At 70.1% G+C, this 53,937-nt stretch carries 55 protein-coding genes and 4 tRNA genes (2 of these 59 cut by a window edge); 46 read left to right on the top strand and 13 right to left on the bottom strand.

Going from position 1 to position 53,937, the window contains the following annotated elements:
• The 4 genes from MOJ79_RS03205 to MOJ79_RS03220 all read right to left on the bottom strand — a co-directional run.
• A protein-coding gene (locus MOJ79_RS03205; protein ID WP_241922848.1) for a TRAP transporter substrate-binding protein crosses the window boundary here: on the bottom strand, positions 1-740 show its 5' portion. It extends 388 nt beyond the left edge of the window; 740 of the gene's 1,128 nt are visible here — the first part of the coding sequence; its start codon is at positions 738-740; its stop codon lies off the left edge, out of view.
• Positions 741-988: 248 nt separating this feature from the next.
• Positions 989-1,855: an NUDIX hydrolase gene (locus MOJ79_RS03210; RefSeq protein ID WP_241922849.1), complete on the bottom strand. Its 867-nt coding sequence runs from the start codon at positions 1,853-1,855 to the stop codon at positions 989-991.
• A gap of 23 nt (positions 1,856-1,878) precedes the next feature.
• The gene (locus MOJ79_RS03215; RefSeq protein ID WP_241922850.1) at positions 1,879-5,451 is read right to left on the bottom strand and encodes an indolepyruvate ferredoxin oxidoreductase family protein; all 3,573 of its coding nucleotides are present in this window, start codon (positions 5,449-5,451) and stop codon (positions 1,879-1,881) included.
• Positions 5,452-5,453: 2 nt separating this feature from the next.
• A complete protein-coding gene (locus tag MOJ79_RS03220; protein ID WP_241922851.1) occupies positions 5,454-5,615 on the bottom strand; it encodes a hypothetical protein in 162 nt (53 codons plus the stop codon).
• 172 nt (positions 5,616-5,787) lie between these two features.
• Between MOJ79_RS03220 and MOJ79_RS03225 the strand changes: the two genes are divergently transcribed.
• Together MOJ79_RS03225 and MOJ79_RS03230 are read left to right on the top strand one after the other, a co-directional pair.
• A complete protein-coding gene (locus MOJ79_RS03225) occupies positions 5,788-6,345 on the top strand; it encodes an Lrp/AsnC family transcriptional regulator (protein WP_241922852.1) in 558 nt (185 codons plus the stop codon).
• A gap of 25 nt (positions 6,346-6,370) precedes the next feature.
• Positions 6,371-7,252 (top strand): EamA family transporter, encoded by an 882-nt coding sequence (locus MOJ79_RS03230; protein WP_241922929.1) that lies wholly within the window; start codon positions 6,371-6,373, stop codon positions 7,250-7,252.
• A gap of 143 nt (positions 7,253-7,395) precedes the next feature.
• Here the strand turns inward: MOJ79_RS03230 and MOJ79_RS03235 are convergent, their stop codons facing one another.
• Positions 7,396-7,674 (bottom strand): acylphosphatase, encoded by a 279-nt coding sequence (locus MOJ79_RS03235; RefSeq protein WP_241922853.1) that lies wholly within the window; start codon positions 7,672-7,674, stop codon positions 7,396-7,398.
• Between the two features lie 159 nt (positions 7,675-7,833).
• Between MOJ79_RS03235 and MOJ79_RS03240 the strand changes: the two genes are divergently transcribed.
• Positions 7,834-8,526 (top strand): response regulator transcription factor, encoded by a 693-nt coding sequence (locus MOJ79_RS03240; RefSeq protein WP_241922854.1) that lies wholly within the window; start codon positions 7,834-7,836, stop codon positions 8,524-8,526.
• A 10-nt stretch (positions 8,527-8,536) separates the two neighbouring features.
• Entirely contained in the window at positions 8,537-10,423 is a 1,887-nt protein-coding gene (locus MOJ79_RS03245; protein ID WP_241922855.1) for a sensor histidine kinase, read from the top strand.
• Between the two features lie 118 nt (positions 10,424-10,541).
• On the opposite strand, the gene MOJ79_RS03250 is transcribed toward MOJ79_RS03245, so the two are convergent.
• The 4 genes from MOJ79_RS03250 to MOJ79_RS03265 all read right to left on the bottom strand — a co-directional run bounded on the left by MOJ79_RS03250 (position 10,542) and on the right by MOJ79_RS03265 (position 13,965).
• Positions 10,542-10,880: a hypothetical protein gene (locus tag MOJ79_RS03250; protein WP_241922856.1), complete on the bottom strand. Its 339-nt coding sequence runs from the start codon at positions 10,878-10,880 to the stop codon at positions 10,542-10,544.
• A 136-nt stretch (positions 10,881-11,016) separates the two neighbouring features.
• Positions 11,017-11,931: a hypothetical protein gene (locus tag MOJ79_RS03255; RefSeq protein ID WP_241922857.1), complete on the bottom strand. Its 915-nt coding sequence runs from the start codon at positions 11,929-11,931 to the stop codon at positions 11,017-11,019.
• A 270-nt stretch (positions 11,932-12,201) separates the two neighbouring features.
• Positions 12,202-12,396: a hypothetical protein gene (locus tag MOJ79_RS03260; RefSeq protein WP_241922858.1), complete on the bottom strand. Its 195-nt coding sequence runs from the start codon at positions 12,394-12,396 to the stop codon at positions 12,202-12,204.
• 153 nt (positions 12,397-12,549) lie between these two features.
• On the bottom strand, positions 12,550-13,965 hold the full coding sequence (locus tag MOJ79_RS03265; RefSeq protein WP_241922859.1) for an iron-containing alcohol dehydrogenase: 1,416 nt from the start codon (positions 13,963-13,965) through the stop codon (positions 12,550-12,552).
• Positions 13,966-14,031: 66 nt separating this feature from the next.
• Between MOJ79_RS03265 and MOJ79_RS03270 the strand changes: the two genes are divergently transcribed.
• Entirely contained in the window at positions 14,032-16,185 is a 2,154-nt protein-coding gene (locus MOJ79_RS03270) for a dehydrogenase (RefSeq protein WP_241922860.1), read from the top strand.
• Between the two features lie 182 nt (positions 16,186-16,367).
• Here the strand turns inward: MOJ79_RS03270 and MOJ79_RS03275 are convergent, their stop codons facing one another.
• Together MOJ79_RS03275 and mltA are read right to left on the bottom strand one after the other, a co-directional pair.
• Positions 16,368-18,332: a DUF1631 family protein gene (locus MOJ79_RS03275; RefSeq protein WP_241922861.1), complete on the bottom strand. Its 1,965-nt coding sequence runs from the start codon at positions 18,330-18,332 to the stop codon at positions 16,368-16,370.
• 37 nt (positions 18,333-18,369) lie between these two features.
• Entirely contained in the window at positions 18,370-19,569 is a 1,200-nt protein-coding gene (gene mltA / locus MOJ79_RS03280; protein ID WP_442863093.1) for a murein transglycosylase A, read from the bottom strand.
• Here mltA and MOJ79_RS03285 point away from each other — a divergent pair.
• Entirely contained in the window at positions 19,502-19,645 is a 144-nt protein-coding gene (locus MOJ79_RS03285; protein ID WP_241922863.1) for a hypothetical protein, read from the top strand. The two genes, mltA and MOJ79_RS03285, sit on opposite strands and share 68 nt — an antisense overlap.
• Positions 19,646-19,726: 81 nt before the next feature.
• Here the strand turns inward: MOJ79_RS03285 and apaG are convergent, their stop codons facing one another.
• Entirely contained in the window at positions 19,727-20,095 is a 369-nt protein-coding gene (apaG, locus tag MOJ79_RS03290) for a Co2+/Mg2+ efflux protein ApaG (RefSeq protein WP_241922864.1), read from the bottom strand.
• 35 nt (positions 20,096-20,130) lie between these two features.
• Between apaG and rpe the strand changes: the two genes are divergently transcribed.
• The 21 genes from rpe (at position 20,131) to rpoC (ending at position 41,259) form a co-directional block, all read left to right on the top strand.
• A complete protein-coding gene (gene rpe / locus MOJ79_RS03295; RefSeq protein ID WP_241922865.1) occupies positions 20,131-20,811 on the top strand; it encodes a ribulose-phosphate 3-epimerase in 681 nt (226 codons plus the stop codon).
• 224 nt (positions 20,812-21,035) lie between these two features.
• A complete protein-coding gene (gene trpE, locus MOJ79_RS03300; RefSeq protein ID WP_241922866.1) occupies positions 21,036-22,514 on the top strand; it encodes an anthranilate synthase component I in 1,479 nt (492 codons plus the stop codon).
• Positions 22,515-22,525: 11 nt separating this feature from the next.
• Entirely contained in the window at positions 22,526-23,125 is a 600-nt protein-coding gene (locus MOJ79_RS03305) for an aminodeoxychorismate/anthranilate synthase component II (protein WP_241922867.1), read from the top strand.
• Positions 23,126-23,130: 5 nt separating this feature from the next.
• Positions 23,131-24,210, top strand: a complete 1,080-nt coding sequence (gene ltaE, locus MOJ79_RS03310; protein WP_336606309.1) for a low-specificity L-threonine aldolase — start codon at positions 23,131-23,133, stop codon at positions 24,208-24,210.
• 19 nt (positions 24,211-24,229) lie between these two features.
• The gene (gene trpD, locus MOJ79_RS03315; RefSeq protein WP_241922868.1) at positions 24,230-25,264 is read left to right on the top strand and encodes an anthranilate phosphoribosyltransferase; all 1,035 of its coding nucleotides are present in this window, start codon (positions 24,230-24,232) and stop codon (positions 25,262-25,264) included.
• A 13-nt stretch (positions 25,265-25,277) separates the two neighbouring features.
• Positions 25,278-25,790, top strand: coding sequence for a hypothetical protein (locus tag MOJ79_RS03320; protein WP_241922869.1), 513 nt, complete (start codon positions 25,278-25,280; stop codon positions 25,788-25,790).
• 14 nt (positions 25,791-25,804) lie between these two features.
• Positions 25,805-26,593, top strand: a complete 789-nt coding sequence (gene trpC, locus MOJ79_RS03325) for an indole-3-glycerol phosphate synthase TrpC (RefSeq protein ID WP_241922870.1) — start codon at positions 25,805-25,807, stop codon at positions 26,591-26,593.
• Positions 26,590-27,234, top strand: coding sequence for a hypothetical protein (locus tag MOJ79_RS03330; RefSeq protein WP_241922871.1), 645 nt, complete (start codon positions 26,590-26,592; stop codon positions 27,232-27,234). Before trpC ends, MOJ79_RS03330 begins: the two co-directional genes overlap by 4 nt.
• 62 nt (positions 27,235-27,296) lie before the next feature.
• Positions 27,297-27,382 (top strand) — tRNA-Tyr (locus tag MOJ79_RS03335).
• A gap of 43 nt (positions 27,383-27,425) precedes the next feature.
• Positions 27,426-27,499: transfer RNA gene (locus MOJ79_RS03340), tRNA-Gly, on the top strand.
• A 56-nt stretch (positions 27,500-27,555) separates the two neighbouring features.
• Positions 27,556-27,630: transfer RNA gene (locus tag MOJ79_RS03345), tRNA-Thr, on the top strand.
• A gap of 46 nt (positions 27,631-27,676) precedes the next feature.
• The gene (tuf, locus tag MOJ79_RS03350) at positions 27,677-28,867 is read left to right on the top strand and encodes an elongation factor Tu (RefSeq protein WP_241922872.1); all 1,191 of its coding nucleotides are present in this window, start codon (positions 27,677-27,679) and stop codon (positions 28,865-28,867) included.
• A 13-nt stretch (positions 28,868-28,880) separates the two neighbouring features.
• Positions 28,881-28,956, top strand: a tRNA-Trp gene (locus MOJ79_RS03355).
• A gap of 166 nt (positions 28,957-29,122) precedes the next feature.
• On the top strand, positions 29,123-29,506 hold the full coding sequence (gene secE, locus MOJ79_RS03360) for a preprotein translocase subunit SecE (RefSeq protein ID WP_241922873.1): 384 nt from the start codon (positions 29,123-29,125) through the stop codon (positions 29,504-29,506).
• Between the two features lie 13 nt (positions 29,507-29,519).
• Positions 29,520-30,092, top strand: coding sequence for a transcription termination/antitermination protein NusG (nusG, locus tag MOJ79_RS03365; RefSeq protein WP_119293339.1), 573 nt, complete (start codon positions 29,520-29,522; stop codon positions 30,090-30,092).
• Between the two features lie 113 nt (positions 30,093-30,205).
• Entirely contained in the window at positions 30,206-30,637 is a 432-nt protein-coding gene (gene rplK, locus MOJ79_RS03370; protein ID WP_119293327.1) for a 50S ribosomal protein L11, read from the top strand.
• 2 nt (positions 30,638-30,639) lie between these two features.
• Positions 30,640-31,347, top strand: a complete 708-nt coding sequence (gene rplA / locus MOJ79_RS03375) for a 50S ribosomal protein L1 (RefSeq protein WP_241922874.1) — start codon at positions 30,640-30,642, stop codon at positions 31,345-31,347.
• Between the two features lie 284 nt (positions 31,348-31,631).
• Positions 31,632-32,141 (top strand): 50S ribosomal protein L10, encoded by a 510-nt coding sequence (gene rplJ, locus MOJ79_RS03380; protein ID WP_241922875.1) that lies wholly within the window; start codon positions 31,632-31,634, stop codon positions 32,139-32,141.
• 51 nt (positions 32,142-32,192) lie between these two features.
• Positions 32,193-32,570, top strand: coding sequence for a 50S ribosomal protein L7/L12 (gene rplL, locus MOJ79_RS03385; protein WP_119293333.1), 378 nt, complete (start codon positions 32,193-32,195; stop codon positions 32,568-32,570).
• A gap of 304 nt (positions 32,571-32,874) precedes the next feature.
• Positions 32,875-37,002 (top strand): DNA-directed RNA polymerase subunit beta, encoded by a 4,128-nt coding sequence (rpoB, locus tag MOJ79_RS03390; protein WP_241922876.1) that lies wholly within the window; start codon positions 32,875-32,877, stop codon positions 37,000-37,002.
• Positions 37,003-37,023: 21 nt separating this feature from the next.
• Positions 37,024-41,259, top strand: a complete 4,236-nt coding sequence (gene rpoC / locus MOJ79_RS03395; protein WP_241922877.1) for a DNA-directed RNA polymerase subunit beta' — start codon at positions 37,024-37,026, stop codon at positions 41,257-41,259.
• A gap of 56 nt (positions 41,260-41,315) precedes the next feature.
• On the opposite strand, the gene MOJ79_RS03400 is transcribed toward rpoC, so the two are convergent.
• Entirely contained in the window at positions 41,316-41,777 is a 462-nt protein-coding gene (locus MOJ79_RS03400; RefSeq protein ID WP_241922878.1) for a PIN domain-containing protein, read from the bottom strand.
• Positions 41,778-42,147: 370 nt separating this feature from the next.
• Between MOJ79_RS03400 and rpsL the strand changes: the two genes are divergently transcribed.
• From rpsL to rplE, 19 genes are all read left to right on the top strand, one after another.
• Positions 42,148-42,525 (top strand): 30S ribosomal protein S12, encoded by a 378-nt coding sequence (gene rpsL / locus MOJ79_RS03405; protein WP_119293516.1) that lies wholly within the window; start codon positions 42,148-42,150, stop codon positions 42,523-42,525.
• Between the two features lie 140 nt (positions 42,526-42,665).
• On the top strand, positions 42,666-43,136 hold the full coding sequence (gene rpsG / locus MOJ79_RS03410; RefSeq protein WP_119293518.1) for a 30S ribosomal protein S7: 471 nt from the start codon (positions 42,666-42,668) through the stop codon (positions 43,134-43,136).
• A gap of 84 nt (positions 43,137-43,220) precedes the next feature.
• On the top strand, positions 43,221-45,323 hold the full coding sequence (gene fusA / locus MOJ79_RS03415) for an elongation factor G (protein ID WP_119293520.1): 2,103 nt from the start codon (positions 43,221-43,223) through the stop codon (positions 45,321-45,323).
• Between the two features lie 120 nt (positions 45,324-45,443).
• Complete coding sequence (gene tuf, locus MOJ79_RS03420; RefSeq protein WP_241922872.1) at positions 45,444-46,634, top strand: elongation factor Tu; 1,191 nt, start codon at positions 45,444-45,446, stop codon at positions 46,632-46,634.
• A gap of 100 nt (positions 46,635-46,734) precedes the next feature.
• Positions 46,735-47,046: a 30S ribosomal protein S10 gene (rpsJ, locus tag MOJ79_RS03425; RefSeq protein ID WP_119288958.1), complete on the top strand. Its 312-nt coding sequence runs from the start codon at positions 46,735-46,737 to the stop codon at positions 47,044-47,046.
• 168 nt (positions 47,047-47,214) lie between these two features.
• Complete coding sequence (gene rplC / locus MOJ79_RS03430) at positions 47,215-47,886, top strand: 50S ribosomal protein L3 (RefSeq protein ID WP_241922879.1); 672 nt, start codon at positions 47,215-47,217, stop codon at positions 47,884-47,886.
• Positions 47,886-48,506, top strand: a complete 621-nt coding sequence (gene rplD / locus MOJ79_RS03435; protein WP_119288962.1) for a 50S ribosomal protein L4 — start codon at positions 47,886-47,888, stop codon at positions 48,504-48,506. The genes rplC and rplD overlap by 1 nt, the downstream gene beginning before the upstream one ends.
• The gene (gene rplW, locus MOJ79_RS03440) at positions 48,503-48,820 is read left to right on the top strand and encodes a 50S ribosomal protein L23 (protein WP_241922880.1); all 318 of its coding nucleotides are present in this window, start codon (positions 48,503-48,505) and stop codon (positions 48,818-48,820) included. The genes rplD and rplW overlap by 4 nt, the downstream gene beginning before the upstream one ends.
• Positions 48,820-49,644, top strand: a complete 825-nt coding sequence (gene rplB, locus MOJ79_RS03445; protein WP_119355440.1) for a 50S ribosomal protein L2 — start codon at positions 48,820-48,822, stop codon at positions 49,642-49,644. Before rplW ends, rplB begins: the two co-directional genes overlap by 1 nt.
• 11 nt (positions 49,645-49,655) lie before the next feature.
• Positions 49,656-49,931, top strand: coding sequence for a 30S ribosomal protein S19 (rpsS, locus tag MOJ79_RS03450; RefSeq protein WP_119288969.1), 276 nt, complete (start codon positions 49,656-49,658; stop codon positions 49,929-49,931).
• A 12-nt stretch (positions 49,932-49,943) separates the two neighbouring features.
• Positions 49,944-50,273, top strand: coding sequence for a 50S ribosomal protein L22 (rplV, locus tag MOJ79_RS03455; RefSeq protein ID WP_241922881.1), 330 nt, complete (start codon positions 49,944-49,946; stop codon positions 50,271-50,273).
• Positions 50,274-50,289: 16 nt separating this feature from the next.
• Positions 50,290-51,171 carry a 30S ribosomal protein S3 gene (rpsC, locus tag MOJ79_RS03460; protein ID WP_241922882.1) on the top strand — a complete coding sequence of 294 codons (882 nt, stop codon included), beginning with the start codon at positions 50,290-50,292 and terminating at the stop codon, positions 51,169-51,171.
• 2 nt (positions 51,172-51,173) lie between these two features.
• Positions 51,174-51,590, top strand: coding sequence for a 50S ribosomal protein L16 (gene rplP / locus MOJ79_RS03465; RefSeq protein WP_119288975.1), 417 nt, complete (start codon positions 51,174-51,176; stop codon positions 51,588-51,590).
• Between the two features lie 13 nt (positions 51,591-51,603).
• On the top strand, positions 51,604-51,816 hold the full coding sequence (rpmC, locus tag MOJ79_RS03470) for a 50S ribosomal protein L29 (protein ID WP_119289216.1): 213 nt from the start codon (positions 51,604-51,606) through the stop codon (positions 51,814-51,816).
• A complete protein-coding gene (rpsQ, locus tag MOJ79_RS03475; protein WP_241922883.1) occupies positions 51,813-52,103 on the top strand; it encodes a 30S ribosomal protein S17 in 291 nt (96 codons plus the stop codon). The genes rpmC and rpsQ overlap by 4 nt, the downstream gene beginning before the upstream one ends.
• 133 nt (positions 52,104-52,236) lie before the next feature.
• Positions 52,237-52,755, top strand: coding sequence for a peroxiredoxin (locus tag MOJ79_RS03480; RefSeq protein WP_119288979.1), 519 nt, complete (start codon positions 52,237-52,239; stop codon positions 52,753-52,755).
• Between the two features lie 227 nt (positions 52,756-52,982).
• The gene (gene rplN / locus MOJ79_RS03485; RefSeq protein ID WP_119288981.1) at positions 52,983-53,351 is read left to right on the top strand and encodes a 50S ribosomal protein L14; all 369 of its coding nucleotides are present in this window, start codon (positions 52,983-52,985) and stop codon (positions 53,349-53,351) included.
• A gap of 22 nt (positions 53,352-53,373) precedes the next feature.
• The gene (gene rplX / locus MOJ79_RS03490) at positions 53,374-53,691 is read left to right on the top strand and encodes a 50S ribosomal protein L24 (RefSeq protein WP_119288984.1); all 318 of its coding nucleotides are present in this window, start codon (positions 53,374-53,376) and stop codon (positions 53,689-53,691) included.
• 14 nt (positions 53,692-53,705) lie between these two features.
• Positions 53,706-53,937, top strand: the start of a protein-coding gene (gene rplE / locus MOJ79_RS03495) for a 50S ribosomal protein L5 (RefSeq protein ID WP_119288986.1). It continues 347 nt past the right edge of the window; the window shows 232 of its 579 coding nt (coding positions 1-232); its start codon is at positions 53,706-53,708; its stop codon lies off the right edge, out of view.

Here is a 53,937-nt window from a genome sequence, read left to right on the forward strand (position 1 = left end):
TGCAGCATGCAGTTCTTGACGACGTCGGCGAAGCCGAGGATGCGGTCGGACGTCGCGTTGTTGAACTCGGCGCCGTCGATCAGGCCGCGGTCGAGCGCCGGCACGATCTCGCCGCCGGGCAGCGGGTTCACTGCGGCGCCCATCGCGGTGTACATGTCGACCGCGAGGCCGACGGTGCGGAACTTGGTGCCCTTGAGGTCTTCGACCTTCGCGATCGGCTTCTTGAACCAGCCGAACGGCTGTGTCGGCATCGGGCCGTACAGGAACGAGACGACCTCGAGGTTCAGGCCCTTGTAGATCTCGTCGAGCAGCGCCTTGCCGCCGCCGTAGTAGTGCCACGCGAGCAGCATGTTCGGGTCCATGCCGAAGCCCGGGCCCGAGCCCCACAGCGCGAGCGCCGAGTTCTTGCCGTAGTGGTACGCGACGACGCCGTGGCCGCCGTCGAGCGTGCCCTTGGCCACGCCCTCGAGCAGCTGGAACGCTGGCACGACCGCGCCGGCGGGCAGCACCTCGATCTTCAGGCGGTTGCCCGCCATGTCGTTGACCTTCTTCGCGAAGTCGTTGGCGTACTCGTGGAAGATGTCCTTCGCCGGCCACGTGCTCTGGAAGCGCAGCGTCGTCGTCTGCGCGACGGCCGTCATCGGCGCGGCCATCGCGGCGGCGCCGGCGACACCGGCGGTGCCGAGGAAGCGGCGGCGGGACTTGGTCTTGGCTTGGGCGGGGGATTGGCGTTCGCTCATCGAGGTCTCCGTGCGTGTGTCGATAGCGGAAAGGGGCGCGGCCGGTGAGCGCCGGCGGCGCCGAAGCGGTCCGAGACGATGGTGGGGCTGGACTATCGAGGCCGCCCGCCGGCCCCACAACTGGGTCTTACCCGTGCGGCACGCACGCCCCAGGGCTGTCCAACGCGTCAGATTGACGCGCGCTGCGGGCGCATGCGCGCCGAAGGCGCTGCGGCCAGACCGCGGCGGGCGGCGCGACGCACGAGGGGTCAGGCGGCTGCGTCGCCGGTGCGCCACAGCGAGGCGGCGCGCTCGGCCAGCCGGGCGTGCTGCGTCGCGTCGAGCAGGCGGTGGCGCAGCGCGAAGTCGAGCGTCGCCAGTGCGGCGTCGACCGTCATCGCGCCTGTCGCGGCGAGCGCGAGCGCCTCGTCGACCGGCACGAGGCGCAGCGCGGCGACTTCGCCGTCCTGGTTGCGCGGCATCACGTCGCGCGGCAGCGGCAGGTCCCACACGTGCAGGTGCTCGTGCTGCAGTCCTTCGGCGATGTCGCAGTCGAGCACGATCACGCGCCCCGGGCGCGCGGCGGCCATCGTCGCCGCGTCGAGCCCGGCTTCTTCCCAGCCCTCGCGCACCAGCGCGTCGAACGGCGACTGGCCGTGCGGCACGCCGCCGCCGACGAGGTTGTCGAGCTTGCCCGGGTCGGTCGGCTTGTGCCACGAGCGCTGCGCGATCCACAGCGCCCAGGGGCGGCCGGCGTCGTCGGCGACGTAGCCGTTGGCGTGCGCACCCAGCGTCAGCGTGCCCCAGAAGCGCGCCGCGGCGCGCTCGATCGCGGCCAGCGGGCGCATCGTGCGCGGCTGCCACAGTGTGAAGCGTTCGCCCCGCCACGCGCGGATCCACCCGTCGTCGCGCAGTGCGGCGTGCACCTCGTCGAGCCGCGCGTCGAGGTCGGGCACCGCGCGCAGCCGCACCGCGTCGGGCGCGACGTCGATCAGCGCGGGCCAGCGGCCGAGCGCGTCGAGGTGCGCGCGGGCGACCGAGCCGACTGGGGTGTCGTCGCTCCCGACGAACAGCGGCACGCGCGGCACGCGCCGCCGGCGCGCCGCGTCGATGCAGCACCAGTCACGGTCGCCCACCGGCAGCCGCTCGCGAGCGCCGCTCAGGCGGCGCGTGCCACCGCGGTGCCGGCCGGCTGTCCTCGCCAGCGCGCCATCAGCGCGTCCCACTTCGCGCGCGCGGCCTTCAGGTGGCGCGCCTTCACGTGGCCGTAGCCGCGGATCTCCTCGGGGATGCGCGCGATCTCGACCGCGAGCGCGAGCCGCTCGGCGTTGAGGCCCTGCAGCAGCTCGTCGATGCAGGCGCGGTATTCGCCGATCAGCGCGCGCTCGGTGCGCCGCTCCTCGGTGCGGCCGAACGGGTCGAGCACGGTGCCGCGCAGGCCCTTGAGCTTCGCGAGCACACCGAACACCGTGCGCACCCACGGCCCGAACGGGCGCTTGACGAGTTCGCCGCTGGCGTTGGTCTTCGCGAGCATCGGCGGCGCGAGGTGGTGCACGAGCTTGAAGTCGCCTTCGAACATCGAGGCGATCTTCGCGACGAACGCCGGGTCGGTGTGCAGGCGGGCGACTTCGTACTCGTCCTTGTAAGCCATCAGCTTGAACAGGTAACGCGCGACGGCTTCGGTCAGGCGCGTCGAGGCAAGTGGCGCCTCTGCGGCGCGCACCTTGTCGACGAACGCCTTGTAGTCGGCGGCGTAGGCGGCGTTCTGGTAGCCGGTGAGGAACTCGACGCGCTTGGCAACCATCTCGTCGAGCGACGGGCGCCTGACGAACTCGATCACCTGCGCGCCCTTGAAGAGCGCGCGCACCGCGGCGAGGTCGTGCGCGCAGCGCCGGCCCCACTCGAACGCGGCCTTGTTGGCCTCGACCTGCACGCCGTTGAGCTCGATCGCACGCAGCAGCGCGGCTTGGGTGAGCGGCACGCGGCCCTGCTGCCACGCGTAGCCGAGCATCAGCGGGTTCGTGAAGATGCTGTCGCCGAGCAGCGCCACCGCGACTTCCTCGGCGTCGAACGCGCCGACGAGGGTGTCGCCGGCCGCCGCGCGCAGCGCGGCTTCGCAGTTCGTGCCCGGGAACTGCCAGTCGGGCTGGTGCACGAACGCGGCGGTCGGCGTGCCGTGCGTGTTGACCGCGACGTAGGTGCGGCCCTTCGCGATCGCGCCGAGCGTCGTCTTGCCGGCGGTGACGATCGCGTCGCAGCCGATCACGAGGTCGGCCTTCGCGGTGTCGACCTTCGTCGTGTAGATCGCCTCCGGGCGGTTGGCGATCTGCACGTGGCTCCACGTCGCGCCGCCCTTTTGCGCGAGGCCGGCCGAGTCCTGCGTGACGACGCCCTTGCCCTCGAGGTGCGCCGCCATCCCGAGCAGCTGGCCGATCGTGATCACGCCGGTACCGCCGACGCCGGCGACGACGATGCCGTAGGCCGTCTCGGCGGCCGGCACCACCGGCTCGGGGATCGGCGGCAGCGCGAACGGGTCGGCCTTCGTCTCCTTCTTCGGCTTGCGCAAGCTGCCGCCTTCGACGGTGACGAAGCTCGGGCAGAAGCCCTTGACGCAGGAGAAGTCCTTGTTGCAGGTGTTCTGGTTGATGCGGCGCTTGCGGCCGAACTCGGTCTCGAGCGGCTCGACCGACAGGCAGTTGCTCTGCTCGCTGCAGTCGCCGCAGCCCTCGCACACCAGCTCGTTGATGACGACGCGCTTGGCGGGGTCGGCCATCGTGCCGCGCTTGCGGCGGCGGCGCTTCTCGGTCGCGCAGGTCTGGTCGTAGATCAGCACCGTGCAGCCGGCGATCTCGCGCAGCTCGCGCTGCACCGCGTCGAGCTCGTCGCGGTGGCGCACCGTGACGCCGGCGGCCAGGCGCTGCTTGACGCCGGCGTCGTCGTACTTGCCCGGCTCGTCGGTGACGACGACGATCTTCTTGACGCCCTCGGCGTCGAGCTCGCGCGTCATCTCGGGCACGCGCATCGTGCCGTCGACGGGCTGGCCGCCGGTCATCGCGACCGCGTCGTTGAACAGGATCTTGTAGGTGATGTTGACGCCGGCGGCCACGCTCTGGCGTACCGCGAGCAGCCCGGAGTGGTAATAGGTACCGTCGCCGAGGTTGGCGAACAGGTGCTTGTCGGTCGTGAACGGCGCCTGGCCGACCCAGCTGACGCCTTCGCCGCCCATCTGGCTGAACGTGACGGTGCTGCGGTCCATCCACACCGCCATGTAGTGGCAGCCGATGCCGGCCGCCGCGCGTGAGCCCTCGGGCACGCGCGTGCTGGTGTTGTGCGGGCAGCCGCTGCAGAACCACGGGATGCGGTCGCCGGTCGTGACGGTAGTGACCGCCATCGCGCGTTCCTTGGCTTCGATGACGGCGATGCGCGCGTCCATGCGCGCGGCGATGTCGGCCGGCACGCCCATCTTCTTCAGCCGCTTGGCGATCGCCTTCGCGATGATCGATGGCGTCAGGTCCGCCTTCGCGCGCAGCAGCCAGTTCTCGCTCGGGTTGGGCATCGACCACTCGCCGCCCGAGAAGTCGCCCTCGGGCTCGTCGAACTTGCCGAGCACGTTGGGCCGCACGTCGGGGCGCCAGTTGTACAGCTCTTCCTTGAGCTGGTACTCGATGACCTGGCGCTTCTCCTCGACGACGAGGATCTCCTGCAAGCCGGTGGCGAACGCGCGCGTGATCGTCGCTTCCAGCGGCCACACGACGTTGACCTTGTGCAGCCGGATGCCGAGCTGTCGGCAGGTGTCGTCGTCGAGCCCGAGGTCGGCGAGCGCCTGGCGCGTGTCGTTGAACGCCTTGCCGCTGGCGATGATGCCGTAGCGGTCGTTCGGCCCTTCGATCACGTTGTGGTTCAGCCGGTTCGCGCGCACGTAGGCCAGCGCGGCGTACCACTTGTAGTCCATCAGCCGCGCTTCCTGGTCGAGCGGTGCGTCGGGCCAGCGGATGTGCACGCCGCCTTCGGGCATCACGAAGTCCTCGGGCAGCACGATGCGCACGCGCTCGGGGTCGACGACGACCGACGATGCCGACTCGACGACTTCCTGGATCGTCTTCATGCCGGTCCACACGCCGGCGAAGCGGCTCATCGCGAACGCGTGCAGCCCCATGTCGAGGATGTCCTGCACGCTCGACGGGAAGAACACCGGCAGTCCGCAGGCCTTGAAGATGTGGTCGCTCTGGTGCGCCGCGGTCGAGCTCTTGGCGACGTGGTCGTCGCCGGCCACCGCGATCACGCCGCCGTGCTTCGCGGTGCCGGCCATGTTGGCGTGCTTGAACACGTCGGAGCAGCGGTCCACCCCCGGGCCCTTGCCGTACCAGATGCCGAACACGCCGTCGTACTTCTTCGACTGCGGGAACAGGTCGAGCTGCTGCGTGCCCCACACCGCGGTGGCGGCGAGCTCCTCGTTGACGCCGGGCTGGAACACGATGTGGTTCGCCGCGAGGTGCTTCTTGGCCTGCCAAAGCGCCTGGTCGTAGCCGCCGAGCGGGCTGCCGCGGTAGCCGCTGACGAAGCCCGCGGTGTTCAGCCCCGCCATCGCGTCGCGCTGGCGCTGCAGCATCGGCAGCCGCACGAGCGCCTGCACGCCGCTCATGAAGGCGCGGCCGTGGTCGAGGGTGTACTTGTCGTCGAGCGTGACGCTCTCGAGAGCCTTGCGGATGGCTTCGGGCAAAGGCGCGTTCATCGTCAGACCTCCTGCGTGCGGACACGCTCGACGCCCAGTCCACCGCCGCCGGCTGCGCCGTCGGCCGTGCACTTGTGGCTTCGCCGCCACCCGCGTGGCGGGTGGTCGTCGAGCGAGACGCTCTCTAGCGCCTTGCGGATCGATTCGGGCAGCGGGGCATTCATCGGGCGGACTCCGTCGGTGGAGGGTCGGTGCGGCGTTCGCGCGCGGGGCTCGTGACCCCGCCGCGGCTGCGTGCCAGTGTAGGAGCGCGGCGCCGACAGGTGTTTTCTATTCGTGCTTTCCAGGGCATGATGGGCGCATCGATCTTGCGCTGTCGCTGAAGTTCACGAATCAATGTCATCGCCGATTACCGAATCAGGGAAAACCAGAAGACCGCCGCCGGGTGACGGTGCCGACGCGGCGCACGGCCCCGACCTCGACCGCTACGACATCGCGATCCTGGCCGAGCTGCAGCGCGACGCGCGTCTGTCGAACGCCGAGCTGGCGTCGCGCATCGGGCTGTCGGCCGCGCCGACGTGGCGGCGCGTCAAGTGGCTCGAGGAGCAGGGCTACATCACCGGCTACCGCGCCGAGATCGACCGCCGGCGCATCGGGCTGGGCGTGCTCGCGTTCGTGCGCGTCGACACCGAGCGCGCCAGCGGCGCCGCGATGCGCGAGCTCGAGGAGTCGATCCGCGCGCTGCCCGAAGTCGTGGCCTGCCACTACGTCAGCGGCAGCGGCACCTTCGAGCTGCAGGTGATGGCCACCGACCTCGACGCGTATGCCCACTTCTCGGTCGACACGCTGCTGAACCTGCCGAACGTGAAGGACATCCACACGCGCTTCTCGCTCGGCGAGGTCAAGGCCGGCGGCGCGCTGCCGCTGGCGCACCTGCGCGCGCGGCGTGGCTGACGCACGCGGCGCTCCCGCACCGGTGCTGCCGTGGCGGCACCTGCTGCTGGGGCTGGTCGTCGTCGCCGTGTGGGGCAGCAACTTCGTCGTCATCAAGGCGGCGCTGGCGCACCTGCCGCCGCTGTTCCTCGCGTTCCTGCGCTTCGCGCTCGCGTTCGCGCCGGCGCTCGTGATCGTGCGCCCGCCGGTGCCGTGGTCGCAGCTCGCGGCGTACGGCGTGCTGATCGGCGCCGGCCAGTTCGGGCTGCTGTTCCTCGCGATGACGTCGCACATCTCGCCCGGGCTGGCCTCGCTCGTGATCCAGACGCAGGTCTTCTTCACGATCGGGCTGGCCGCGTGGCTGGCCGGCGAGCGCGTGCGCCGCGTGCAGGGGCTGGGACTCGGCTTTGCCGCCGCGGGGCTCGCGCTGATCGCGTGGCAGGGCGACGCCAGCGCGACGCCGCTCGGGCTGGCGCTCGTGCTCGCCGCGGCGGCGAGCTGGGCCGGCGGCAACCTCGTCGGCCGGCGCGCCGGGCGCGTCGACATGCTCGGCTACATGGTGTGGTCGAGCGCGTTCGCGCTGCCGCCGCTGCTCGCGCTGTCGCTCGTGTTCGAGGGGCCGGCCGCGATCGTCGAGGGCGTGCGCGGTGCCGACGGCGCGACCTGGCTGGCCGTGCTGTGGCAGGCGCTGGGCAACACGCTGTTCGGCTACGCGGCGTGGGGCTGGCTGCTCGCGCGCCACGCGGCAGCCACCGTCGCACCGCTGGCGCTCGGCGTGCCGGTGTTCGGGATGGCGGCGTCGGCGTGGTGGCTCGGCGAGGCGCTGCCGGCGTGGAAGCTCGTCGCCGCCGCGCTCGTGATGCTGGGGCTGGCGCTGAACCTGCTGTGGCCGCGCGTCGAGGCGGTGTTGCGCGGCGGGTCGAGGTGAGACGGGGCGCGACGACGATCGCGTTGCCACCGGTCGCGAGCAGCATGGCGCGCAGAGCTTCCAGGGGCGCGGCCGGCGTGCCGGCGACTCTGCGCCGCGGCGCACCGTCGCCAGGGGCCCGGTGCCGCTCGTGAGCGCTGCCCTCACGCCGTCGGGCGACGCTCGAAGCCCTTGCCATCCGGTTCGGCGACAGCGGCCGGCTGCACGTCGACCCGCTCGACGCGCGCAGCCGGAGGACCCTGCGCGAGCCAGGCGCGCAGCGCCGCCACGGCGTCGGGGGGTCCGTGGGCGAGCACCTCGACGCGGCCGTCGAGGCGGTTGCGCACCCAGCCGGTCAGGCCGAGCCGCCGTGCCTCGTGCACGCAGGCCTCGCGAAAGCCGACGCCTTGCACGCGGCCGTGAACGAAGGCGTGCAAGGTCATTGCGGGTGTCGGCTCGGTGGGGTGTGCGGACACGACCGGATTCTGGACGGCAGCGCGGGTCGCTGGCGTCGCGCCCGACGTCGTCGCGCACGTTCCGACGGTCTCCGATGCCCCCTCCCGAGCCATCGCACGGCCGTGCGATGGCGCCCGCATCGGGCGATGCCTAAACTCGCCGGCGTGGACTGCGGGCTGAACGACCGTGTGCTGCTCGTCGAAGACGACGTGCCCACGCGCGGCTGGCTCACCGAGTTGCTGCGCGCGACCCCGGGCGTGGCCAGCGTGCACGCCTGCGCGACGGTGGCTGAGGCGCGCGACTGGCTCGCCACCCGCACACCCGACGTGGTGCTGACCGACCTCGGTCTGCCCGACGGCAGCGGTCTCGAGGTGATCCGGCTCGCCGCTCGCCACCCGCGGTGCGAGGTGCTGGTGCTGTCGATCTTCGGCGACGAGGCCCACGTGCTGGCGGCGATCGACGCCGGCGCCACCGGCTACCTGGTCAAGGACGGCAGCCTCGACGCCATTCAGGACCATCTGCAGTGCCTGCGCAGCGGCGGCTCGCCGCTGTCGCCGAGCATCGCACGCACGCTGATCCGGCGCACACGCGCGCCGCGCGACGAGGTGGCGCCGGACGTCGGCGAGCCGCTGCTCAGCCAGCGCGAGCTCGACGTGCTGACGGGCGTCGGCAAGGGCTTCAGCTACCAGGAGGTCGCGCAGATGCTCGGCATGAGCACGAACACGGTGCGCACCCACGTGCGCAATCTCTATCGCAAGCTCGCCGTCAACTCGCGCGCCGAGGCGCTGTACGAGTACAACCGGCGCATGGTGCAGACGGGCCGACCCCCGATTCGCTGAGCGGCCGCCGATGCGCGCGCCCTGGTTCCTGATCGGCTTGGCGCTCGCCCTCGCCGCGGCCTTGTGGCTCGTGCGGCCCGACCCGGCGAGGGCGGGCGCGGTGGCCTTCACGTCGGCCGACGTGCTGGAGGCCGGACGCGACCGTCCACGCAAGCCACCCGGCCCCGGTGCCCCCTGGCAGCCGGCCGCGTTGCCCGACAACTGGGACGGACGCCGGCCCGGGTACGAGGGCTACGTGTGGTACCGCCTCGCGCTGCCGGCGCTCGAGGCGCGGCGGCCGGCGCTTTACCTGCCTGCGGTGGGCATGAACGCCGAGCTCTGGCTCGGCGAGCGGCGCATCGGCGCGTTCGGCCGCATGGATGCGCCGCCGACGCGCCACTTCTACACGCCGCTTCTGTTCGAGCTGCCCGACGGCGTGCAGGCCGGCGCCGAGGTGCTGCTGCTCGTCGCCGGCGTGCCCGGCTACCGCAACGGGCTCGCGCCGGCCTGGGTCGGCGCGCACGACGCGCTGTACCCGGCGTGGCGCTGGCGCAGCTTCTGGCAGAACCAGGGCACGCTGGTGACGGTGGTGCTCAACGTCGGCATCGGCCTGTACGTGCTGCTGATCGGGCTGCGTGAGCGCAGCCACCGCGCCTACGCCTGGTTTGGCGCCGCGGCCATCGTCTGGGGCCTGCGCGATCTGAACTACGTCGTCACCGACCCGCCGCTGCCCGACCTCGTGTGGGCGCAACTCGTCGTCGTCGGGTCGGCGTGGTTCACGGCGCTGTTCGCCATCTTCGCGCTGCGCTTTTCCGAGGGCGAGGACGCCGCGTACCGCGGCCCGCGCTGGCTGCCGGGTGCCATGGGCGTCTACATGGCGGTCACGGCCGTGCACTTCCTGTCCGCGCCCGACTACGCGAGCTCGAAGATCGGCTTCGCGCCGCTGGCCACGGTGGGCATGACGCTGGTGGCCTGGAGCCAATGGCGCCTGATGCACCTGGCCTGGCGCGTGCGCCAGATCGAGCTGGTTGCGATCGCCGCAGCCGCGGTGCTGTACTTCGTGCTGCTCGTGCGCGACTTCGCCGTCATGACCGACACCCGCTCGCTCGGCGAGTACTACCTGCGCCAGTACGCGGCGCTGCCGCTGTTCTTCGCGATCACGGCCACGCTCGCGCGGCGCTATCTGGCGGCGCTGCGCGAGGCACGCGAGGCCGCGGCGACGCTGACGCAGCGTGTTGCCGAGCAGGCGCGACGGCTGGAAGACAGCTACGCGCGGCTGCGCGAGGTCGAGAAGGCGCAGGCGCTCGCGCAGGAGCGCGCGCGGCTGATGGGTGACCTGCACGACAGCCTGGGGCTGCACCTGGTCACCGCGTTGCGGCAGGCGCGCAGCGCGCAGGCCTCGCCGGCCGCACTGGCCGCCACGCTGCAAGACTGCCTCGACGACCTGCGCGTGGCGATCGACTCGCTCGACCTGCACGAGCGCGACCCGCTGGCGCTGCTGGGCTCGCTGCGCTTTCGCATGGCGCCGCGCTTCGAGTCGCTCGGGTTGCGGCTCGACTGGCACGTCGACGACGATCTCGGCGAACTGCCCACCCTGAGCGCCGACGCGTCGCTGGACCTGCTGCGCATCGTGCAGGAAGCGCTGACGAACGCGCTCAAGCACAGCGGCGCGCGCCGCGTCGCGATGTCGCTGCGGCGCACGCCGGCGGCGCTGGTGGTCGAGGTGCGTGACGACGGCAGCGGCTTCACCCCCATGCTGGCCGGGCAGGGTCGCGGACTCGGCCACATGCAGCAGCGCGCGGTGCGGCTCGGCGCGGCGCTCACCGTGACCAGCGATGCCGGCGGCACCGCAGTGCGTCTGGCGTTGCCGACCGCACCCGGGACCGACGTCGCCCTCGCGCCGCCACCGTTGGCCTGAAGTCCTACGCCTCGCGGTCACCGTCGACGACGCGCGAACGCTTCTTCAGCGCGCTGCCCCCGTCGGCTTCGCGAGCGCGGCACAGCCGGCGCCGCCACCGTCCGCCGTCCTGCGCGGATCAGCAACCCCAGGGCCACGGCACGTAGGCCTTCGGATCGGCTGCGCGGGCCTCTTCGGTCAGGTGGTCGAGCAGCAGCCGCGCTCCGGGTCGTCCCTCGGCGGCCGCCTGCTGCAGATAGACGACGGCGCGCTGCAGGTTGCGACCGTGGGGCCGCACACCGTGGTAGTGCATCAATCCCGCCTGCTCGGCCGCGACCGCGTCGCCTGCTGCGGCGCGAGCCTCGTACTGCGCAAGGCGCATCCCGGGGTCCGAGGTCGCATCCTGGGCCGCGGCACTGCCCGTGGCCGCCATGAGGCCCACCGCGGTGCCGATGACAACGGATCGAAGCATGTCCATGATCGACTCCTTGCGTCCAGGCGCAATGGCCGCTGGCGCGGCTGCCGGCGGTCGGTCACCGGCGACGGACGCCAGACGCCGGCGACGGGTGTAGGCGCGATGCGCGCGGGGTGGCGGCCGCACGCGCGAGGTCCTCTCAGGCGGTGCGCTGCGGACGCCGGCTCCACCGCATCGCGGCCAGACCGAGCAGCGCGAGCGTCGCCGTGCCGGGTTCGGGCATCGGCTGCGCCTGCGGCTGCAGGTCGGGCTGCAGCAGCGTGACATCGCCTGCGGTGAACGCGATCGACAGCGTGTGCGACACGTCGGCGGCACCCGCCGCGCCGACGCCGACGGTGGCGCCCAGCCAGGCGACGGCGTAGAAGCTGTCGCCCGGCTCGAGCGTGATGCTCACCGTCCGGCTGTCGTCGAAGTTGCTGGCGCTCGCGGCGCTGAAGCTCAGCTGCTCGATGTCCATCAGCCAGCCGTAGGGCAGCTCGGAGCCGTCGGTGGTGTCGGCGTCGTACAGCGCGAGGCCGCCGTTCGCAGTGATCAGCCGGTCGTTGGCGATGTCCGCGCTGCTGCTGTAGCCGGCAGCGCTGCCGTTGAGCTTGAAGGTCATGCGGTAGGTTTCGGCCACGGACCCGAGAAAGGTGTAGTGCTGGGCCGCCCGGGCCGACGCGTTGGCCGAGAAGAGATAGGCGCCGTCGCCGGAGTAGCCCGGCCATGGCCCGATACCGGGCTTTGCTGCGGCGTAGGCACCGAGGTACGGCGTCGCGGTCGGGCCGACGACGAGGGCACGCGCATAAACGCTACCGAAGCCCTGCGGATAACCCTTGGCCTCGTACCCGTCGACGATGGCCGGGCCGGTGGAGCCCAAGCCTCCGTCCTCGTCGGCGAACAGCAGCTCAAATTCGGAGTTGCAGGTCATGCATATGCGGAACACGTTGCGGATGGAGCCCGCGGCATAGACGCCGGACATCGTGGCGGCCTGTGCGCCGGCGCAGGCCCCGGCGATGGCCGCGGCAGCGACCCAGGTGGCCCAGCGGGCGCGGCGCGGTGATTCGATGGTCATGGTGAGCGTCCTCCGAGTGGCTTGGGGTGGGGCACAACCCGCGCGTCACCAAGGCCACGATGTGGGCCAGACGTCGGGTGCCGGATTCGTGATGGCCTGCATCGTGAAGCGCATCGCGCGCCTCGCCCATCGCATCCGGATGTGAGGTCGATCCCGACCTCGAAGGGGTCATGCGCACGACGCGCGCGCCGGCAAGGTCGCGCGGCTTCAGTGGCGCGCCGAGCCCCGGCAGGCTGGCTTTCGCACCGCACGTCGCGTGGCAGGGCCGTGTCAGCGGAACCCGACCGCAAGGCGGGCGGCAGCGTGCGGGCGGGGCCAGGATTGCGCCGCGGCGTCAGGCTGCCGCCACGGCACCCCGCGCTCGGCCGCTTCGGCACGCGCCGCGATCGCGCGCGCTTCGAAGCCCAGCGCCGCGGCGACCGCGTCGCCGCAGCGGTGCAGTTCGAGCAGGATCGGCGCGCACATCGCCGCGTCGTCGGCGAGCACGTCGTGGCCGAGGCCGCCGATCAGCGCGCGCGACGCTGGCCGGCAGGTCGAACACGAGGTCGCGGATGACCTCGAACACCGCCGAGCCAGGGCCGATCACGATGCCCACGCGCGCCGCGACGGCGGCCGATGTCACCGGGCAGCCGCCGGGGCACGCGAGCGGCGCGCAGGCGGCGCCGGCGCTCGGCGCGGCGGCGTCTTCGTGGCGGCGGCCGCCGTGGCCGCGCCCGAGGCCTTCGTGGACTTCGCAGCCTTCGACGGCGCTGCGGCCTTGGCGGCGGCCGACTTCGTCGCCGCGCGCCGACGCGCTGCCGGCGCGTCGGCGCCCGGCAGCACCTGGCGCAGCAGCGCCTCGCAGTCGTCGCGGCTCATCACGCGCGGCACCGGGTAGTTCAGGTCGGCCTCGCGGCACGCGGCCTGCGCGAGCGCCGGGATGTCGTCGTCGCGCAGCGCCGCCAGCGTGCGCGGGATGCCGACGCGGTCGCCGAGCGCCTGCACCGCGTCGACGAAGCGCGCCGCCTGTGCCGCGACGTCGCCGTCGTCGCCGGCCACGCCGATGCGCCGCGCGAGCGCGGCCAGCCGCGCGGCGGCCGGCTCGAGCGCGAAGCGCAGCACGTGCGGCAGCACGATCGCGTTGGCCAGCCCGTGCGGCGTGTGGTAGCGCGCGCCGAGCTGGTGCGCGATCGCATGCACGTTGCCGACGTTGGCGCGCGTGAACGCCATGCCGGCGTAGGTCGATGCCAGCGCCATGCGCTCGCGCGCGTGCAGGTCGTTGCCGTGCTCGCACGCGCGCGGCAGGTGTTCGAACACCATGCCCACCGCGGCCAGTGCGAGGCGGTCGGTGCCCGGCGTCGCCCACTGGCTGATGTAGGCCTCGATCGCGTGCGTCAGCGCGTCCATCCCGGTGGCGGCTGTCACCGCCGGCGGCAGGCCGGTCATCAGCGTCGGGTCGAGCGCGGCCATGTCGGGCACGAGGCGCGTGTCGGCCACCACCAGCTTGCGCTGCGCGTCGGGGTCGGAGATCACGGCGGCCACCGTGACCTCGGAGCCGGTGCCGGCGGTGGTCGGCACCGCGTAGACCGGCAGCGGGCCGTGCAGGCCGCGGAAGTAGCCCGCGAGGTCGCGCAGCGCCTTGGTGTTGGTCGCCGCCAGCGCGATGACCTTGGCCGCGTCGATCACCGAGCCGCCGCCCACCGCGAGCACGGCGTCGCAGCGCAGGCGCCGCAGCGCGAGCAACCCGCGCTCGACGACGGGGATCGGCGCGTCGGGCTCGATCTCGTCGAACACGTCGAACGCGGTGCCGCTGCGCTCGAGCGCGGCGGTGATCGGTGCCAGCAGCCCGAGCCGCACGATCATCGCGTCGGTGACGACGAGCAGCCGGCGGTGGCCGAAGTCGCCGATCGCGGCGGCCAACCGTTCGGCCGCGCCCGGGCCTACCATCAGCAGCGGCTGCGGGATCGGCACCAGGCGCGTCACGGCACCGGCCGCGCGCTTGAGGACCGGCAGCCCCGTCGCGCGGGCGAGGTCGGTGAGGGTGTGGCTGATCAAGGTCGTTCTCCGTCGTCGCGGTGAGGCTTGGTGGCTGCGCCGTGCGGCGCTCACGAGGGCAAGTGTATGAAGACGGTCGTCGGCATCAGTCTGGGCTCGAGCCGGCAGGACTTCGAGTTCACGACGCGCTTCCTGGGCCAGCGCCTGAACGTCAGGCGCATCGGCACCAACGGCAGCATCGCCCGCGCGCTCAAGCTGGTCAAGCAGTGGGACGGGCAGGCCGCGGCGATCGGCGTCGGGCTGGTCAAGGACAGCGACGGGCTCGGCGCGCGCGCCGATCACCACGCCGAGCGGCTCGCCGCCGCGGCCGAGACCACGCCGGTGACCGCCGGCGGCCGGCTGGCCGACATCCTGCAGGAGTGGGCGGTGCGCCACGCGCAGGCCGAGCTCGGCCACTACTTCGACAACGCGCGCGTGCTGTTCTTCTCGGGGCTCGCGAGCCGCAAGCTCGCGCAGACGATGTCGGAGTACACCGAGAACCTGCGCTTCGCCGACCCGGTGCTGCAGCTCGGCGTGCCCAAGCTGCTGGGCTCGCTCGACGCGCTGCAGCTGTACGCCACCGGCGCGCACCTGGTGGCCGAGTGGGTGCCGCCGCGGCTGACGCCGGCGCCGCTGCTGGCGCAGTGGAGCCGGCACGTGCTGCGCCACGCGCTGCACAAGTGCACCGTCGTCGTCGCGCCGGTGCACGAGCTCGACGACTTCGGCGCCGCCGAACTCGCGGGCAAGACGGTCGTGACCTCGACCGTCAGCGACAGGCGGCTGGCCGCGCTGGCGAACAAGGGCGTGCAGATGGTGATCGACGGCGCGCCGGTGATCGACGGTCACGTGATCGCGCCGGACCTGCTGCACGCGATGATCGTCGCGGTGCGGCGCAAGCCGCCGCAGCAGATCGTCGAGGACGACCTGCTCGAGATCCTCGCCGAGCTGCAGCTCGCGCCGCGCATCCTGTACCCGAACGGCTTCAAGCGCGTCAACCGCTTCGCGTTCGTGATCCATCCGCTGTCGCAGGAGTACTTCAAGGTCGTCAAGCCGGTCGAGATCCTGTCGCAGGTCTCGCCGCCGCTGTTCATGGACACGCTCGAGAAGGTGCTGGCCTACGCGCCGCCGTTCGTCTACTCGACCGTGACCGGCATCAAGAGCCCGACCGGCGTCGAGGCCGAGGGCTGGCTGATCAGCGTCGGCGGCACGCCGCACGAGATCATGAGCCACCCGCCCGAGTTCACGTACAAGCGCCTGCTCGCCGCGGCCGAGATGGCCAGGAAGCTCGGCGCGCAGATCATGGGGCTCGGGGCGTTCACGAAGATCGTCGGCGACGCCGGCGTCACCGTCGCGCGCCGCGCGCCGCTGCCGATCACGACCGGCAACAGCTACAGCGCGTCGGCCGCGCTGTGGGCCGCGCACGACGCGCTGCGCCGGCTGGCGCTGCTGCCGCCGCCCGACGGCGACGCGCGGGTGAAGTTCAAGGCGATGGTCGTCGGCGCCACCGGCTCGATCGGTGCCGCGTGCGCGCGGCTGCTCGCGCGCGCGGCCGAGGAGATCTACCTCGTCTCGCCCGAGACGGCCAAGCTGCTCGCGCTGAAGGAATCGATCCTCAAGGAGAGCCCCGGCGCCATCGTGCACCTGGCCGCGCGCACCGACCGCCACATCGGCGAAATGGACATGATCGTCACCGCGACGTCGGGCGCGGGCCAGAAGGTGCTCGACATCATGAAGGTCAAGCCCGGCTGCGTGATCACCGACGTCGCGCGCCCGCTCGACCTGCCGCCCGAGGAAGTCGTCAAGCGCCCCGACGTGCTCGTGATCGAGTCGGGCGAGATCCAGCTGCCCGGCGAGCCGAAGATGAAGAACATCGGCCTGCCGCCGGGCGTGACCTACGCGTGCCTGGCCGAGACGATCGTGCTCGCGCTCGAGGGCCGCTTCGAGAACTTCACGGTCGGCCGCCACATCGAGTGGGAGAAGGTGCGCGAGATCTACAAGCTGGGTCTGAAGCACGGCATGAAGCTCGCGGCGATCAGTGGCGTGCACGGCGTGATCACCGACGAGCAGATCGCCCGCGTGCGCGAGCTGGCGCTGGCCGCGCGCGCGGCCGACGCGGCGCGTGCCGCCCGGCCGCCGCGCGCTGCGAAAGCCACGAAGGCCGCCAAGGCCGCGAACACGTTGCCGCAGGCGAGCCGCGCGCCGGCGGCGCGGCGGCGCACCGTCGAAGAGGGGCGGCGGTGAGCGTCGGTGCGCGCTTCGAGATCCAACACACCGCGCGCCTCGCTGCCGACGGCACGCCACTCGAGGACCGGCCCGCTTTCGCGCACGAGCGCGCGACGCCCGTCGCGCCGTACCGCGGGATGGTGCACACGCGCGCCCGGGTTCGAGTGGCCACCTGCGTCAGCGGCAGGGCGCCGCCCGCGCTACTGCAGCGAGACCTGCGTCGTCAGCTTCTCGATCGTGCGCCGCACCAGCGACGACGGCGGCAGCGGCTGCACGAGGCGTGCGGCCTGCAGCCGCTCGAGCGCGCGGCGCGTCATCGAGTGCGTCGTGCGTGCGTCGGCGTCGTCGGCGAGCAGCAGGTACTGGCCGCGCTCGCTGCGCCACAGCAGCTGCACGCGCGTCCAGCGCCCGCCGACGAACATGCGTCGCATCTGGCCAACGGCGAACGTGTCGGCGGGCGCACCGCCGTCGTCGACGCCGGTGGGCAGGAATTCGGCGGGCACCGTCTCCATCGACGCGACGTCGATCACCGAGTCGCCGAACGGGCGCGCTGGCGGCTCGCCGGCGCGGAGCTCGTCGCGCAGGCGCTGCATGACGTCGGCCGCGCCTGGTGTGCGCGCGTCGCCGGCGGCGCGCCCGCGCAGCGCCTCGGTGTGCGCCGCCATCAGCTGGTCGAGCACCGCGTCGCGCTCGGCGTCGGGCAGCGCGATCGACGCCATGCCGCTGCGCAGCGTGCCCAGCAGCGGCGGCAGCAGCGCGAGCAGCTTCTGGCGGCTGGCCGGCTCGGGCGGCACGTCCAGGCTCCACAGCAGGTCGTCGACGGCGCGCACGAAAGCCTGCGTGCGCGCGTGTGCCTCGCCGTGCTCGACCATCGCCTGCGCGATCACACGCGCCCACGGCCCGGCGAGGAAGCGGCGCACCGCCGGCGGCACGCTGCGCGCGGCCATCTGCTCGGTCAGCCGCTCGGCCAGCCGGTGCTGCAGCACTTCGCGCTGCTCGACGCGCGCCAGCTGCGCGATGGCCGGCTGCGCGGCTGCCAGCCGTTCTTGCCACAGCGCGTCGGTCTCGGCGTCGATCGCGGCCAGTGCGCGGCGCACCATCGCTGCGGTGGGCACGTCGGCGGCGGCCAGCTGGGCGGCCAGCGGCGTGCACGCGGCGAGCAGCCGCCGCTGGCGCGCGTCGCCGGGCGCGTAGTCCTCGCCGATGCGCGCGATGCGGTCGAGCAGCTGCCACACGGGGTGATCGAGATCGTGCAGCGCCGACTCGTCGGCGAGCACGAGGCGCAGCACCGGGTCCTGCAGCGCGGCGATGACGTCGCGCGCGTCGGCACCGACGCGGTCGTCGGTGGCGAAGGCGCGAAACAGCCGCGACACCAGCGCGGCGATCTGCGCCGCCTGCACCGGTGAGGCTACCGTGCCGCCGGGCGCGCCGATGGCGGCACGCGACAGCGAGGTCTCGCCCAGCAGTGCCTGCAGTGCGCCCGTCACTGCAGTCGCGCCGCGCCCGGCGGCGGGCACGCTGCCGGGCGGCAGTTTGATGCTGCGGTAGGCGCTGGGCATCACGCCCTGCGCCTCGAGCCGCGCGGTGGCCTGTGCGAAGCTGCGCTTGAGCTCGTCGGCCAGCACGGCGCTGGCCGCGCGCAGCAGCACGATGCGCTGCGCCTGGTTCGCCAGCACGGCCCCGGTGGCGTCCCACAGTGCGCCGGCGTAGGCGTGCGGGCGCAGCGGCAGGCTGTGCGCGCTGACGTGGCGCAGCCCGGCCAGCGCCGACGTGAAGGTCTGCAGCTCGCGCAGCTCCCACTCGGCGGTGCTGTCGATGACCTGCGCCGCGCGCGAGATCTCGATGTCGACCTCGACGCGCGACTCGTCGACCAGCTCGAGCTCGAGCGTCCCGCCGCGCGCCGGTGCGGCGGCGTCGCGCGCCGGGCGCATCTCGCTGGCGACGCGGCGGCGCAGCGCATCGCAGAACGCCTCGCGGAATGGCGCCGCGCGCGCCGACAGCGCCTCCAGCAGCGCGAAGTGGTGGGGGCGCTCGCTGGGGTACAGCGCGGCGCGCTCGGGGTCCTTCAGCGCGTGCAGCGTGCCGGCGTGCACGCGCTCGGCCAGCTCGGGGCAGCGGCGCAGCTCGTCGTCGACGAACTGCTGGATCGATGCGGCGGCGGGCATGCCGCATTATCCGGCGCTGTCGCTGCCAAGACGGCGCTCAGCGGGGGTCGTTGCGCGGCCACAGCACCCACATGCGCAGCGGCTGCTTCATGCGCCCGGCCTGCGCCTCGGCGTCGCCGTCCCAGCCCCAGAAGAAGTCGGCGCGCACTGCGCCGACGATCGCACTGCCGGTGTCCTGAGCGACGACCAGCCGGCGCAGCGGCGTGCTCGCGAGCGGCTCGGTGGTGTCGAGCCACACCGGCGTGCCGTACGGGATGCTGCGCGGGTCGACGGCGATCGAGCGCCCCGGCGTCAGCGGCACGCCCTGCGCGCCGCGCGGGCCCACCGCCGGGTCGGGCAGCGGCTCCTCGCGGAAGAACACGACGCGCGGGTTGGCCCACAACATCTCGTTGACGCGCTGCGGGTGGCGCTGCGCCCAGGCCTTGATCGCCGGCCACGACGCCTGCTCGGCGGGCAACTGGCCCTGGTCGATCAGCCAGCGCCCGACCGAGCGGTACGGCTGGTCGTTGTGACCGGCGAACGCGAGGCGCACCGTCTGCACGCGGCCGTCGGGCTCGGTCACGCGCAGCCGCCCCGAGCCCTGGATCTGCAGCACCAGCGCGTCGAGCGGGTCGGCCACGTAGGCGATCTCGCGTCCGCGCAGCGCCGCCTGCGCCGCCGGCAGCGTGTCGAGCTGCTGGCGCGTCCAGTACGGGCGGCGCGTCGCGAGGTCGGCCGGCGGCGCGTGCAGCGGCACGCGAAACGCGCCGCCGGGCGTGCGCCGCGCTTCGACGAGCGGCTCGTAGTAGCCGGTGATCAGGCCGTCGGCGCTGCCGTCGGCTGCCTCGACGCGGTACGGCTGCAGGCGCTGCATCAGCCAGCGGCGCGCGGCGGCGTCGTCGGGTGGCGTCGCCGTGAGCGCCTGCGCGCACAGCGCGCCCCAGCCCGGCGCCGGGCGCTGGCAGCTGCGCTGCAGCGCCGGCCAGGCGCCGGCCAGCGTGTCGTCGAACCAGCCCGGCAGCGCGAGCCAGTCCACCGGCACCCAGCGCGCGCCCTCGCGCTCGATGACCGGCCCCGCCGCCGGGGCGGCCGGCGGCGCATCGGGCGGGGGCATCGGCGCCGGCGGCACGGCGCACGACGCGAGCGTTCCTAGAATCGCGGCCGCCGCGACCCTGACGACGACCCCCGCGATGTGGCTCCTCCTGCTCGAAGCGCTGGCCGCGCTGCTGCTGCTGATTTTCATCGTGTGGTGGACGATGTTCTCCGGGCGCCGGCGCGGCGAGCGGCGCAGCGGCGACGACGCCGCACCGCGGCGCGACGAGCCACCGTGCTAGGCGGCGAGGCCTTGGCGCGACGGTGGGCAGTGGCGAGCGGGGACGACGGCACTGCGACGGTCACGGCAGCGCTGGGGCGTCTCAGTGCAGGTCGTGCGCGCGCGCCAGCGGGAACTCGGGCACCGGTGCCTCGAACCAGTGCGCGTCCTCGGTGATGCAGTAGTAAGTGCCGCGCATCGAGCCGGTGGGCGTGGCCAGCCGCGTCCAGCTCGTGTACTCGAACGACTCGCCGGGCTTGAGCACCGGCTGATGGCCCACGACCGCGAGGCCGCGCACTTCCTCGACGTGCCCGTGCGCGTCGGTGATCAGCCACTGGCGGGCCACCAGCTGCGCGGTGACGTCGCCGGTGTTGGTGATCGTCACGGTGTACGCGAACGCGTGCGCACCGTCACCCGACTGTTCGGGCAGGTGCTGCACCTTGACGCTGCAGGTGAACTCGGGTCGTGTCATGGCGGCCGATTCTGTCAGCCTCCTAGAATTTGCCGATGCCCACGTACCGCATCGCCCCGTCGATCCTGTCGGCCGACTTCGCGCGCCTCGGCGACGAGGTGCGCGCGGTGATCGCCGCCGGTGCCGACTGGATCCACTTCGACGTGATGGACAACCATTACGTGCCGAACCTGACGATCGGCCCGATGGTGGCCGCCGCGCTCAAGCCGCACTGCGTCAGGCCCGACGGCACCAAGGTGCCGCTGGACGTGCACCTGATGGTGCAGCCGGTCGACGCGCTGGCCACTGCGTTCGCCGACGCCGGCGCCGACCTCATCAGCTTCCACCCCGACGCGAGCACGCACGTCGACCGCACGCTGCAGCTGATCCGCGCCAAGGGCTGTGCGGCCGGTCTCGTGTTCAACCCGGCGGCGCCGCTGGACGTGCTCGAGTGGGTGATCGACAAGGTCGACCTCGTGCTGATCATGAGCGTTAACCCGGGCTTCGGCGGGCAGTCGTTCATCGACAGCGCGCTGCGCAAGACCGAGCGCGCGCGCAGGCTCATCGAGGCGAGCGGGCGCGACATCCGGCTCGAGGTCGACGGCGGCATCAAGGCCGACAACATCCGCCGTGTGGCCGACGCCGGCGCCGACACCTTCGTCGCCGGCAGCGCGATCTTCGGCCAGAAGGACTACCGCGCCGTCATCGACGCGATGCGCACCGCGCTGGCGGCCTGACGCAAGGCGCTGCTAGACTTGCCCGCATGTTCAGTCCGCGCAACGAGACTTCGCGCTCCAGGTCGTCCGACCGGGGAGCCTGGCCCTGGCGTCGCTGAGTCGCCCCGAGTCTCGTTTGCCGTCGGCCCGGTTGCGGGTCGTGCGGCCCCCGCCGAAGGCGCCGCCTTCGCGCGCACCCTACAGCGAACGGCGGCCCACGCCGCCGCCCCCGGAGGGCCTGAACCGTGATCACTGAACTGGAATTCAAGAGCCTCGCCGCGCAAGGCTACAACCGCATCGCGCTGATCGCCGAGGCCTTCGCCGACCTCGAGACGCCGCTGTCGCTGTACCTGAAGCTCGCCGGCGGCAGCAGGCACAGCTTCCTGCTCGAGTCGGTCGTCGGCGGCGAGCGCTTCGGCCGCTACTCGTTCATCGGGCTGCCGGCGCGCACGCTGCTGCGCGCCACCGGCGAGTGCACCGAAGTCGTCACCGACGGCGCCGTCGTCGAGACGCACGAGGGCAACCCGCTGGACTTCATCGCCGCGTACCAGCAGCGCTTCAAGCCGGCGCTGCGGCCCGGGCTGCCGCGCTTTTGCGGCGGGCTGGCGGGCTACTTCGGCTACGAGACGGTGCGCCTGATCGAGAAGCGCCTGGCCGGACGGCGCAAGCCCGGCGGCTTGGGCACGCCTGACATCCTGCTGCTGCAGACCGAGGAACTCGCCGTCATCGACAACCTGTCGGGGCGGCTGTACCTGATCGTGTGGGCCGACCCGCGGCAGAGCGAGGCGTACTTCCACGGCAAGAAGCGGCTGGGCGAACTGACCGACCGGCTGCGCTTCTCGGTGACGGCGCCGCAGGTCAAGCGCGGGCCGTCGTACGCCATCGAGCGCGAGTTCGCGAAAGAGGACTTCGTGCGCGCCGTCGAGCGCGCGAAAGAGTACATCGCGGCCGGCGACTGCATGCAGGTCGTGCTCGGCCAGCGGCTGAAGAAGCGCTACACCGAGAGCCCGTTGTCGCTGTACCGCGCGCTGCGCTCGCTGAACCCGAGCCCGTACATGTACTACTACGACATGGGCGGTTTCCAGATCGTCGGCGCGAGTCCCGAGATCCTCGTGCGCGACGAGGCCGACGCCGAGGGCCGCCACACCGTGACGATCCGCCCGATCGCCGGCACCCGGCCGCGCGGCGCGACCCCCGAGCAGGACAAGGCGAACGAGGCCGACCTGCTCGCCGACCCGAAGGAGCGCGCCGAGCACGTCATGCTGATCGACCTCGCGCGCAACGACATCGGCCGCATCGCCGAGACCGGCAGTGTGAAGGTGACGGAGGCGTTCGGCGTCGAGCGCTACTCGCACGTGATGCACATCGTCAGCAACGTCGAGGGGCGGCTCAAGCCCGGCCTGACGGCGCTCGACGTGCTCAAGGCGAGCTTCCCGGCGGGCACGCTCAGCGGCGCGCCGAAGATCCGCGCGATGGAGATCATCGACGAGCTCGAGCCGGTCGAGCGCGGCATCTACGGCGGCGCGGTCGGCTACCTCAGCTTCGCCGGCGACATGGACGTCGCGATCGCGATCCGCACCGGCATCGTGAAGGACAACACCTTGTACGTCTCGGCCGGTGCCGGCGTCGTCGCCGACAGCGTGCCCGAGCTCGAGTGGAGGGAGACCGAGGCCAAGGCGCGCGCCGTGCTGCGCGCGGCCGAGCTGGTCGAGGAAGGCTTCTGAAGGGGCGCACGATGCTGCTGATGATCGACAACTACGACTCGTTCACCTACAACCTCGTGCAGTACTTCGGCGAGCTCGGCGAAGAGGTGCGCGTGTTTCGCAACGACGAGATCACGCTCGAAGGCATCGCCGGGCTGAACCCCGACCAGCTCGTGCTGTCGCCGGGGCCCTGCTCGCCGGCCGAGGCGGGCATCTGCGTCGACGCGATCCGCACCTTCATGGGCCGCATCGCGATCCTCGGCGTGTGCCTCGGCCACCAGTCGATCGGCGCCGCGCTCGGCGGCCGCATCGTGCGCGCCCGGCAGCAGATGCATGGCAAGACGAGCCTCGTGACGCACGACGGCCAGGGGGTGTTCGACGGCCTGCCGAACCCGTTCACCGTGATCCGCTACCACTCGCTCGTGATCGAGCGCGCGACGCTGCCCGAGGTGCTCGCGATCACCGCGACGTCGGAAGACGGAGAGATCATGGGCGTGCGCCACCGCGAACTCGCCGGCAGCACGACGCCGCTCGAGGGCGTGCAGTTCCACCCCGAGTCGATCCTGACCGAACACGGTCACGCGCTGCTGCGCAACTTCCTGCGCATGAGCCGCGAGCCGGCGACGCTGTGAGTCCCGTGAAGACCGTTGACCTGCGCAGCGATACGGTGACGAAGCCGACGCCGGCGATGCGCGCCGCGATGGCCGCCGCCGAGGTCGGCGACGACGTGTTCGGCGACGACCCGAGCGTCAACGCGCTGCAGGCGCGCATGGCCGCGCTCACCGGCATGGAGGACGCGCTGCTGATGCCCTCGGGCACGCAGAGCAACCTGTGCGCGCTGATGGCGCACTGCGAGCGCGGCGACGAGTACCTCGTCGGCCAGATGGCGCACACCTACCGCTACGAAGGCGGCGGCGCGGCGGTGCTCGGCAGCATCCAGCCGCAGCCGCTGGCGCAGGACGGGCAGGGGCTGATGGGCCTGGCCGACATCGCCGCGGCGATCAAGCCCGATGACCCGCACTTCGCGCGCACGCGGCTGCTGTGTCTCGAGAACACCTGGAACGGGCACCCGATGCCCACGGCCTACCTGGCCGAGGCCACCGCGCTCGCGCGCTCGCGCGGGCTCGCGTGCCACCTCGACGGCGCGCGCGTGTTCAACGCCGCGGTCCACGCCGCCGGCCCCGGCGGCGACCCGTTCGCCGCGCTGCGCGAGATCACGCGCCACTTCGACAGTGTCTCGGTGTGCTGCTCGAAGGGGCTCGGCGCGCCGGTGGGCTCGGTGCTGTGCGGCTCGCGCGCGCTGATCGCTCGTGCGCGGCGCTGGCGCAAGGTGGTGGGCGGCGGCATGCGCCAGGCCGGCGTGCTCGCCGCGGCGATCGACCACGCGCTCGACCACCACGTGCACCGCCTGCGCGACGACCACGCGCGCGCCGCGCGGCTGGCCGACGGCCTGCGCGGCCTGCCGGGCCTCGCCGTGCGGTCGGCCGCGACCAACATCGTGTTCGTCGACGTCGACGGCGGCCGCGGCGGCGAACTGCTCGCGCACCTGGCCGCGCGCGGCATCCTGGCCACCGGGCTGATCGGACTGCGCTTCGTCACGCACCTCGACGTCGACGACGACGGCATCGAGCGCACGATCGCCGCGGTGCGCGAGTTCTGTACCCGCCCGGCGAGCACGGCCGCCACGGCGCCGCGCGCTCCCGACTCCCCCTACTGACTGCCCGCGAGGAGACCCCATGGCGATCACCAACACCGAAGCGCTGACGCGCGTCATCGAGCACCGCGAGATCTTCCACGACGAGATGCTCGCGCTGATGCGCCGCATCATGAGCGGCGAGATGAGCCCGGTGATGATCGCCGCGCTGACGATCGGGCTGCGCGTCAAGAAGGAGACGATCGGCGAGATCGCCGCCGCGGCGCAGGTGATGCGCGAGTTCGCGACACCCGTGGCGGTCGCCGACCGCACGCACCTCGTCGACATCGTCGGCACTGGCGGTGACGCCTCGCACACGTTCAACATCTCGACCGCCGCGACCTTCGTTGCCGCCGCCGCCGGCGCGCGCGTGGCCAAGCACGGCGGGCGCAGCGTGAGTTCGACCAGCGGCAGCGCCGACGTGATGGAGGCGCTCGGCGCGCGCATCGACCTCACGCCCGAGCAGGTCGGCCAGTGCATCGCCGAGACCGGCGTGGGCTTCATGTTCGCGCCGAACCACCACCCGGCGATGAAGCACGCCGCGCCGGTGCGCAAGGAGCTCGGCGTGCGCACGATCTTCAACATCCTCGGGCCGCTGACGAACCCGGCCGGGGCACCGAACCAGCTGCTCGGCGTGTTCCACCCCGACCTCGTCGGCATTCAGGTGCGCGTGCTGCAGCGCCTGGGCAGCGAGCACGTGATGGTCGTCTACGGCATGAACGGCATGGACGAGGTGTCGCTGTCGGGCGAGACGATGGTCGGCGAACTGAAGGACGGCGAGGTGCGCGAGTACACGATCCACCCGAGCGACTTCGGGTTGCCGGTGTACGACTCGCGCGTGCTGAAGGTCGCGAACAAGGAAGAGTCGGTCGCGTGCATCCAGCGCGCGCTGGCCAACGAGGACGGGCCGGTGCGCGACATCGTGCTGCTCAATGCCGGGGCGGCGCTGTACTGCGCGAACCTCGCCGGCTCGATCGGCGACGGCGTCAAGCTCGCGCGCGAGGCGGTCGCGTCGGGCCGGGCGCTGGCCAAGCTCAGCCAGTTCGTCGCCGCGACGAACCGGCTGCGCGCCGCGTGACGGGGCGCGCGCGATGACGGTGGGCGCACCGTCGCTCGACGCGCTCGTGCGCGCCGCGCACGACGCACCGCAGCTGTTCCTGCCGCGTGTCGAGGCGCACCCGGCGGGGCTGTGGCTGGGCGGCGCGTCGCTCGCGCTCGGGCTCGCGGCCGCCGGCATCGGCGACGGGCACGCGGCGCTGGGCTGGGTCGCGCTGGTCGGCATGCTGGTGGCGATGCTGCTGCACGCGCGGCTCAAGCGCGCACGGGCCGGCTGGCTCGTCGACTTCGCGGCGCGCACCATCGCGCCGCGCGAGCTGCCCGGCGAGGTGGTCGTGATCGACGGGGCGGGCTGGTCGATCGCCTGCGCGCCGGGCGACCGCCGGCAATCGATCGCGATCGACCTGCGCCACGCGGAGCGCGGCCGCGTCGTGCGGCTGTTCGACAGCGCGGCGCGGCTGCGCGGCGCGTCGATGACGCGCCTGAACGAACTGGCCGACGTGCTGGCGCGGCGCTTGCGCATCGAGCGCAGCGGGCCACGCCTGTGAACGGGGGGATCACGATGTCCGACATCCTGAACCGCATCGTCGCCGTCAAGCGCGACGAGGTCGCCGCGGCGCTGAAGGCGCGGCCTGCGGCCGACGTGCGTCGCGCTGCCGAGGCGCGGCGCGACGTGCGCGACTTCGTCGGCGCGCTGCGCGGGCGCGTCGGCGCCGGCCGGCCGGCGGTGATCGCCGAGGTCAAGAAGGCGAGCCCGAGCAAGGGCGTGCTGCGCGAGCACTTCGTGCCGGCCGAGATCGCCGCCAGCTACGCGCGCCACGGCGCGGCGTGCCTGAGCGTGCTGACCGACGCGCCGTTCTTTCGGGGCGCGCCGGCCTACCTCGAGCAGGCGCGCGCAGCGTGCGCGCTGCCGGTGCTGCGCAAGGACTTCATCGTCGACGCCTACCAGGTCGACGAGGCGCGCGCGATGGGCGCGGACTGCATCCTGCTGATCGCCGCCTGCCTCGACGACGCGCAGATGGCCGCGCTCGAGGCGCAGGCGCTCGCGCTCGGGATGGCGGTGCTCGTCGAGGTGCACGACGCCGCCGAGCTCGACCGCGCGCTGCGCCTGAAGACGCCGCTGGTGGGCGTCAACAACCGCAACCTGCGCACCTTCGAGGTCTCGCTGCACACCACGCTCGACCTGCTGCCGCGCGTGCCGGCCGACCGCCTGCTCGTGACCGAGTCGGGCATCCTGACGCGCGACGACGTGCGCACGATGCGCGACGCCGGCGTGCACGCGTTCCTCGTCGGCGAGGCCTTCATGCGCGCCCCCGACCCGGGGCAGGCGCTGGCGCAGCTGTTCGGATGAGCGCGGCCGCCGGGCTGCTGGCGCGCTTCGACGTCCACGGCCGCTACTACGACGCCGAGCTCGACGGCCGGCGCTTCGCGCTGCGCAGCCACCTCGAGATCGTCGAGCGCGGGCTCGACCCGGTGGCGGCGCGCGTTCGCCCGGCCGACCTCGTCGCGGTGATGATGAACCCGGGCAGCTCGCGGCCGCTGGCCGACCTCGACGCCGACGGCTGGGCGCCGGCGCTGCCCGACCGCACGCAGTACCAGCTGATGCGCCTGGCGCTGCGCGCGCAGGCGCAGGGGTGGTCGCTGCGGCACATCCGGGTGATCAACCTGTCGGATCTGCGCACGCCGAAGAGTGCCGAACTGTTCGCGGCGCTGGCCACGCTCGCCGATGATCGTCACAGCATCTTCAGCCCGGCGCGCGCCGGCGAGCTCGCGCGCGCGCTCGGGCCGGCGCAGGTGCCCGTGCTGCGCGCGTGGGGCCTGGCCCGTGAACTCGCGCCGCTGGCGTCAAAGGCCATCGCGGCGACATCGTCGCGAAGGGTGTTAGGGCTCACTGACCAGGAGCCGTTCTACCGTCATCCGCTGCCGCAGCGGGCCGACCTGCAGCGGGCCTGGCTCGACGCGATGACGCGGCAGCTGCCGGTGCGTGACTGAGCGCGGCTTTGGGGCACTTGGTGCGCACGGGTGGAAACCCGCTATACTTCGCGGTTCGCCGCGGAGGGGTGCCCGAGTGGTTAAAGGGGGCAGACTGTAAATCTGTTGGCTTACGCCTACGCTGGTTCGAATCCAGCCTCCTCCACCAAAGCGAAGTTGATCTCGTCTGACTGTGTGCAGGCGGCTCCCGGGCGGGAGTAGTTCAATGGTAGAACCCCAGCCTTCCAAGCTGATGATGCGGGTTCGATTCCCGTCTCCCGCTCCAGTGCGCCGCTTCGTCGCCAAGCGTGTGGGCGTCGTCGCGCCCAGACCCGTGTCGACGCCCATGTGGCTCAGTGGTAGAGCACTCCCTTGGTAAGGGAGAGGTCACGCGTTCGATCCGCGTCATGGGCACCACTCATCGTCATCCTTCTTACTGAACCGATCGCCAGGAGAACCGGCAATGGCAAAAGGCAAGTTTGAGCGCACGAAGCCGCACGTGAACGTGGGCACGATTGGGCACGTGGACCACGGCAAGACGACGCTGACGGCGGCGATCACGACGATTCTGGCGAGCAAGTACGGCGGCGAGGCGAAGAAGTACGACGAGATCGACGCGGCGCCGGAGGAGAAGGCGCGCGGCATCACGATCAACACGGCGCACGTGGAGTACGAGACCGCGAACCGCCACTACGCGCACGTGGACTGCCCGGGGCACGCGGACTACGTGAAGAACATGATCACGGGTGCGGCGCAGATGGACGGCGCGATCCTGGTGGTGAGCGCCGCCGACGGCCCGATGCCGCAGACGCGCGAGCACATCCTGCTGGCGCGGCAGGTGGGGGTGCCGTACATCATCGTGTTCCTGAACAAGTGCGACATGGTCGACGACGCCGAGCTGCTCGAGCTCGTCGAGATGGAGGTGCGCGAGCTGCTCTCGAAGTACGACTTCCCCGGCGACGATACGCCGATCGTCAAGGGCTCGGCCAAGCTGGCGCTCGAGGGCGACAAGGGCGAGCTGGGTGAGCAGGCGATCATGAAGCTGGCCGAGGCGCTGGACACCTACATCCCGACGCCCGAGCGTGCGATCGACGGGGCCTTCCTGATGCCGGTGGAAGACGTGTTCTCGATCTCGGGCCGCGGCACGGTGGTCACGGGCCGTGTGGAGCGCGGCATCATCAAGGTCGGCGACGAAATCGAGATCGTGGGGATCCGTCCGACGCAGAAGACCACCTGCACGGGTGTGGAGATGTTCCGCAAGCTGCTCGACCAGGGTCAGGCGGGCGACAACGTGGGCATCCTGCTGCGCGGCACCAAGCGCGAGGAAGTCGAGCGCGGGCAGGTGCTGTGCAAGCCGGGCAGCATCAAGCCGCACACGCACTTCACGGCGGAGGTGTACGTGCTGAGCAAGGAAGAGGGCGGGCGGCACACGCCGTTCTTCAACAACTACCGTCCGCAGTTTTACTTCCGCACGACGGACGTGACGGGTGCGGTGGAGCTGCCCAAGGACAAGGAGATGGTGATGCCGGGCGACAACGTGCAGATCACCGTCAAGCTGATCGCGCCGATCGCGATGGAAGAGGGCCTGCGCTTCGCGATCCGCGAGGGCGGGCGCACCGTGGGCGCCGGCGTCGTCTCGAAGATCATCGAGTGAGAGAAGAGTCCGCAGGGGTATAGCTCAATTGGCAGAGCGTCGGTCTCCAAAACCGAAGGTTGGGGGTTCGATTCCCTCTGCCCCTGCCACCGCGCGGCGCGTGCGTCGCGCAACTTGATGCGGTGTGGCGCCCGAGGCGCCGCGCGCACCGGCCAGACCGGCCCGCAGGGGGTGTGCCACCGACCCGGCGGGCCTTGCCGTTGAAGGCGCCGCGCCCCGTCTGAGACGTCGCGCCGAGAGTCACGAAGCGATTCCATGTCCACGAACACCTCCGTCGAGACCGTCAGCACCCCGGCCGACAAGGCCAAGCTGGCCGTGGCCGCGCTGCTCGTCGTGGGCGGCGTGGCGGCGTTCTACCTGCTGGCGTCGTCGGACCTGTGGCTGCGGCTGCTGGCGCTGCTGGGGCTGCTGGCGGCGGGCGTCGTCGTGTTCTTCACGTCGGAGAGCGGCAAGCAGCTGATCGCCTTCGGGCGCGACGCGGTCAAGGAGACGAGGAAGGTCGTCTGGCCGACGCGCAAGGAGGCCACGCAGATGACGGGCTACGTGTTCGCCTTCGTGTTCGTGATGGCGCTGTTCTTGTGGCTGACCGACAAGACGCTCGAGTGGGTGCTGTACGGCCTCGTGCTGGGCTGGCGTTGAAGGGGTGATGACGATGACTGAGCAGGCCGTCAAGAGCGACGCCGCCGCGGCGGCACCGATGCGCTGGTACGTCGTGCATGCCTACTCGGGCATGGAGAAGGCCGTCGAGCGCAACCTGCGCGAGCGCATCGAGCGCTCGGGCATGCAGTCGAAGTTCGGCCGCATCCTGGTGCCGACCGAGGAAGTCGTCGAGCTGAAGAACGGCAAGAAGGCCGTCACCGAGCGGCGCTTCTTTCCCGGCTACGTGCTCGTCGAGATGGTGATGGACGACGACACGTGGCACCTCGTGAAGCACACGAGCAAGGTCACCGGCTTCGTCGGCGGCGCGAAGAACCGCCCGGCGCCGATCTCGGAAGCCGAGGTGATGAAGATCGTCAACCAGATGCAGGAAGGCGTCGAGAAGCCGCGGCCGAAGGTCGAGTGGCAGGTCGGCGAGCTCGTGCGCGTCAAGGACGGTCCGTTCACCGACTTCAACGGCGCGGTCGAGGAAGTCAACTACGACAAGTCGAAGGTGCGCGTCAGCGTCACCATCTTCGGCCGCGCGACGCCGGTCGAGCTCGACTTCTCGCAGGTCGAGAAGATTTGACGTTCGCGGCGCGCTGCCACGGCCCCGGCGCGCCGCAATCCCCCAGGGCTGAAGGACGAGGAGCCGTCCGCGGTGCGAGACCCGGCGGCGTTCGAACTCGGTAAGGAGCCATCATGGCCAAGAAGATCGTCGGCTTCATCAAGCTGCAAGTGCCGGCGGGCAAGGCGAACCCCTCGCCGCCCATCGGTCCCGCGCTCGGTCAGCGCGGGCTGAACATCATGGAGTTCTGCAAGGCGTTCAACGCGCAGACGCAGGGCATGGAGCCCGGTCTGATGCTGCCGGTGGTGATCACCGCGTACGCCGACAAGTCGTTCACGTTCGTCCTCAAGACGCCGCCGGCCACCGTGCTGATCAAGAAGGCGCTCAAGCTCGACAAGGGCTCGGGGCGGCCGCACCTCGAGAAGGTCGGCAAGCTCACGCGCGCGCAGATCGAGGAGATCGCGAAGACGAAGATGAAGGACCTCAACGCCGCCGACCTCGAGGGGGCGGTCAAGCAGATTGCCGGTTCGGCCCGCTCGATGGGCGTCACGGTCGAAGGAGTCTGACGATGGCCAAGCTGACGAAGAAAGCCAAGGCCCTGCAGGGCAAGGTCGACAGCACGAAGCTGTACCCGATCGGCGACGCGCTCGCGCTGGTCAAGGAGTGCGCCACCGCGAAGTTCGACGAGTCGATCGACGTCGCGGTGCAGCTGGGCATCGACGCGAAGAAGTCCGACCAGGTCGTGCGTGGCGCCGTCGTGCTGCCCAACGGCACCGGCAAGACCAAGCGCGTCGCGGTGTTCGCGCAGGGCGCCAAGGCCGAGGAGGCCAAGGCCGCCGGCGCCGACGTCGTCGGCATGGACGACCTCGCCGCCGAGGTCAAGGCGGGCAACATCAACTTCGACGTCGTCATCGCCTCGCCCGACGCGATGCGCGTCGTCGGCCAGCTCGGCCAGATCCTCGGTCCGCGCGGCCTGATGCCGAACCCGAAGGTCGGCACCGTGACGCCCGACGTGGCCACTGCGGTGAAGAACGCCAAGGCCGGCCAGGTGCAGTTCCGCGTCGACAAGGCCGGCATCGTGCACGCGACGATCGGGCGGCGCTCGTTCGATACCGACAAGCTCGCGGGCAACCTCGCGGCGCTGCTCGATGCGCTGAACAAGGCCAAGCCGGCGAGCAGCAAGGGCGTGTACCTGCGCAAGGTGGCCGTGAGCTCGACGATGGGTGTGGGCGTGCGTGTCGATGCGGCGACGATCGCCGCCGCCGCGCAGGCTTGACCGTGAAGGGATGCCGCCGCGCGAGTCTGGCGCGGCGGTGAAGGTTTGGTGGGCTGCGGTGGCCCGGTCTGCTGGGTGCCGCAGGTCATCGAAGACCGCTGGTGGGGCCTTCGGGCCTCTTAATCGAGGTGGCGTCCGACAGGGCGCCACCGACGCCAGCGCAGATGGCGAACCCGCTGTGATGGACGACGCCGGCGACGGCCGAGTTCGATGCAGAAGGTCGCTGAAGTCCGGTGTGCCGAACCCCGTGCGCGGGGCCAGGCACGTGATGTGAGGAGCAGACCTTGAGTCTCAATCGCAACGAGAAGGCGGCCGTGGTGACGGACGTGGCGGCGCAGGCCGCCAAGTCGCAGACGCTCGCGCTGGCCGAGTACCGTGGCCTCACCGTGGAAAGCCTCAACAAGCTGCGCGTCGACGCGCGCGCCAAGGGTGTCTATCTTCACGTGCTGAAGAACACCCTCGCGCGCCGCGCCGTCGCCGGCACGCCGTTCGAGGTCGCCCGCGAGGCCATGGCCGGTCCGCTGATCTACGGCTTTTCGGAAGACGCGGTGGCGGCGGCCAAAGTGATCGCCGATTTCGCCAAGACCAACGACAAGCTGGTGATCAAGGGCGGTGTCTACGCGGGCAAGGCGCTCGACGTCGAGGGCGTGAAGGCGCTGGCGTCGATCCCGAGTCGCGAGGTGCTGATCTCGCAGGTCGCCGGCTTGCTGAAGTCGCCGATCCAGCGCATGGCCGGCGTGCTCGCCGCGCTGGCTGAAAAGCGCGGTGGCGGCGCCGAAGCGCCGGCCGCCTGAGGCCCCCGTCATTCGCATTTCCCCATTCATTTCTGCATCGAGGAACCCCAAATGGCATTCGACAAAGACGCTTTCCTGACCGCCCTGGACAGCATGACCGTGATGGAACTCAATGACCTGGTCAAGGCCATCGAGGAGAAGTTCGGCGTGTCGGCCGCGGCGATGGCTGCCCCGGCCGCCGGTGGCGGTGGCGCGGCCGCTCCGGCCGCTGAAGAGAAGACCGAGTTCACCGTGATGCTGGTCGAAGCCGGCGCCAACAAGGTGGCCGTCATCAAGGCCGTGCGCGAGATCACCGGCCTGGGCCTGAAGGAGGCCAAGGACCTGGTCGACGGCGCGCCGAAGCCCGTCAAGGAAGGCATCCCCAAGGCCGACGCCGAAGCCGCGATGAAGAAGCTGGTCGAGGCCGGCGCGAAGGCCGAGCTGAAGTAACACCCGCGAAGCCCCGGCGGCGCCTCCCCTCGACGAGGCGCCGCCCGTGGCCCGGCGAGCCGGGCCCACGGCGGCCGCTCGACGCGGCCAAGGCGCAACGAGAGCAGCGCCAAGCCTGCGGGCTTGGCAGTGTTCTCTGATCCGACTGCAGAGGACCGGTTTGGTCGGGCTGGGGTGCAACGCCCCGGTTGTCCGCCAGCGACGGGTAGTGGCCCGTCACCAAGCTTCGGGCGCAATGCCCGGGTTGCCAGTCGCCGACGAGTGCATGCCCAGGCCAGGCGTGCGTTCTCGACACGGAGCATTTATGGCGCAAGCATCCCCCACCAGCTACAGCTACACCGAGCGCAAGCGCATCCGCAAGAGCTTCGGCAAGCGCGCGAGCGTGCTCAACGTCCCCTACCTGCTCACGATGCAGCGCGAGTCGTACGTCGCGTTCCTGCAGAAGGACGTGCCGCCCGCCAAGCGCAAGCCCGAGGGGCTGCAGGCCGCCTTCCTCTCCGCGTTCCCGATCGTCTCGCACAACGGGTACGTCGAGATGAAGTTCATCGAGTACAACATCGCGAAGCCCACGTTCGACGTGCGCGAGTGCCAGCAGCGCGGCCTGACTTACGCCGCCGCCGTGCGCGCGAAGCTGCAGATGATCATCTACGACCGCGAGGCCGCGGCGCCGAAGACGGTCAAGGAGATCAAGGAGCAGGAGGTCTACATGGGCGAGGTGCCCCTGATGACCGACTACGGCTCGTTCATCATCAACGGCACCGAGCGCGTCATCGTCAGCCAGCTGCACCGCTCGCCCGGCGTGTTCTTCGAGCACGACAAGGGCAAGACGCACAGCTCGGGCAAGCTGCTGTTCTCGGCGCGCATCATCCCGTACCGCGGCTCGTGGCTGGACTTCGAGTTCGACCCGAAGGACATCCTGTACTTCCGCGTCGACCGCCGACGCAAGATGCCGGTGACGATCCTGCTCAAGGCCATCGGCCTGAACCCCGAGCAGATCCTTGCGCACTTCTTCGTCTTCGACAACTTCCACCTGATGGACTCGGGTGCGCAGCTCGAGTTCGTGCCCGAGCGGCTGAAGGGCGAGGTCGCGCGCTTCGACATCACCGACAAGAACGGCAACGTCGTCGTCGAGAAGGACAAGCGCATCACGGCGCGCCACCTGCGCCAGCTCGAGCAAAGCGGCACGAAGTTCATCAGCGTGCCCGAGGACTTCCTCGTCGGCCGCGTCGTCGCGCGCAACATGGTCGACCCCGACACCGGTGAGATCGTCGCCAAGGCCAACGACGAGCTGACCGAGTCGCTGCTGAAGAAGCTGCGCGCCGCGGGCATCCGCGAGATCCAGTGCCTGTACACGAACGAGCTCGACCAGGGCGCCTACATCAGCCAGACGCTGGCCATCGACGAGACGGCCGACGAGCTCGCCGCGCGCGTGGCGATCTACCGCATGATGCGCCCCGGCGAGCCGCCCACCGAGGACGCGGTGCAGGCGCTGTTCAACCGCCTGTTCTACAGCCCCGACACCTACGACCTGTCGCGCGTCGGGCGCATGAAGTTCAACGCCCGCGTCGGCCGTGACACGGCCGAGGGCTCGATGACGCTGTCCAACGAGGACATCCTCGACGTCGTCAAGATCCTCGTCGAGCTGCGCAACGGCCGCGGCGAGGTCGACGACATCGACCACCTGGGCAACCGTCGCGTGCGCTGCGTGGGTGAATTGGCCGAGAACCAGTACCGCTCGGGCCTGGCACGCATCGAGAAGGCGGTCAAGGAGCGCCTGGGCCAGGCCGAGACCGAGGCGCTGATGCCGCACGACCTGATCAACTCCAAGCCGATCTCCGCGGCGCTCAAGGAGTTCTTCGGTGCGAGCCAGCTCTCGCAGTTCATGGACCAGACCAACCCGCTGTCCGAGATCACGCACAAGCGGCGCGTCTCGGCGCTGGGCCCGGGCGGCCTCACGCGCGAGCGCGCCGGCTTCGAGGTGCGCGACGTGCACCCGACCCACTACGGCCGCGTGTGCCCGATCGAGACGCCGGAAGGGCCGAACATCGGCCTGATCAACTCGCTGGCGCTGTACGCGCGCCTGAACGAGTACGGCTTCCTCGAGACGCCGTACCGCCGCGTCGTCGACGGCAAGGTCACCGACGAGATCGAGTACCTGAGCGCGATCCAGGAAGGCAAATACGTCATCGCGCAGGCCAACGCGACGCTCGACAAGGACGGCCGCCTCGTCGACGAGCTGGTGAGCGCGCGCGAGAAGGGCGAGTCGGTGCTCGTGAGCCCCGAGCGCGTGCAGTACATGGACGTCGCGCCGGCGCAGATCGTGTCGGTGGCCGCGTCGCTGGTGCCCTTCCTCGAGCACGACGACGCCAACCGCGCGCTGATGGGCGCCAACATGCAGCGCCAGGCCGTGCCGACGCTGCGCCCCGAGAAGGCGCTGGTGGGCACCGGCGTCGAGCGCGTCGCGGCGGTCGACTCGGGCACGGTCGTCGTCGCGCGCCGCGGCGGCGTCGTCGACTACGTCGACACCAACCGCATCGTGATCCGCGTCAACGACGACGAGACCGCCGCGGGCGAGGTCGGCGTCGACATCTACAACCTGATCAAGTACCAGCGCAGCAACCAGAACACGAACATCCACCAGCGCCCGATCGTCAAGCGCGGCGACCGCGTCGCGGCCGGCGACGTCGTCGCCGACGGCGCGTCGACCGACCTCGGCGAGCTCGCGCTCGGCCAGAACATGCTGGTCGCGTTCATGCCGTGGAACGGCTACAACTTCGAGGACTCGATCCTGATCTCCGAGAAGGTCGTCGCCGACGACCGCTACACCTCGATCCACATCGAGGAGCTGGTCGTGATGGCGCGCGACACCAAGCTCGGCCCCGAGGAGATCACGCGCGACATCCCGAACCTGTCGGAGCAGCAGCTCGCGCGCCTGGACGAGTCGGGCATCGTCTACGTCGGTGCCGAGGTCGGCCCCGGTGACGTGCTCGTCGGCAAAGTCACGCCCAAGGGCGAGACGACGCTGACGCCCGAGGAGAAGCTGCTGCGTGCGATCTTCGGCGAGAAGGCCAGCGACGTGAAGGACACGTCGCTGCGCGTCGAGCAGGGCACCAGCGGCACCGTGATCGACGTGCAGGTCTTCACGCGCGAGGGCATCCAGCGCGACAAGCGCGCGCAGCAGATCATCGACGACGAGCTCAAGCGCTTCCGCCTCGACCTCAACGACCAGCTGCGCATCGTCGAGGCCGACGCGTTCGACCGCATCGAGAAGCTGCTCGTCGGCAAGGTCGCCAACGGCGGCCCGCAGAAGATCGCCAAGGGCACGACGATCACCAAGGAGTACCTGGCCGGCGTCGACAAGTACCACTGGTTCGACATCCGCCCGGCCGACGAAGACGTCGCCAACCAGCTCGAGAGCATCAAGAATTCGCTCGACCAGACGCGCCACGGCTTCGACCTCGCGTTCGAGGAAAAGCGCAAGAAGCTCACGCAGGGCGACGAGCTGCCCGCCGGCGTGCTGAAGATGGTCAAGGTGTATCTCGCCGTCAAGCGCCGCCTGCAGCCGGGCGACAAGATGGCCGGCCGCCACGGCAACAAGGGTGTCGTGTCGAAGATCGTGCCGGTCGAGGACATGCCCTACATGGCCGACGGCACGCCGATGGACATCGTGCTCAACCCGCTGGGCGTGCCCAGCCGCATGAACGTCGGCCAGGTGCTCGAGGTCCACCTCGGCTGGGCCGCCAAGGGCATCGGTCAGCGCATCGGCGACATGCTGCAGCGCCAGGCGCGCGTGGCCGAGATCCGCCAGTTCCTCGACAACCTGTACAACAAGAGCGGCGGGCGCACCGAGGCGATCGACACGCTGTCGGACGACGAGGTGCTCGAGATGGCGCGCAACCTGCAAGACGGCGTGCCGTTCGCGACGCCGGTGTTCGACGGCGCGAAGGAAGAGGAGATCCGCGCGATGCTGCAGCTCGCCTACCCCGACGACGTCGCCGCGCTCAAGGGCCTGACGCCCACGCGCACGCAGGCGCGCCTGTACGACGGGCGCACCGGCGACGCCTTCGAGCGTCCGGTGACGGTGGGCTACATGCACGTGCTCAAGCTGCACCACCTCGTCGACGACAAGATGCACGCGCGCTCGACCGGCCCGTACAGCCTGGTCACGCAGCAGCCGCTGGGCGGCAAGGCGCAGTTCGGCGGCCAGCGCTTCGGCGAGATGGAGGTCTGGGCGCTCGAGGCCTATGGCGCGGCCTACGTGCTGCAGGAGATGCTGACCGTCAAGTCCGACGACGTCACGGGCCGCACCAAGGTCTACGAGAACATCGTCAAGGGTGAGCACTCGATCGATGCCGGCATGCCCGAGTCGTTCAACGTGCTGGTCAAGGAAATCCGGTCGCTGGGCATCGACATCGAGCTCGAGCGCAACTAAAGACGGAAAAGGAATAGAGCCATGAAGGGACTACTCGACCTTTTCAAGCAGTTCACCCCCGACGAACACTTCGACGCGATCCGCATCGGGCTGGCTTCGCCCGAGAAGATCCGCTCGTGGTCGTTCGGCGAGGTGAAGAAGCCCGAGACGATCAACTACCGCACCTTCAAGCCCGAGCGTGACGGCCTGTTCTGCGCCAAGATCTTCGGGCCGATCAAGGACTACGAGTGCCTGTGCGGCAAGTACAAGCGCCTCAAGCACCGCGGCGTGATCTGCGAGAAGTGCGGCGTCGAGGTCACGCAGACCAAGGTGCGCCGCGAGCGCATGGGTCACATCGACCTCGCGGCGCCGTGCGCGCACATCTGGTTCCTGAAGAGCCTGCCGTCGCGCCTGGGCCTGGTGCTCGACATGACGCTGCGCGACATCGAGCGCGTGCTGTACTTCGAGGCCTACGTCGTCGTCGACCCGGGTATGACGCCGCTGAAGAAGTTCTCGATCATGAGCGAGGACGACTACGAGGCCAAGCGCGCCGAGTACGGTGACGAGTTCGTCGCGATGATGGGCGCCGAGGGCATCAAGAAGCTGCTCGAGGACATGGACATCGACGCCGAGATCGAGCGCCTGCGCGGCGACATGACCGGCTCGGAGCTCAAGGTCAAGAAGAACTCGAAGCGCCTGAAGGTGCTCGAGGCCTTCAAGAAGTCGGGCATCAAGCCGCAGTGGATGATCATGGAGGTGCTGCCGGTGCTGCCGCCGGACCTGCGCCCGCTGGTGCCGCTGGACGGCGGACGCTTCGCGACGTCGGACCTCAACGACCTGTACCGCCGCGTCATCAACCGCAACAACCGACTGGCGCGGCTGCTCGAGCTCAAGGCGCCCGAGATCATCGTGCGCAACGAGAAGCGCATGCTGCAGGAGGCGGTCGACTCGCTGCTCGACAACGGCCGCCGCGGCAAGGCGATGACGGGCGCGAACAAGCGGGCCCTCAAGTCGCTCGCCGACATGATCAAGGGCAAGGGCGGGCGCTTCCGCCAGAACCTGCTCGGCAAGCGCGTCGACTACTCGGGCCGCTCGGTGATCGTCGTCGGCCCGACGCTCAAGCTGCACCAGTGCGGCCTGCCCAAGCTGATGGCACTCGAGCTGTTCAAGCCGTTCATCTTCAGCCGGCTGGAGGCGATGGGCATCGCCACCACGATCAAGGCGGCGAAGAAGGAGGTCGAGGCCGGCACGCCGGTGGTGTGGGACATCCTCGAGGAGGTCATCAAGGAGCACCCGGTGCTGCTCAACCGCGCGCCGACGCTGCACCGCCTGGGCATCCAGGCGTTCGAGCCGGTGCTGATCGAGGGCAAGGCGATCCAGCTGCACCCGCTGGTGTGCGCGGCGTTCAACGCCGACTTCGACGGCGACCAGATGGCCGTGCACGTGCCGCTGTCGATCGAGGCGCAGATGGAAGCGCGCGTGCTGATGCTGGCGACGAACAACGTGCTGTTCCCCGCCAACGGCGAGCCGTCGATCGTGCCGAGCCAGGACGTCGTGCTGGGGCTGTACTACGCCACGCGCGAGCGCATCAACGCGCGCGGCGAGGGCATGGTGTTCGCCGACCTCGCCGAGCTGCAGCGTGCGTTCGACAACGGTGTCGTCGAGATCACCGCGCGCGTCAGCGTGCGGCTGACCGAGTGGACGAAGGACAAGGACAGCGGCGAGTTCGTGCCGTCGACGAAGCTCGTCGAGACGACGGTGGGCCGTGCGCTGCTGTCGGAGATCCTGCCGAAGGGGCTGCCGTTCGCCGCGATCGACAAGGCGCTGAAGAAGAAGGAGATCTCGCGGCTGATCAACCTGTCGTTCCGCAAGTGCGGTCTGAAGGAGACGGTCGTCTTCGCCGACAAGCTGATGCAGACCGGCTTCCGGCTGGCCACGCGCGCGGGCATCTCGATCGCGATCGACGACATGCTGGTGCCGAAGGAGAAGCACGGTCTGATCGAGCGCGCCGAGAAGGAGGTCAAGGAGATCGAGCAGCAGTACGTCTCGGGTCTGGTGACCGCCGGCGAGCGCTACAACAAGGTCGTCGACATCTGGGGCAAGACCGGCGACGAGGTCGGCAAGGTCATGATGGCCCAGCTGTCGAAGGAGAAGGTCACCGACCGCCACGGCAAGGTCGTCGACCAGGAGTCGTTCAACTCGATCTACATGATGGCCGACTCGGGCGCGCGCGGCTCGGCGGCGCAGATCCGCCAGCTCGCCGGCATGCGCGGCCTGATGGCCAAGCCCGACGGCAGCATCATCGAGACGCCGATCACGGCCAACTTCCGTGAAGGCCTGAACGTGCTGCAGTACTTCATCTCGACGCACGGCGCACGCAAGGGTCTCGCCGACACGGCGCTGAAGACGGCGAACTCGGGCTATCTGACCCGCCGCCTCGTCGACGTGACGCAGGACCTCGTCGTCACCGAGGAGGACTGCGGCACCGAGCATGGCATCTACATGCGCGCGCTCGTCGAGGGCGGCGAGGTCATCGAGTCGCTGCGCGACCGCATCCTCGGCCGCGTCGCGGCGGTCGAGGTGCTGCACCCCGAGACGCAGGCCGTGCTCGTCGCGGCCGGCGAGATGCTCGACGAGGATGCGCTCGACATGCTCGAGGCGGCCGGCGTCGACGAGGTCAAGGTGCGCACGCCGCTAACCTGCAGCACGCGCTTCGGCCTGTGCGCCAAGTGCTACGGCCGCGACCTCGGCCGCGGCGGGCTGGTCAACGTCGGCGAGGCGGTCGGTGTGATTGCGGCACAGTCGATCGGCGAGCCGGGCACGCAGCTGACGATGCGCACGTTCCACATCGGTGGCGCGGCGTCGCGTGCGGCGGTGGCGTCGAGCGTCGAGGCCAAGAGCGACGGCATCGTCTCGTTCAACAGCACGATGCGCTACGTGATGAACTCGAAGTCGGGCAAGGGCGAGCTCGTCGTGATCTCGCGCTCGGGCGAGATCATCATCGCCGACCCGCACGGCCGCGAGCGCGAGCGCCACAAGGTGCCGTACGGCGCGACGCTCAACGTCAAGGCCGACCAGCAGATCAAGGCGGGCACCGTGCTCGCGAACTGGGACCCGCTGACGCGCCCGATCATCACCGAGTTCGCCGGCAAGGCGAAGTTCGAGAACGTCGAGGAGGGCGTCACGGTGGCCAAGCAGGTCGACGAGGTCACGGGCCTGTCGACGCTGGTGGTGATCGACCCGAAGCGCCGCGGCGCGGCCAAGGTCGTGCGCCCGCAGGTCAAGCTGCTCGACGCCGCTGGCAACGAGGTCAAGATCCCCGGCACCGACCACTCGGTGACGATCGGCTTCCCGATCGGTGCGCTGATCCAGGTGCGCGACGGGCAGGACCTCGCTCCCGGCGAGGTGCTGGCGCGCATCCCGGTCGAGGGCCAGAAGACGCGCGACATCACCGGCGGTCTGCCGCGCGTGGCCGAGCTGTTCGAGGCGCGCTCGCCGAAGGACAAGGGCATGCTCGCCGAGATCACCGGCACGGTGTCGTTCGGCAAGGAGACCAAGGGCAAGGTGCGCCTGCAGATCACCGACCCCGACGGCAAGGTCTACGAGGAGCTGGTGCCCAAGGAGAAGAACATCCTCGTGCACGAGGGCCAGGTGGTCAACAAGGGCGAGCCGATCGTCGATGGTCCGGCCGACCCGCAGGACATCCTGCGCCTGCTGGGCATCGAGGAGCTGGCACGCTACATCGTCGACGAGGTGCAGGACGTCTACCGCCTGCAGGGCGTGAAGATCAACGACAAGCACATCGAGGTGATCGTGCGCCAGATGCTGCGCCGCGTGCAGATCGTCGACCCGGGCGACAGCGGCTACATCGCCGGCGAGCAGGTCGAGCGCTCGGAGCTGCTGGACACCAACGACAAGCTGCGCGCCGAGGGCAAGATCCCGGCCACGCACGCCGACGTGCTGCTCGGCATCACGAAGGCGAGCCTGTCGACCGACAGCTTCATCTCGGCCGCGTCGTTCCAGGAGACCACGCGCGTGCTGACCGAGGCCGCGATCATGGGCAAGCGCGACGAGCTGCGCGGGCTGAAGGAGAACGTCATCGTCGGCCGCCTGATCCCGGCGGGCACCGGCATGGCGTTCCACCAGGCCCGCAAGGCGAAGGAGGAGATGGACGAGAGCGAGCGCCGCGCGATCGCGCTGCAGGAGGCCGAGGAGCTGGCCGCCGCGCAGCTCGCGCAGGTCGACGCCGCATCGTCGGACGACAACGCCGGCGAGTGAGCGTCCGCCCGGGCCGGGCGGCGTGCGAGGGGCGGCTTCGGCCGCCCCTTGCCGTTTCAGGCCGGCCGTGCCGCCGTGGCGGCCGCCCATGCGGCGGGCGTGACGATCTCGGTGCCGTGCGCGAGCGCGCGGCAGCGAAGGGCGAGCAGTGCGCGGTCGCGCGTGACCAGCCAGCGCGCCCTGGCGGCGAGCGCGAGGTCGACGAAGACCTGGTCGTCGTCGTCCCGACAGCGCAGCGGACTGGGCGGCGGCGTCTCGACGCGGTGCGCCCAGCGGACACACGCCGCCTCGACGGTGGCCGGATCCGCGCCGGCGCGCGGCGGCAGGCGGTGCGCCAAGACGTGGCGCAGCTCGTCGCGCATCGCGTCGGTCTGCAGCCACCGGCAGGCACCGCGGGTCACGGCGGCGGCCAGCGGCTGGATCGCGCGATCGGCGAACCACAGCCAGTCGAGCACGGCGTTGGTGTCGAGGACCACGACGGGCGTCGCAGGGGTGGCGGTCGGGGGCGGCGGTGGCATCGTCGACGGGCGTCAAGGGGCGCGCGGCGGGGGGCGGCCGCGCTGCCGCCGCGGGCGCGCGGCTTGCGTGGTCCGGCAGCCGTGCATATAATCTCAGGCTTTTCGGCGGGTTGCGCGCCGGACGTGTCGGGGTGCGCAGACGCAGGTGTGCGGCGGCGGTGCCGGCGAAAGCCGCGGCAGCGTGTGGCTGCGGTTCAGGCGCAGCGTCTGCGGTTGGCGCCGCAATACTCGGCGGGCTGCTGTGGCGGCGTCGGGGTGCGGGTGCGCGGTCGCTGCGAACGCGGTGCGCGCCGGTGCGGTGTTCGCATCGCCTTGTCGCCTTCGTGGTCCGCAGCTCGCGGGTGAATTCAATCGGAAACGAGTTACCAACATGCCCACCATCAACCAGCTCGTGCGCCAGGGCCGCCAGGTCGAGGTCGTCAAGTCGAAGTCGCCGGCGATGCAGAACTGCCCGCAGCGGCGCGGCGTGTGCACGCGTGTCTACACGACGACGCCGAAGAAGCCGAACTCGGCGCTGCGCAAGGTGGCCAAGGTGCGCCTGACCAATGGTTTCGAGGTCATCTCGTACATCGGCGGTGAGGGCCACAATCTGCAGGAGCACAGCGTCGTGCTGGTGCGCGGGGGGCGCGTGAAGGACCTGCCGGGTGTGCGCTACCACATCGTGCGCGGTGCGCTCGACCTGCAGGGCGTCAAGGATCGCAAGCAGGCGCGGTCGAAGTACGGCGCCAAGCGTCCCAAGAAGGCCTGAGGCCGTCGGCCGGCGGGTGCCGGTCGTGAGTTCGGGGGCTCTCGCCCGGCGGCGGGGGCCAGTAAGTGAGGGGTTGCTATGGCCCCTCGGGGTGCGGGTCAGGGGCCTGCGCCAACTGAAGCCAGAAGAGGAAGTCAGTCATGCCGCGTCGTCGCGAAGTCCCCAAGCGGGAGATCCTGCCCGATCCGAAGTTCGGCTCGGTCGACCTGTCCAAGTTCATGAACGTCATCATGGAGTCCGGCAAGAAGGCCGTGGCCGAGCGCATCATCTATGGGGCGCTCGAGCAGGTCGAGAAGAAGGCCGGCAAGGACCCGCTCGAGGTGTTCATGACGGCGCTGAACAACGTCAAGCCGATGGTCGAGGTCAAGTCGCGGCGTGTCGGTGGCGCGAACTACCAGGTGCCCGTCGAGGTGCGTCCGGTGCGCCGCGTGGCGCTGGCGATGCGCTGGCTCAAGGAGTCGGCGCGCAAGCGCAGCGAGAAGTCGATGGCGGCACGCCTGGCCAACGAGCTGCTGGAGGCCAGCGAAGGGCGCGGCGGTGCGATGAAGAAGCGCGACGAGGTGCACCGCATGGCGGAGGCCAACAAGGCGTTCTCGCACTTCCGCTTCTGACGCAGGCGATCCCGCCGTTTCCGCTTTTCGGCCGCTCTCAGGGTTAACACCGACCCGCGAGCGGCCCTGTCTTTGGAGTTGACCATGGCCCGCAAGACCCCCATCGAGCGCTACCGCAACATCGGCATCAGCGCGCACATCGATGCCGGCAAGACCACCACGACCGAGCGCATCCTGTACTACACCGGGGTGAACCACAAGATCGGCGAGGTGCACGACGGCGCTGCGACGATGGACTGGATGGAGCAGGAGCAGGAGCGCGGCATCACGATCACGTCGGCCGCCACCACCTGCTTCTGGCGCGGCATGGACATGTCGTTCCCCGAGCACCGCATCAACATCATCGACACCCCGGGCCACGTCGACTTCACGATCGAGGTCGAGCGCAGCATGCGCGTGCTCGACGGGGCTTGTATGGTGTACTGCGCCGTCGGCGGCGTGCAGCCGCAGTCGGAGACGGTCTGGCGCCAGGCCAACAAGTACAAGGTGCCGCGCCTGGCGTTCGTCAACAAGATGGACCGCACCGGGGCGAACTTCTTCAAGGTCTACGAGCAGATGAAGACGCGCCTGCGCGCCAACCCGGTGCCGATCGTCGTGCCGATCGGCGCCGAGGAGAACTTCAAGGGCGTCGTCGACCTGTTCAAGATGAAGGCGATCATCTGGGACGAGGCCAGCCAGGGCATGAAGTTCGAGTACGGCCCGATCCCGGCCGACCTCGAGGCGGAGTGCCAGAAGTGGCGCGAGCAGATGATCGAGGCCGCCGCCGAGAGCAGCGAAGAGCTGATGAACAAATACCTCGAGACCGGCGAGCTGACCGAGGCCGAGATCAAGCAGGGGCTGCGTGCGCGCACCATCGCTGGCGAGATCCAGCCGATGCTGTGCGGCACCGCATTCAAGAACAAGGGCGTGCAGCGCATGCTCGACGCGGTGATCGAGTTCCTGCCGTCGCCGGTGGACATTCCGCCGGTCGCCGGCACCGACGACCACGACAGGCCCGTCACGCGCCGCGCCGACGACAACGAGAAGTTCGCCGCGCTCGCCTTCAAGCTGATGTCCGACCCGTACGTTGGCCAGCTGACCTTCGTGCGCGTCTACTCGGGCGTGCTGCGCAGCGGCGACTCGGTCTACAACCCGATCCGCGGCAAGAAGGAGCGCATCGGCCGCATCCTGCAGATGCATGCGAACCAGCGCGAGGAGATCAAGGAGATCCTCGCCGGCGACATCGCCGCGTGCGTCGGCCTGAAGGACGTCACCACCGGCGAGACGCTGTGCGACCCCGACGCGATCATCACGCTCGAGAAGATGGAGTTCCCCGAGCCGGTGATCCGCCAGGCCGTCGAGCCGAAGTCGAAGGCCGACCAGGAGAAGATGGGCGTCGCGCTCAGCCGTCTCGCGCAGGAGGATCCGTCGTTCCGCGTCTCGACCGACGAGGAGTCCGGCCAGACGATCATCGCCGGCATGGGCGAGCTGCACCTCGAGATCATCGTCGACCGCATGAAGCGCGAGTTCGGCGTCGAGGCCAACGTCGGCAAGCCGCAGGTCGCGTACCGCGAAACGATCCGCAAGACGGTCACCGACGTCGAAGGCAAGTTCGTGCGCCAGTCCGGCGGCAAGGGCCAGTACGGCCATGTCGTCTTCACGGTCGAGCCGCTCGAGCCGGGCAAGGGCTTCGAGTTCGTCGACGAGATCAAGGGTGGCGTCGTCCCGCGCGAGTACATCCCTGCCGTGCAGAAGGGGGTCGAGGAAACGCTGCCCAACGGCGTGCTCGCCGGCTACCCGGTCGTCGACGTGCGCGTGCGGCTGACGTTCGGCTCCTACCACGAGGTCGACTCGTCGGAGAACGCCTTCAAGATGGCGGCTTCGATCGGCTTCAAGGAGGCGTGCCGCAGGGCGAACCCCGTGATCCTCGAGCCGATGATGGCCGTCGAGGTCGAGACGCCGGAGGAGTACGCCGGCAACGTGATGGGCGACCTGTCGTCGCGGCGCGGCATGGTCCAGGGCATGGACGACATGCCCGGCGGCGGCAAGATCATCAAGGCCGAAGTCCCGCTGTCGGAGATGTTCGGCTACTCGACGACGCTGCGCAGCATGTCGCAGGGCCGCGCGACGTACACGATGGAATTCAAGCACTACGCCGAGGCGCCGAAGAACGTCGCCGACGCGATCATCACCGCACGCAGCAAGTGACACGCGATGGTCTTCGGCCGTGACTGAGTTTCACGAAGCGCCTGCTGCCGGTGGCGGGCGCGACGCGCGGAGACCTTAAACAACGCACCGAGCGGGCTCTTTTCGAACGGAGATTCGGCAATGGCAAAAGGCAAGTTTGAGCGCACGAAGCCGCACGTGAACGTGGGCACGATTGGGCACGTGGACCACGGCAAGACGACGCTGACGGCGGCGATCACGACGATTCTGGCGAGCAAGTACGGCGGCGAGGCGAAGAAGTACGACGAGATCGACGCGGCGCCGGAGGAGAAGGCGCGCGGCATCACGATCAACACGGCGCACGTGGAGTACGAGACCGCGAACCGCCACTACGCGCACGTGGACTGCCCGGGGCACGCGGACTACGTGAAGAACATGATCACGGGTGCGGCGCAGATGGACGGCGCGATCCTGGTGGTGAGCGCCGCCGACGGCCCGATGCCGCAGACGCGCGAGCACATCCTGCTGGCGCGGCAGGTGGGGGTGCCGTACATCATCGTGTTCCTGAACAAGTGCGACATGGTCGACGACGCCGAGCTGCTCGAGCTCGTCGAGATGGAGGTGCGCGAGCTGCTCTCGAAGTACGACTTCCCCGGCGACGATACGCCGATCGTCAAGGGCTCGGCCAAGCTGGCGCTCGAGGGCGACAAGGGCGAGCTGGGTGAGCAGGCGATCATGAAGCTGGCCGAGGCGCTGGACACCTACATCCCGACGCCCGAGCGTGCGATCGACGGGGCCTTCCTGATGCCGGTGGAAGACGTGTTCTCGATCTCGGGCCGCGGCACGGTGGTCACGGGCCGTGTGGAGCGCGGCATCATCAAGGTCGGCGACGAAATCGAGATCGTGGGGATCCGTCCGACGCAGAAGACCACCTGCACGGGTGTGGAGATGTTCCGCAAGCTGCTCGACCAGGGTCAGGCGGGCGACAACGTGGGCATCCTGCTGCGCGGCACCAAGCGCGAGGAAGTCGAGCGCGGGCAGGTGCTGTGCAAGCCGGGCAGCATCAAGCCGCACACGCACTTCACGGCGGAGGTGTACGTGCTGAGCAAGGAAGAGGGCGGGCGGCACACGCCGTTCTTCAACAACTACCGTCCGCAGTTTTACTTCCGCACGACGGACGTGACGGGTGCGGTGGAGCTGCCCAAGGACAAGGAGATGGTGATGCCGGGCGACAACGTGCAGATCACCGTCAAGCTGATCGCGCCGATCGCGATGGAAGAGGGCCTGCGCTTCGCGATCCGCGAGGGCGGGCGCACCGTGGGCGCCGGCGTCGTCTCGAAGATCATCGAGTGACCGCATGACGGCGGGTGGCGGTCCGGCCGGACTGCCGCCGTCCAGGCCCGGCGCTCACGGTCGTGAAGCCGGGCGTCATCGCTCTTTACAAGGAACCGTCATGCAGAAGCAGAAGATCCGTATCCGCCTCAAGGCATTCGACTACAAGCTGATCGACCAGTCCGCGCTCGAGATCGTCGACACCGCCAAGCGCACCGGGGCCATCGTGCGCGGCCCCGTGCCGCTGCCGACGCGTCAGCAGCGCTTCGACATCCTGCGCTCGCCGCACGTCAACAAGACCAGCCGCGACCAGTTCGAGATCCGCACGCACCAGCGCCTGATGGACATCGTCGACCCGACCGACAAGACCGTCGACGCGTTGATGAAGCTCGACCTGCCCGCGGGCGTCGACGTCGAGATCAAGCTGCAGTGAGTCCCGTGGGCACCCGACGGTGCCCAACTCGAATCGAGCCTGCTATACTCGCGGGCTTTTCCGCGGGGTCCGAAGGGGCCCGCGGAATTCCAGTCAGCCCGGCCAATCGATGTCGGGTGTCGTGAAACAAGGCCCCAAGGCGCCAGCCAGTGGGGCTGGAGAAGAGCCATGAGTCTGAGCCATCGACTCGGATTGCTGGGTCGCAAGGTGGGCATGATGCGCATCTTCACGGACGACGGCGACGCCGTCCCGGTGACGGTGCTCGACGTGTCCGGCAACCGCGTCGCCCAGATCAAGACCGAAGCCACCGACGGCTACAACGCCATCCAGGTCGCGTTCGGCACGCGCAAGGCGTCGCGCCTGACCAAGCCCGAGGCGGGTCACCTCGCCAAGGCCGGTGTCGAGCCGGCGCGGGTCCTCAAGGAGTTCCGCGTCACGGCCGACGTCGTGTCGCAGTACCGGCCGGGTGCGACGCTGCCGGTGAGCCTGTTCTCTGCCGGCCAGAAGGTCGACGTCCAGGGGACTTCCATCGGCAAGGGTTTTGCCGGCACGATCAAGCGTCACAACTTCGGGTCGCAGCGTGCGTCGCACGGCAACAGCCGGTCGCACAACGTCCCGGGCTCGATCTCGATGGCGCAGGACCCGGGCCGTGTGTTCCCGGGCAAGCGCATGTCGGGGCACATGGGCGCCGAGACGGTGACGACGCAAAACCTCGACATCGTGCGCGTCGACGAGGCGCGCTCGCTGCTGCTCGTGCGCGGCGCGGTGCCGGGGGCGAAGAACGGCCACGTCGTCGTGCGCCCGGCCGTCAAGGCCAAGATGCAGAAAGGGGCCCAGTGATGCAGCTCGAGCTCCTGAACGAACAGGGCCAGGCCACGGCCAAGGTCGACGCGCCGGACACGGTGTTCGCGCGTGACTACAACGAGGCGCTGGTGCACCAGATCGTCGTCGCATACCAGGCCAACGCGCGGCAGGGCACGCGCGCGCAGAAGGATCGCGGCCAGGTCAAGCACTCGACGAAGAAGCCGTTCCGCCAGAAGGGTACCGGCCGGGCGCGCGCGGGCATGACCTCGTCGCCGCTGTGGCGCGGCGGTGGACGCATCTTCCCGAACACCCCGAACGAGAACTTCGCGCACAAGGTCAACAAGAAGATGTACCGCGCCGGCATGGCGGCCATCCTGTCGCAGCTCGCGCGCGACGGTCGCCTGGCGGTGGTCGACTCGATCTCGGTCGAGGCCCCGAAGACCAAGCTGCTGGCGCAGAAGTTCAAGGCGATGGGCCTCGACTCGGTGATGGTGATCGCCGACCAGGTCGACGAGAACCTGTTCCTCGCGTCGCGCAACCTCGCCAACGCGCTCGTCGTCGAGCCGCGCTATGTCGACCCGCTGTCGCTGGTGTTCTACAAGAAGGTGCTGGTGACCAAGGGCGCGATCGACCAGCTCAAGGAGATGTTCGCATGAGCGCGACGATGAAGTTCGACGCCTCGCGCCTGGCGCAGGTGCTCGTCGCCCCGATCGTGTCCGAGAAGGCCACGCGCGTCGGCGAGAAGAACAACCAGGTGCTGTTCAAGGTCCTGCGCAACGCCACCAAGCCCGAGATCAAGGCGGCCGTCGAGGCGATGTTCAAGGTCGAGGTCGAGTCGGTGCAGACGGTCAACCAGAAGGGCAAGACCAAGCGCTTCGGCCGCAGCATCGGCCGGCGCGACCACGTCAAGAAGGCCTATGTCTGCCTGAAGGAAGGCCAGGAGCTCAACTTCTCCGGGGAGGCCGCGTAATGGCTGTCATCAAGGTCAAGCCCACGTCGCCCGGCCGCCGTGCCGTCGTGAAGGTGGTGCACAAGCACCTGCACAAGGGTGCCCCGGAGGCGTCGCTGCTCGAGCCGCAGAAGCAGAAGGCCGGCCGCAACAACAACGGCCACATCACGATGCGCCACAAGGGTGGTGGGCACAAGCACCACTACCGCGTGATCGACTTCCGCCGCAACAAGGACGGGATCCCGGCCAAGGTCGAGCGCATCGAGTACGACCCGAACCGCACCGCGCACATCGCGCTGCTGTGCTACGCCGACGGCGAGCGCCGCTACATCATCGCGCCGCGCGGCCTCGAGGCGGGCGCGACGGTGATCAGCGGCGCCGAAGCACCGATCAAGGCCGGCAACGCGCTGCCGATCCGCAACATCCCGGTCGGCTCGACGATCCACTGCGTCGAGCTGCTGCCTGGCAAGGGTGCGCAGATCGCGCGCTCGGCCGGCACGTCGGTGACGCTGATGGCGCGTGAAGGCGCCTACGCCCAGCTGCGTCTGCGCTCGGGCGAGGTGCGTCGCGTGCACATCGACTGCCGCGCGACGATCGGCGAGGTCAGCAACGAAGAGCACAACCTGCGTCAGCTCGGCAAGGCCGGCGCCACGCGCTGGCGCGGCATCCGTCCGACGGTGCGCGGTGTCGCGATGAACCCGATCGACCACCCGCACGGTGGCGGCGAAGGCCGCACCGGCGAGGCGCAGGCACCCGTGTCGCCGTGGAACACGCCGACCAAGGGCTACCGCACGCGCAGCAACAAGCGCACGCAGACGTTCATCGTCTCGCGCCGCAAGAAGTGAGGCCGTAGAACATGGCACGTTCACTGAAGAAGGGTCCGTTCGTGGACCACCACCTGATGGCCAAGGTCGAGAAGGCCGCCGCCACCAAGGACAAGAAGCCAATCAAGACCTGGTCGCGGCGCAGCACGATCCTGCCCGAGTTCATCGGCCTGACGATCGCCGTGCACAACGGGCGCCAGCACGTGCCGGTGTACGTGTCCGACCAGATGGTCGGACACAAGCTCGGCGAGTTCGCGCTCACGCGGACCTTCAAGGGCCACCCGGCCGACAAGAAGGCGAAGAAGTAAGGGGCGACGACGATGGAAACCCGAGCAATCGTTCGCGGCGTGCGCCTGTCGGCCGACAAGGGCCGGCTGGTGGCCGACATGATCCGCGGCAAGAGGGTCGACCAGGCGATCCACATCCTGAACTTCACGCCGAAGAAGGCCGCCGTGATCATCAAGAAGGCGCTCGAGTCGGCGATCGCCAACGCCGAGCACAACGACGGTGCCGACATCGACGAGCTGAAGGTGATCTCGATCCACGTCGAGCAGGGCACGACGCTCAAGCGCTTCGCCGCGCGCGCCAAGGGCCGCGGCAACCGCATCAGCAAGCCGACTTGCCACATCTTCGTCACGGTGGGCAACTGAGGGCCGAAGGAAGATCATGGGACAGAAAATCCATCCGACCGGCTTCCGCCTGCCCGTCACGCGGGCGTGGACGTCGCGCTGGTACGCGAACAGCCGCAACTTCGCCGGCATGCTGGCCGAAGACCTGGCGGTGCGTGATTACCTCAAGACCAAGCTGAAGAACGCGGCCGTCTCGCGCGTGCTGATCGAGCGCCCCGCCAAGAACGCGCGCATCACGATCTTCTCGGCGCGGCCGGGCGTCGTGATCGGCAAGAAGGGCGAGGACATCGAGAACCTGAAGGCCGAGCTGACCAAGCGCCTGGGCGTGCCGGTCGCGGTCAACATCGAAGAGATCCGCAAGCCCGAGATCGATGCGCAGCTGATCGCCGACAGCATCACGCAGCAGCTCGAGAAGCGCATCATGTTCCGCCGCGCGATGAAGCGCGCGATGCAGAACGCGATGCGCCTGGGCGCGCAGGGCATCAAGATCATGTCGTCGGGCCGCCTGAACGGCATCGAGATCGCGCGCTGCGAGTGGTACCGCGAAGGCCGCGTGCCGCTGCACACGCTCAAGGCCGACATCGACTACGGCTTTTCCGAAGCCAAGACCTCGTACGGCGTCATCGGCGTCAAGGTGTGGGTCTACCGCGGCGACAACCTCGGTCGCGGCGAGGCGCCCGGCGCCGCCAAGCCCGAGGCGGCCGAGGAGGACCGTCGCGCACGCCGCCCGGCGCGACCGGGTGCTGCGCCCGCGGGCCGTGCCCGTCCGGCCGGCGAGCGCGGCGCGCCGCGTGCCGCGGGTGCCCCGAGCGACGGCAGCGACAAGTCGGCCGGCGCCGGCGAGGCGCCGAAGCCCACCGTCAAGCGCGTGCGCAAGGTGGCGGCCCCGGCCGCGCCTGGCAGCGCCAAAGGAGAGTAACCATGCTGCAACCCGCCCGCCGCAAGTTCCGCAAGGAGCAGAAGGGCCGCAACACGGGGATCGCGACGCGCGGCACCAACGTGTCGTTCGGCGAGTTCGGTCTCAAGGCCACCGAGCGCGGCCGCATCACCGCCCGCCAGATCGAGGCGGCGCGGCGCGCCATCTCGCGTCACATCAAGCGCGGTGGCCGCATCTTCATCCGCATCTTCCCGGACAAGCCGATCTCGCAGAAGCCGGCCGAAGTCCGCATGGGCAACGGCAAGGGCAACCCGGAGTACTGGGTGGCCGAGATCCAGCCGGGCAAGGTGCTCTACGAGATCAACGGCGTGCCCGAGGCGCTCGCGCGCGAGGCGTTCACGCTGGCGGCCGCCAAGCTGCCGCTGCGCTGCACGTTCGTCGCGCGCCAGGTCGGCGCGTGAGAGGGGGATGTCGATGAAAGCATCTGAACTGCGCGCCAAGGACGTCGCCGCGCTCGAGAAGGAAGTGACCGACCTGCTGAAGGCGCACTTCAACCTGCGCATGCAGAAGGCGACGCAACAGCTGAGCAACACCGCGATGCTCGGGCGCACGCGCCGCGACATCGCGCGCGCCAAGACGATCCTGGCCGAGAAGAAGAGGGCTGCGAACAAGGAGGCCGCGAAATGAACATCCCCGCCACGTCCGCCGCGCCGGCCAAGCCGAAGGTGGTGCGCACCTTCGTCGGCAAGGTCGTCAGCGACAAGCGCGCCAAGACCGTGACCGTGCTCGTCGAGCGTCGCGTGATGCACGAGCTGTACGGCAAGATCGTCGTGCGTTCGAACAAGTACCACGCGCACGACGAGAACGGCCAGGCCAAGCTGGGCGACACTGTCGAGATCACCGAGAGCCGGCCGATCTCCAAGACCAAGTCGTGGGTCGTCACCCGCCTGGTCGAGAAGGCGCGCGAGGTCTGACCCGCGCGAGCGCGGCCGTCATGTCCTTCGTGCAGCGGGGCCTTCGGGCCCCGCGCGCACGTCAGGCATGCACTTGCCGCGAAACTGGGGACCCCTCAACCCCCTGCCAACCCCACTTGCGAGGAGTGCCACGATGCTGAAAGTCGGAGACAAGCTGCCCGCCGGCACGCTGTACGAGTACATCGAAGTCGAAGGCAACGGCTGCTCGGTCGGCCCCAACCCCTTCGACATCGGCCAGGCCACCGCGGGCAAGACGATCGTGATCTTCGGCCTGCCGGGCGCCTACACGCCGACCTGCTCGGCGCAGCACCTGCCCGGCTACGTCGCCCGCGCCGACGAACTGAAAGCGGCCGGTGTCGACGAGATCTGGTGCGTGTCGGTCAACGACGCCTTCGTGATGGGCGCTTGGGGCCGCGACCAGAAGGCGGGCGGCAAGGTGCGCATGATGGCCGACGGCAACGCCGACTTCGCGAAGGCGACCGGCCTGACGCTGGACCTGACGGCGCGCGGGCTGGGGCTGCGCTCGCAGCGCTACTCGATGCTCGTCGTCGATGGCGTCGTCAAGACGCTGAACGTCGAGGCGCCGGGCAAGTTCGAGGTCAGCGACGCCGACACGATGCTCGCGCAGGTGCGCCAGCTCAAGAAGGGTTGAAACCCGCGGGCGCGCGCCGCCCGACGAGGGCCGCTTGACGGCGGCTCTCACCTTCGACCATAATACGCAGCTTCGCCATTCGGGGCCGCCTTCGACAGGCGGGTCGGGATGGCGAGCCACCGCCCCACACGCCGGGCGCCGCGCGAGCGGCTCCGGTCCACGGGCCCAAGACTGACCGCGCCGGCCGCCCCTCGGGGTTGGCGGTGGCGTTCAAGTTGGGGAACAACATGATCCAAATGCAATCGCGACTCGATGTCGCCGACAACACGGGCGCAAAGTCCGTCATGTGCATCAAGGTGCTCGGCGGCTCCAAGCGTCGTTACGCCGGCATCGGCGACATCATCAAGGTCAGCATCAAGGAAGCTGCGCCGCGTGGCCGCGTCAAGAAGGGCGAGGTCTACAACGCGGTCGTCGTGCGCACCGCCAAGGGTGTGCGCCGTCAGGATGGGTCGCTCGTCAAGTTCGACGGCAACGCGGCCGTGCTGCTCAATGCCAAGCTCGAGCCGATCGGCACGCGCATCTTCGGGCCGGTCACGCGCGAGCTGCGCTCCGAGCGCTTCATGAAGATCGTGTCGCTGGCCCCCGAAGTGCTGTGACGCGAGCGAGCGAGGACCGATCATGAACAAGATCCGCAAGGGTGACCAGGTCGTCGTGCTGGCCGGTCGCGACAAGGGCAAGCGCGGCACGGTGACGCGGCGCGTCGACGACGAGTACATCGTCGTCGAGGGCGTCAACATCGTGAAGAAGCACGTCAAGCCCAACCCGCTGAAGGGCACGACGGGTGGCATCGTCGACAAGACGATGCCGATCCACCAGTCGAATGTCGCGATCTGGAACCCCGTGGCCGGCAAGGCCGACCGCGTGGGCATCAAGCTGCTGGCCGACGGCAAGAAGGTGCGCGTCTACAAGTCCAGCGGCGAAGAGATCAAGGCATAAGGCGAGAGGACGACATGGCTTCGAAGCAGAACGCTGCGGCCGCTCCCGCCGTGCAGGCCCGCCTGCAGGCGCAGTACCGCGACAAGATCGTGCCCGAACTGATGAAGAAGTTCGGCTACAAGTCGGTGATGCAGGTGCCGCGCCTGACCAAGATCACGCTGAACATGGGTGTCAGCGAGGCGGTGGCCGACAAGAAGGTGATGGAGCACGCCGTCGGCGACCTCACGAAGATCGCCGGTCAGAAGC

Source organism: Calidifontimicrobium sp. SYSU G02091 (assembly GCF_022631395.1).
Taxonomy (GTDB): Bacteria; Pseudomonadota; Gammaproteobacteria; order Burkholderiales; family Burkholderiaceae_C; genus Calidifontimicrobium; species Calidifontimicrobium sediminis.

Excerpts from the sequence above, each read along its gene's own strand:
- apaG (WP_241922864.1), bottom strand. The coding sequence starts at position 20,095 with ATGACACGACCCGAGTTCACCTGCAGCGTCAAGGTGCAGCACCTGCCC.
- rplW (WP_241922880.1), top strand. The coding sequence starts at position 48,503 with ATGAGCGCGACGATGAAGTTCGACGCCTCGCGCCTGGCGCAGGTGCTC.
- MOJ79_RS03285 (WP_241922863.1), top strand. The coding sequence starts at position 19,502 with ATGTGGCTCCTCCTGCTCGAAGCGCTGGCCGCGCTGCTGCTGCTGATT.
- rpsQ (WP_241922883.1), top strand. The coding sequence starts at position 51,813 with ATGAACATCCCCGCCACGTCCGCCGCGCCGGCCAAGCCGAAGGTGGTG.
- rplB (WP_119355440.1), top strand. The coding sequence starts at position 48,820 with ATGGCTGTCATCAAGGTCAAGCCCACGTCGCCCGGCCGCCGTGCCGTC.
- nusG (WP_119293339.1), top strand. The coding sequence starts at position 29,520 with ATGACTGAGCAGGCCGTCAAGAGCGACGCCGCCGCGGCGGCACCGATG.
- MOJ79_RS03400 (WP_241922878.1), bottom strand. The coding sequence starts at position 41,777 with ATGCCACCGCCGCCCCCGACCGCCACCCCTGCGACGCCCGTCGTGGTC.
- MOJ79_RS03260 (WP_241922858.1), bottom strand. The coding sequence starts at position 12,396 with ATGTGCGCGCCGATCCTGCTCGAACTGCACCGCTGCGGCGACGCGGTC.
- trpC (WP_241922870.1), top strand. The coding sequence starts at position 25,805 with ATGTCCGACATCCTGAACCGCATCGTCGCCGTCAAGCGCGACGAGGTC.
- MOJ79_RS03240 (WP_241922854.1), top strand. The coding sequence starts at position 7,834 with ATGCCTAAACTCGCCGGCGTGGACTGCGGGCTGAACGACCGTGTGCTG.
- rplC (WP_241922879.1), top strand. The coding sequence starts at position 47,215 with ATGAGTCTGAGCCATCGACTCGGATTGCTGGGTCGCAAGGTGGGCATG.
- MOJ79_RS03275 (WP_241922861.1), bottom strand. The coding sequence starts at position 18,332 with ATGCCCGCCGCCGCATCGATCCAGCAGTTCGTCGACGACGAGCTGCGC.
- rpe (WP_241922865.1), top strand. The coding sequence starts at position 20,131 with ATGCCCACGTACCGCATCGCCCCGTCGATCCTGTCGGCCGACTTCGCG.
- rplK (WP_119293327.1), top strand. The coding sequence starts at position 30,206 with ATGGCCAAGAAGATCGTCGGCTTCATCAAGCTGCAAGTGCCGGCGGGC.
- rpsS (WP_119288969.1), top strand. The coding sequence starts at position 49,656 with ATGGCACGTTCACTGAAGAAGGGTCCGTTCGTGGACCACCACCTGATG.
- rpsG (WP_119293518.1), top strand. The coding sequence starts at position 42,666 with ATGCCGCGTCGTCGCGAAGTCCCCAAGCGGGAGATCCTGCCCGATCCG.
- MOJ79_RS03220 (WP_241922851.1), bottom strand. The coding sequence starts at position 5,615 with ATGAATGCCCCGCTGCCCGAATCGATCCGCAAGGCGCTAGAGAGCGTC.
- rpoC (WP_241922877.1), top strand. The coding sequence starts at position 37,024 with ATGAAGGGACTACTCGACCTTTTCAAGCAGTTCACCCCCGACGAACAC.
- rpsC (WP_241922882.1), top strand. The coding sequence starts at position 50,290 with ATGGGACAGAAAATCCATCCGACCGGCTTCCGCCTGCCCGTCACGCGG.
- rplD (WP_119288962.1), top strand. The coding sequence starts at position 47,886 with ATGCAGCTCGAGCTCCTGAACGAACAGGGCCAGGCCACGGCCAAGGTC.
- rplA (WP_241922874.1), top strand. The coding sequence starts at position 30,640 with ATGGCCAAGCTGACGAAGAAAGCCAAGGCCCTGCAGGGCAAGGTCGAC.
- rpsL (WP_119293516.1), top strand. The coding sequence starts at position 42,148 with ATGCCCACCATCAACCAGCTCGTGCGCCAGGGCCGCCAGGTCGAGGTC.
- MOJ79_RS03480 (WP_119288979.1), top strand. The coding sequence starts at position 52,237 with ATGCTGAAAGTCGGAGACAAGCTGCCCGCCGGCACGCTGTACGAGTAC.
- MOJ79_RS03235 (WP_241922853.1), bottom strand. The coding sequence starts at position 7,674 with ATGACCTTGCACGCCTTCGTTCACGGCCGCGTGCAAGGCGTCGGCTTT.
- rplX (WP_119288984.1), top strand. The coding sequence starts at position 53,374 with ATGAACAAGATCCGCAAGGGTGACCAGGTCGTCGTGCTGGCCGGTCGC.
- MOJ79_RS03245 (WP_241922855.1), top strand. The coding sequence starts at position 8,537 with ATGCGCGCGCCCTGGTTCCTGATCGGCTTGGCGCTCGCCCTCGCCGCG.
- rpmC (WP_119289216.1), top strand. The coding sequence starts at position 51,604 with ATGAAAGCATCTGAACTGCGCGCCAAGGACGTCGCCGCGCTCGAGAAG.
- rplL (WP_119293333.1), top strand. The coding sequence starts at position 32,193 with ATGGCATTCGACAAAGACGCTTTCCTGACCGCCCTGGACAGCATGACC.
- MOJ79_RS03250 (WP_241922856.1), bottom strand. The coding sequence starts at position 10,880 with ATGGACATGCTTCGATCCGTTGTCATCGGCACCGCGGTGGGCCTCATG.
- tuf (WP_241922872.1), top strand. The coding sequence starts at position 27,677 with ATGGCAAAAGGCAAGTTTGAGCGCACGAAGCCGCACGTGAACGTGGGC.
- MOJ79_RS03305 (WP_241922867.1), top strand. The coding sequence starts at position 22,526 with ATGCTGCTGATGATCGACAACTACGACTCGTTCACCTACAACCTCGTG.
- MOJ79_RS03270 (WP_241922860.1), top strand. The coding sequence starts at position 14,032 with ATGAAGACGGTCGTCGGCATCAGTCTGGGCTCGAGCCGGCAGGACTTC.
- rplP (WP_119288975.1), top strand. The coding sequence starts at position 51,174 with ATGCTGCAACCCGCCCGCCGCAAGTTCCGCAAGGAGCAGAAGGGCCGC.
- rpsJ (WP_119288958.1), top strand. The coding sequence starts at position 46,735 with ATGCAGAAGCAGAAGATCCGTATCCGCCTCAAGGCATTCGACTACAAG.
- MOJ79_RS03215 (WP_241922850.1), bottom strand. The coding sequence starts at position 5,451 with ATGAACGCGCCTTTGCCCGAAGCCATCCGCAAGGCTCTCGAGAGCGTC.
- MOJ79_RS03320 (WP_241922869.1), top strand. The coding sequence starts at position 25,278 with ATGACGGTGGGCGCACCGTCGCTCGACGCGCTCGTGCGCGCCGCGCAC.
- rpoB (WP_241922876.1), top strand. The coding sequence starts at position 32,875 with ATGGCGCAAGCATCCCCCACCAGCTACAGCTACACCGAGCGCAAGCGC.
- tuf (WP_241922872.1), top strand. The coding sequence starts at position 45,444 with ATGGCAAAAGGCAAGTTTGAGCGCACGAAGCCGCACGTGAACGTGGGC.
- MOJ79_RS03225 (WP_241922852.1), top strand. The coding sequence starts at position 5,788 with ATGTCATCGCCGATTACCGAATCAGGGAAAACCAGAAGACCGCCGCCG.
- rplV (WP_241922881.1), top strand. The coding sequence starts at position 49,944 with ATGGAAACCCGAGCAATCGTTCGCGGCGTGCGCCTGTCGGCCGACAAG.
- MOJ79_RS03330 (WP_241922871.1), top strand. The coding sequence starts at position 26,590 with ATGAGCGCGGCCGCCGGGCTGCTGGCGCGCTTCGACGTCCACGGCCGC.
- secE (WP_241922873.1), top strand. The coding sequence starts at position 29,123 with ATGTCCACGAACACCTCCGTCGAGACCGTCAGCACCCCGGCCGACAAG.
- fusA (WP_119293520.1), top strand. The coding sequence starts at position 43,221 with ATGGCCCGCAAGACCCCCATCGAGCGCTACCGCAACATCGGCATCAGC.
- trpD (WP_241922868.1), top strand. The coding sequence starts at position 24,230 with ATGGCGATCACCAACACCGAAGCGCTGACGCGCGTCATCGAGCACCGC.
- MOJ79_RS03255 (WP_241922857.1), bottom strand. The coding sequence starts at position 11,931 with ATGACCATCGAATCACCGCGCCGCGCCCGCTGGGCCACCTGGGTCGCT.
- rplN (WP_119288981.1), top strand. The coding sequence starts at position 52,983 with ATGATCCAAATGCAATCGCGACTCGATGTCGCCGACAACACGGGCGCA.